49 protein-coding genes (1 of these 49 running past the window's edge) are annotated in these 57,671 nt (G+C 74.0%); 37 read left to right on the forward strand and 12 right to left on the reverse strand.

Annotation, left to right across the window (positions count from 1 at the left end; genetic code table 11):
• Positions 1–184: 184 nt before the first annotated feature.
• From ACI8AP_RS15755 to ACI8AP_RS15765, 3 genes are all read left to right on the forward strand, one after another.
• A complete protein-coding gene (locus ACI8AP_RS15755; RefSeq protein WP_456590306.1) occupies positions 185–1,285 on the forward strand; it encodes a TerC family protein in 1,101 nt (366 codons plus the stop codon).
• A 57-nt stretch (positions 1,286–1,342) separates the two neighbouring features.
• A complete protein-coding gene (locus ACI8AP_RS15760; protein ID WP_456590307.1) occupies positions 1,343–3,307 on the forward strand; it encodes a S9 family peptidase in 1,965 nt (654 codons plus the stop codon).
• A 273-nt stretch (positions 3,308–3,580) separates the two neighbouring features.
• Positions 3,581–5,251, forward strand: coding sequence for a M28 family metallopeptidase (locus ACI8AP_RS15765; protein ID WP_456590308.1), 1,671 nt, complete (start codon positions 3,581–3,583; stop codon positions 5,249–5,251).
• A 107-nt stretch (positions 5,252–5,358) separates the two neighbouring features.
• On the opposite strand, the gene ACI8AP_RS15770 is transcribed toward ACI8AP_RS15765, so the two are convergent.
• Positions 5,359–5,946 carry a sugar O-acetyltransferase gene (locus ACI8AP_RS15770; RefSeq protein WP_456590309.1) on the reverse strand — a complete coding sequence of 196 codons (588 nt, stop codon included), beginning with the start codon at positions 5,944–5,946 and terminating at the stop codon, positions 5,359–5,361.
• Between the two features lie 86 nt (positions 5,947–6,032).
• Here ACI8AP_RS15770 and ACI8AP_RS15775 point away from each other — a divergent pair, with 86 nt between their 5' ends.
• The 7 genes from ACI8AP_RS15775 to ACI8AP_RS15805 all read left to right on the forward strand — a co-directional run bounded on the left by ACI8AP_RS15775 (position 6,033) and on the right by ACI8AP_RS15805 (position 14,320).
• Positions 6,033–6,314, forward strand: a complete 282-nt coding sequence (locus ACI8AP_RS15775; RefSeq protein ID WP_456590310.1) for a hypothetical protein — start codon at positions 6,033–6,035, stop codon at positions 6,312–6,314.
• A 159-nt stretch (positions 6,315–6,473) separates the two neighbouring features.
• On the forward strand, positions 6,474–7,772 hold the full coding sequence (locus ACI8AP_RS15780; RefSeq protein WP_456590311.1) for a glycosyltransferase family protein: 1,299 nt from the start codon (positions 6,474–6,476) through the stop codon (positions 7,770–7,772).
• Positions 7,759–9,024 carry a glycosyltransferase gene (locus ACI8AP_RS15785; protein WP_456590312.1) on the forward strand — a complete coding sequence of 422 codons (1,266 nt, stop codon included), beginning with the start codon at positions 7,759–7,761 and terminating at the stop codon, positions 9,022–9,024. Before ACI8AP_RS15780 ends, ACI8AP_RS15785 begins: the two co-directional genes overlap by 14 nt.
• The gene (locus ACI8AP_RS15790) at positions 9,024–10,199 is read left to right on the forward strand and encodes a glycosyltransferase family 4 protein (RefSeq protein WP_456590313.1); all 1,176 of its coding nucleotides are present in this window, start codon (positions 9,024–9,026) and stop codon (positions 10,197–10,199) included. Before ACI8AP_RS15785 ends, ACI8AP_RS15790 begins: the two co-directional genes overlap by 1 nt.
• Entirely contained in the window at positions 10,196–12,082 is a 1,887-nt protein-coding gene (locus tag ACI8AP_RS15795; protein WP_456590314.1) for an ABC transporter ATP-binding protein, read from the forward strand. The genes ACI8AP_RS15790 and ACI8AP_RS15795 overlap by 4 nt, the downstream gene beginning before the upstream one ends.
• A complete protein-coding gene (locus ACI8AP_RS15800; protein WP_456590315.1) occupies positions 12,069–13,280 on the forward strand; it encodes a phosphotransferase in 1,212 nt (403 codons plus the stop codon). Before ACI8AP_RS15795 ends, ACI8AP_RS15800 begins: the two co-directional genes overlap by 14 nt.
• Positions 13,277–14,320 (forward strand): phosphotransferase family protein, encoded by a 1,044-nt coding sequence (locus ACI8AP_RS15805; RefSeq protein WP_456590316.1) that lies wholly within the window; start codon positions 13,277–13,279, stop codon positions 14,318–14,320. The genes ACI8AP_RS15800 and ACI8AP_RS15805 overlap by 4 nt, the downstream gene beginning before the upstream one ends.
• 62 nt (positions 14,321–14,382) lie before the next feature.
• Here the strand turns inward: ACI8AP_RS15805 and ACI8AP_RS15810 are convergent, their stop codons facing one another.
• Positions 14,383–15,048 (reverse strand): MBL fold metallo-hydrolase, encoded by a 666-nt coding sequence (locus ACI8AP_RS15810; protein WP_456590317.1) that lies wholly within the window; start codon positions 15,046–15,048, stop codon positions 14,383–14,385.
• 47 nt (positions 15,049–15,095) lie between these two features.
• On the opposite strand from ACI8AP_RS15810, the gene ACI8AP_RS15815 reads away from it, so the two are divergent.
• The gene (locus ACI8AP_RS15815) at positions 15,096–16,553 is read left to right on the forward strand and encodes an amidase (protein ID WP_456590318.1); all 1,458 of its coding nucleotides are present in this window, start codon (positions 15,096–15,098) and stop codon (positions 16,551–16,553) included.
• 162 nt (positions 16,554–16,715) lie between these two features.
• Positions 16,716–19,613, forward strand: coding sequence for an excinuclease ABC subunit UvrA (uvrA, locus tag ACI8AP_RS15820; RefSeq protein ID WP_456590319.1), 2,898 nt, complete (start codon positions 16,716–16,718; stop codon positions 19,611–19,613).
• Between the two features lie 64 nt (positions 19,614–19,677).
• On the opposite strand, the gene ACI8AP_RS15825 is transcribed toward uvrA, so the two are convergent.
• Positions 19,678–20,943 carry a cytochrome P450 gene (locus ACI8AP_RS15825; protein WP_456590320.1) on the reverse strand — a complete coding sequence of 422 codons (1,266 nt, stop codon included), beginning with the start codon at positions 20,941–20,943 and terminating at the stop codon, positions 19,678–19,680.
• 291 nt (positions 20,944–21,234) lie between these two features.
• Between ACI8AP_RS15825 and ACI8AP_RS15830 the strand changes: the two genes are divergently transcribed.
• From ACI8AP_RS15830 to ACI8AP_RS15880, 11 genes are all read left to right on the forward strand, one after another.
• A complete protein-coding gene (locus ACI8AP_RS15830; RefSeq protein WP_456590321.1) occupies positions 21,235–21,510 on the forward strand; it encodes a hypothetical protein in 276 nt (91 codons plus the stop codon).
• 134 nt (positions 21,511–21,644) lie between these two features.
• Positions 21,645–23,681 carry an excinuclease ABC subunit UvrC gene (gene uvrC, locus ACI8AP_RS15835; protein WP_456590322.1) on the forward strand — a complete coding sequence of 679 codons (2,037 nt, stop codon included), beginning with the start codon at positions 21,645–21,647 and terminating at the stop codon, positions 23,679–23,681.
• The gene (rapZ, locus tag ACI8AP_RS15840; protein ID WP_456590323.1) at positions 23,678–24,652 is read left to right on the forward strand and encodes an RNase adapter RapZ; all 975 of its coding nucleotides are present in this window, start codon (positions 23,678–23,680) and stop codon (positions 24,650–24,652) included. Before uvrC ends, rapZ begins: the two co-directional genes overlap by 4 nt.
• A gap of 35 nt (positions 24,653–24,687) precedes the next feature.
• On the forward strand, positions 24,688–25,620 hold the full coding sequence (locus tag ACI8AP_RS15845) for a gluconeogenesis factor YvcK family protein (protein ID WP_456590324.1): 933 nt from the start codon (positions 24,688–24,690) through the stop codon (positions 25,618–25,620).
• 140 nt (positions 25,621–25,760) lie between these two features.
• Positions 25,761–26,735 carry a DNA-binding protein WhiA gene (whiA, locus tag ACI8AP_RS15850; RefSeq protein WP_456590378.1) on the forward strand — a complete coding sequence of 325 codons (975 nt, stop codon included), beginning with the start codon at positions 25,761–25,763 and terminating at the stop codon, positions 26,733–26,735.
• Between the two features lie 340 nt (positions 26,736–27,075).
• On the forward strand, positions 27,076–28,080 hold the full coding sequence (gene gap / locus ACI8AP_RS15855; protein WP_456590325.1) for a type I glyceraldehyde-3-phosphate dehydrogenase: 1,005 nt from the start codon (positions 27,076–27,078) through the stop codon (positions 28,078–28,080).
• Positions 28,080–29,285, forward strand: coding sequence for a phosphoglycerate kinase (locus ACI8AP_RS15860; protein ID WP_456590326.1), 1,206 nt, complete (start codon positions 28,080–28,082; stop codon positions 29,283–29,285). Before gap ends, ACI8AP_RS15860 begins: the two co-directional genes overlap by 1 nt.
• 1 nt (position 29,286) lies before the next feature.
• Positions 29,287–30,096: a triose-phosphate isomerase gene (gene tpiA / locus ACI8AP_RS15865; RefSeq protein ID WP_456590327.1), complete on the forward strand. Its 810-nt coding sequence runs from the start codon at positions 29,287–29,289 to the stop codon at positions 30,094–30,096.
• 71 nt (positions 30,097–30,167) lie between these two features.
• Positions 30,168–31,919, forward strand: coding sequence for an ABC transporter substrate-binding protein (locus ACI8AP_RS15870; protein ID WP_456590328.1), 1,752 nt, complete (start codon positions 30,168–30,170; stop codon positions 31,917–31,919).
• Between the two features lie 110 nt (positions 31,920–32,029).
• Positions 32,030–32,266, forward strand: a complete 237-nt coding sequence (gene secG, locus ACI8AP_RS15875) for a preprotein translocase subunit SecG (RefSeq protein WP_456590329.1) — start codon at positions 32,030–32,032, stop codon at positions 32,264–32,266.
• 127 nt (positions 32,267–32,393) lie between these two features.
• Positions 32,394–32,735: an RNA polymerase-binding protein RbpA gene (locus ACI8AP_RS15880; protein ID WP_456590330.1), complete on the forward strand. Its 342-nt coding sequence runs from the start codon at positions 32,394–32,396 to the stop codon at positions 32,733–32,735.
• Between the two features lies 1 nt (position 32,736).
• On the opposite strand, the gene pgl is transcribed toward ACI8AP_RS15880, so the two are convergent.
• From pgl to tkt, 6 genes are all read right to left on the reverse strand, one after another.
• Positions 32,737–33,552: a 6-phosphogluconolactonase gene (gene pgl / locus ACI8AP_RS15885; protein WP_456590331.1), complete on the reverse strand. Its 816-nt coding sequence runs from the start codon at positions 33,550–33,552 to the stop codon at positions 32,737–32,739.
• Positions 33,549–34,589 carry a glucose-6-phosphate dehydrogenase assembly protein OpcA gene (locus tag ACI8AP_RS15890; protein WP_456590332.1) on the reverse strand — a complete coding sequence of 347 codons (1,041 nt, stop codon included), beginning with the start codon at positions 34,587–34,589 and terminating at the stop codon, positions 33,549–33,551. The genes pgl and ACI8AP_RS15890 overlap by 4 nt, the downstream gene beginning before the upstream one ends.
• Positions 34,590–34,638: 49 nt before the next feature.
• Complete coding sequence (zwf, locus tag ACI8AP_RS15895) at positions 34,639–36,156, reverse strand: glucose-6-phosphate dehydrogenase (protein WP_456590333.1); 1,518 nt, start codon at positions 36,154–36,156, stop codon at positions 34,639–34,641.
• Positions 36,157–36,261: 105 nt separating this feature from the next.
• On the reverse strand, positions 36,262–37,866 hold the full coding sequence (locus tag ACI8AP_RS15900; RefSeq protein WP_456590334.1) for a glucose-6-phosphate isomerase: 1,605 nt from the start codon (positions 37,864–37,866) through the stop codon (positions 36,262–36,264).
• Complete coding sequence (tal, locus tag ACI8AP_RS15905) at positions 37,863–38,963, reverse strand: transaldolase (protein WP_456590335.1); 1,101 nt, start codon at positions 38,961–38,963, stop codon at positions 37,863–37,865. Before tal ends, ACI8AP_RS15900 begins: the two co-directional genes overlap by 4 nt.
• Before the next feature lie 90 nt (positions 38,964–39,053).
• Entirely contained in the window at positions 39,054–41,267 is a 2,214-nt protein-coding gene (gene tkt / locus ACI8AP_RS15910) for a transketolase (RefSeq protein WP_456590336.1), read from the reverse strand.
• Positions 41,268–41,564: 297 nt separating this feature from the next.
• Between tkt and ACI8AP_RS15915 the strand changes: the two genes are divergently transcribed.
• Complete coding sequence (locus tag ACI8AP_RS15915; protein ID WP_456590337.1) at positions 41,565–42,497, forward strand: heme o synthase; 933 nt, start codon at positions 41,565–41,567, stop codon at positions 42,495–42,497.
• Positions 42,498–42,603: 106 nt separating this feature from the next.
• On the forward strand, positions 42,604–42,888 hold the full coding sequence (locus tag ACI8AP_RS15920) for a hypothetical protein (protein ID WP_456590338.1): 285 nt from the start codon (positions 42,604–42,606) through the stop codon (positions 42,886–42,888).
• A 66-nt stretch (positions 42,889–42,954) separates the two neighbouring features.
• On the opposite strand, the gene ACI8AP_RS15925 is transcribed toward ACI8AP_RS15920, so the two are convergent.
• A complete protein-coding gene (locus ACI8AP_RS15925; protein ID WP_456590339.1) occupies positions 42,955–43,881 on the reverse strand; it encodes a COX15/CtaA family protein in 927 nt (308 codons plus the stop codon).
• 218 nt (positions 43,882–44,099) lie between these two features.
• Here ACI8AP_RS15925 and ACI8AP_RS15930 point away from each other — a divergent pair, with 218 nt between their 5' ends.
• From ACI8AP_RS15930 to ACI8AP_RS15965, 8 genes are read left to right on the forward strand one after another with little or no spacing between them, the layout of a single operon-like run.
• Positions 44,100–44,924 carry a helix-turn-helix transcriptional regulator gene (locus tag ACI8AP_RS15930; protein WP_456590340.1) on the forward strand — a complete coding sequence of 275 codons (825 nt, stop codon included), beginning with the start codon at positions 44,100–44,102 and terminating at the stop codon, positions 44,922–44,924.
• Complete coding sequence (sufB, locus tag ACI8AP_RS15935; RefSeq protein WP_456590341.1) at positions 44,921–46,363, forward strand: Fe-S cluster assembly protein SufB; 1,443 nt, start codon at positions 44,921–44,923, stop codon at positions 46,361–46,363. Before ACI8AP_RS15930 ends, sufB begins: the two co-directional genes overlap by 4 nt.
• Positions 46,363–47,679: a Fe-S cluster assembly protein SufD gene (gene sufD / locus ACI8AP_RS15940; RefSeq protein ID WP_456590342.1), complete on the forward strand. Its 1,317-nt coding sequence runs from the start codon at positions 46,363–46,365 to the stop codon at positions 47,677–47,679. The genes sufB and sufD overlap by 1 nt, the downstream gene beginning before the upstream one ends.
• A 2-nt stretch (positions 47,680–47,681) precedes the next feature.
• A complete protein-coding gene (locus ACI8AP_RS15945) occupies positions 47,682–48,035 on the forward strand; it encodes a Rieske (2Fe-2S) protein (protein ID WP_456590343.1) in 354 nt (117 codons plus the stop codon).
• 16 nt (positions 48,036–48,051) lie between these two features.
• Positions 48,052–48,825, forward strand: coding sequence for a Fe-S cluster assembly ATPase SufC (gene sufC, locus ACI8AP_RS15950; protein WP_456590344.1), 774 nt, complete (start codon positions 48,052–48,054; stop codon positions 48,823–48,825).
• Positions 48,822–50,162, forward strand: coding sequence for a cysteine desulfurase (locus tag ACI8AP_RS15955; RefSeq protein WP_456590345.1), 1,341 nt, complete (start codon positions 48,822–48,824; stop codon positions 50,160–50,162). Before sufC ends, ACI8AP_RS15955 begins: the two co-directional genes overlap by 4 nt.
• Entirely contained in the window at positions 50,162–50,635 is a 474-nt protein-coding gene (gene sufU, locus ACI8AP_RS15960; protein WP_456590346.1) for a Fe-S cluster assembly sulfur transfer protein SufU, read from the forward strand. The genes ACI8AP_RS15955 and sufU overlap by 1 nt, the downstream gene beginning before the upstream one ends.
• Positions 50,632–51,036 carry a metal-sulfur cluster assembly factor gene (locus ACI8AP_RS15965; protein WP_269193641.1) on the forward strand — a complete coding sequence of 135 codons (405 nt, stop codon included), beginning with the start codon at positions 50,632–50,634 and terminating at the stop codon, positions 51,034–51,036. The genes sufU and ACI8AP_RS15965 overlap by 4 nt, the downstream gene beginning before the upstream one ends.
• Positions 51,037–51,103: 67 nt before the next feature.
• Here ACI8AP_RS15965 and ACI8AP_RS15970 read toward each other — a convergent pair whose 3' ends face one another.
• Both ACI8AP_RS15970 and ACI8AP_RS15975 read right to left on the reverse strand, forming a co-directional pair.
• Complete coding sequence (locus tag ACI8AP_RS15970) at positions 51,104–52,957, reverse strand: SCO7613 C-terminal domain-containing membrane protein (RefSeq protein WP_456590347.1); 1,854 nt, start codon at positions 52,955–52,957, stop codon at positions 51,104–51,106.
• 65 nt (positions 52,958–53,022) lie between these two features.
• On the reverse strand, positions 53,023–54,078 hold the full coding sequence (locus ACI8AP_RS15975) for a S1C family serine protease (protein ID WP_456590348.1): 1,056 nt from the start codon (positions 54,076–54,078) through the stop codon (positions 53,023–53,025).
• A 178-nt stretch (positions 54,079–54,256) separates the two neighbouring features.
• Here ACI8AP_RS15975 and ACI8AP_RS15980 point away from each other — a divergent pair, with 178 nt between their 5' ends.
• The 4 genes from ACI8AP_RS15980 to ACI8AP_RS15995 form a co-directional block, all read left to right on the forward strand.
• Positions 54,257–55,858, forward strand: a complete 1,602-nt coding sequence (locus ACI8AP_RS15980) for an ABC-F family ATP-binding cassette domain-containing protein (RefSeq protein WP_456590349.1) — start codon at positions 54,257–54,259, stop codon at positions 55,856–55,858.
• A gap of 373 nt (positions 55,859–56,231) precedes the next feature.
• Positions 56,232–56,462, forward strand: coding sequence for a helix-turn-helix domain-containing protein (locus tag ACI8AP_RS15985; protein WP_269193646.1), 231 nt, complete (start codon positions 56,232–56,234; stop codon positions 56,460–56,462).
• 64 nt (positions 56,463–56,526) lie between these two features.
• Positions 56,527–57,276 carry an enoyl-CoA hydratase/isomerase family protein gene (locus ACI8AP_RS15990; RefSeq protein WP_456590350.1) on the forward strand — a complete coding sequence of 250 codons (750 nt, stop codon included), beginning with the start codon at positions 56,527–56,529 and terminating at the stop codon, positions 57,274–57,276.
• Positions 57,277–57,361: 85 nt separating this feature from the next.
• A protein-coding gene (locus ACI8AP_RS15995; protein WP_456590351.1) for an ABC transporter ATP-binding protein crosses the window boundary here: on the forward strand, positions 57,362–57,671 show its beginning. Its footprint extends 1,583 nt past the window's final position; the window shows 310 of its 1,893 coding nt (coding positions 1–310); the start codon lies at positions 57,362–57,364; its stop codon lies beyond the right edge, outside the window.

The following is a 57,671-nucleotide window of genomic DNA, read 5'->3' on the forward strand; positions in this document are numbered from 1 at the left end:
ACCGCCCGGTTGTGTGCGCGGTAGGTCGGCTCCACGCAGTGCGCCCGGGCGGCCTCCCCGGGGGGTGAACCCCCGGGGGGGCGCGGCCCGTCCGGCGGGCCGCGGCGGCACGTGAGCAGCCTCACCGCCCCCGGCCCGTCGTTCGCCGGGCGGGCCGCCGTTCCGGTACGTAGCGTTCCGGCGCGTGGCCCTCCCCGTCTGGTTCGAGGTCGCGACGCTGGTGGGGCTGACCGTCCTGCTGCTCGCCGACCTCGCCATCGTCGCCCGCCGCCCGCACGAACCCAGCACGAAGGAGGCGGGAGGCTGGGTCGCGTTCTACGTGGCGCTGGCCCTCGTGTTCGGCGGAATCCTGTTCTGGGTCGCCGACGGCACCTCCGCGACCGAGTTCTACGCGGGCTGGCTGACCGAGTACTCGCTCTCGGTCGACAACCTGTTCGTGTTCGTGATCATCATGGCCCGCTTCCGGGTGCCGCGGCACCTGCAGCAGGAGGCCCTGATGGTCGGCATCATCATCGCGCTGGTCCTGCGCGGCATCTTCATCCTGCTCGGCGCCGCGGTGATCGAGCGCTTCACCTGGGTCTTCTACGTCTTCGGTGCGTTCCTCGTCTACACGGCGATCAACCTGGTCCGCCACCGCGGCGAGGACGAGGACTACGAGGAGAACCCGTTCATCCGGCGCATGCGCAGGGTGCTGCCGATGACCCAGGACTTCCGGGGCGCCAAGGTCCGGGTCACGGAGAACGGCGCGAAGCTCTGGACGCCGATGATCATCGTCTTCCTCGCCCTGGGGACGACGGACCTGCTCTTCGCGCTCGACAGCATCCCGGCGATCTTCGGCCTCACCCAGGAGGCGTTCATCGTCTTCACGGCCAACGTCTTCGCGCTCATGGGGCTGCGTCAGCTCTACTTCCTGCTGGGTGGCCTGCTCAAGCGCCTGGTCTACCTCTCGCTTGGCCTCGCCGTGATCCTCGCCTTCATCGGGGTCAAGCTGGTGATGGAGGCGCTGCACACGAACGAGCTGCCGTTCATCAACGGCGGCGAGCACATCGAGGCCGTTCCCGAGATCCCGATCTGGCTGTCGCTGTCGGTCATCCTCGGCGTCCTCGTGGTCGCCACGATCGCCAGCCTGCTGCGCACGCGGGGCCAGCTCGTCTCGGCCGACGAGCCGGTGATCGAGCCGGAGGAGGCCGAGGCGGTGGCGCCGGGAGGGCCCGAGGCCGCAGCAGCGGCCGAGGCGCGGATCGCCGACACCAGCGGCCCGGGCGGAGGCGGCGCAGCACGCTGACGGCGACGGCCCGGCCGCCGGGCGGCCGGCCCCGATCCCTCGGCTAGCGTCGCCGGCATGCGCCCGTCGGACCTCGCCCTCCTGCGCACGCCGGGGACGCCGACGGTCTCGCCCGACGGTCGGATGGCGGTCGTGGCCGTCGGCTGGCCCGACCCCGTCGCCGACGAGTACCGCAGCCAGCTGTGGGCGGTGCCCACCGACGGCTCCGCGCCGGCGCGCCCGCTCACCACCGGCCGGTGCGACACCGACCCGCAGTTCTCCCCGGACGGTCGGTGGTTGGCCTATCTGGGCGCGGAACCAGGTGGCCGTCCGCAGCTGCAGGTGCTGCCCGCCGCCGGTGGCGCGCCGCGCCGGCTGACCGACCACCCGCTGGGTGCCGGTGCGCCGGCCTGGTCCCCGGACTCCCGCCGCATCGCCTACGTCGCACGGGTGCCCGAGCACGGCCGGTACGGCACGGTCCCCGGTGTGAGCCCGGAGGCCGAGCCGCCGCGCCTGATCACCACGCTGACCTACCGCCGGGACGGGCTGGGCTTCTTCCGCGACCGCCCCGCCCAGGTCTTCGTCGCCTCGCTGCCGGCCGACTTCGCCGACGACACCGCCGCGCCCCCGCAGCCGGTGCAGGTGACGGCGGGGGAGGCGGACTGCGCGGACGTGGCCTGGCACCCGGGCAGCGCCGAGCTGGCGTTCGTGTCGGCGCGCCACGACCGGGCGGACCGGGACCTGGTCCGGGACGTGTACGTCATCGGCCCCGACGGGTCCGCGCTCCGTCGCGTCACGCAGTCCCGCGGCGACTGCTCCTCCCCGGCGTACACGCCGGACGGCGCCACGATCGTGCTCACCGCGATCCCCGACCTGGGCCCGGACGGCGTGGACGCGGCCGCCCGGCAGGCGGTGCCCTGCCGGGTCCCCGTCGACGGCGGCCCGCTGGCGGTGCTCCTCGACCCCGAGCAGCACGGGCGGGGCGACACGACCCCCGCGACCGTGCTGGCCGACGGAGCGGTGCTGGTCGGCGTCCAACGACGGGGCGCGGTCGAGCTGCTGCGGGTTCCGCTGGACGGCGGGCCACCCGAGACGCTCGTCGACGGCCCGTTCACCGTCCGGGGCATCGCCGCCGGGGGCGGGGTCGTCGTCGCCACGGTGGGCCACGACCGGTCGGCCGGGGAGCTGCTGGCCGTCGGCGGTGGGGGGCGCCGGCTGCTCACCGGCTTCGGCCGCCACCTCGGTGCCACCGGTCGGCTGCACCGGATGCGGGAGTGCACCGCGCACGCCCCCGACGGGTACCCGGTGCACGGCTGGGTGACCGCGCCACCGGGGCCGGGCCCGCACCCGGTGCTGCTCGTGGTGCACAGCGGGCCGTTCCGCCAGTGCGGATGGGAGCTGGCGGAGGAGGTCCAGGTCCTCGTCTCCGCCGGGTACGCGGTCGTGCAGTGCAACCCGCGTGGTTCCTCCGGCTACGGCGCGGCGCACGGGCGGGCCGTCCGGGGCGCGTGGGGCGGCCCGGACGCCGAGGACGTCCTGGCCTTCCTCGACGCGGTGCTCACCGAGCCGGCGCTGGACGCCGGTCGGGTGGGGATCATGGGTAGCGCCTACGGCGGCTCGCTGGCCGCGCTGCTGATCGGCCGGACGAACCGGTTCGCGGCGGCCGTGGTGGAGGGGGCGCTCATCGACCCGGTCGCCTTCGCCGGTACCTCCGACGCGGGCTGGTACCTGGTCGACACGCATCTGGGCAGCGACCCCGAGCGGTTGGCGGCGCAGAGCCCGCTGGCCCGGGCAGGGACGATCCGCACCCCGACCCTGGTCGTCCACGCGGAGGAGGACCGGCGGACGCCGCTGGAGCAGGGGCAGCGGCTGTACGCGGAGCTGGTCCGGCGCGGGGTGCCGGCAGAGCTGCTCCTGTTCCCCGGCGAGGGGCACGAGCTGGCGCGACGCGGCCGCCCCCGGCACCGGGTGGACCGCCTGGAGCACCTGCTCCGCTGGTGGCGCCGGTGGCTTCCGGTGGACGGGGCCGGCCGGGCGGGCTGAGGTCCCGCCCGCCCGGCGACGGTCGCCGAGCGTCGCAGCCCGTCACGGAGGGTCGTTTCCGCTTTCTGCGTGTCGTGACCTGGCTCACGCCCGAATCCGCTGGTCGGCCGCGGAGAAGAGCCCTCGGCGGGTGGGTGCCGCGCGGGCTCCTGCCAGTTCCGGATCGCGAACTCCCCCTATGCAAGCGCCCTCTCCTCCGGTGGAGTTCCGGTGCCGGCAAGGGCGCCGGCGCCGGCGGGGATCCCGCCGACCACCGATCGAAAGGGATCGAGCGTGAACGAACGACGGACCGCGTCCGCACGACGGACGGCGGCTCGAGCCATCGCACTGGGCACCAGCGGACTGCTGCTGGCGCTGGCCCTCCCCGCCACGGCCACCGCCGCACCGCGGGACTCGAACACCCTGCCCCGGGATCCGTGCGACCGCCGGCACAACATCACGTACGAGAAGCTGCTGGAGTGCGTCGACCTCGAGGACATCCTCGAGCACCAGCGCGCGTTCCAGGAGATCGCGGACAACAGCGACGACCCGGTCTACCCGGGCAGCCGCGCGGCGGGCACGGACGGCTACGCCGACAGCGTGGAGTACGTCGCGGGCCTGCTGCGGCAGGCCAGGTTCGACGTCACGCTCGACCCGGTCGAGGTCACGTTCAACTTCCCCGCCGAGCTGCGCCAGCTCACCCCCGTCGAGGCCGAGTACGAGACCGGGGTCTTCACCGGCAGCGGCTCGGGCACGGTGGAGGGCGCCGTCGTACCGGTCGACCTCGCACTGACCGATCCGGCCGCCTCCAGCAGCGGCTGCGAGGCCGAGGACTTCGCCGGGCTGGACCTCACCGGCCCGGCCGACATCGCCCTCGTCCAGCGCGGCACCTGCAACTTCGGCGACAAGGCGGCCAACGCCGAGCAGGCCGGCGCCGAGGCGGTGATCATCTTCAACCAGGGGAACGGCCCCGACCGCATGGAGCTGATCGTCGCCAACGCGGCGACCCTCGGCGACGGCACCACGGTGCAGCACGGCATCCCGGTCGTCGGTGCCAGCTTCGCGCAGGGCGAGGCCCTGGCGGCCGACGGTGCCACCGCCTTCGTGAAGGTGCTCCCCGCGGAGACCCGCACCGACTACAACGTCATCGCGGAGCTGCGGGGCAGGGACCGGAACAACGTCGTCATGGCGGGTGCCCACCTGGACAGCGTCGAGGTCGGACCCGGTATCAACGACAACGGCTCGGGGTCGGCGGCGCTGCTCGAGACGGCGCTGTCGATGGCTCGGATGAAGCCGCACAACACGTTGCGGTTCGCGTGGTGGGCCGCGGAGGAGCAGGGGCTGGTCGGCTCGACGAGCTACGTCGAGAAGCTGCCGCAGTCCGAGCTCGACCGCATCGCGCTCTACATGAACTACGACATGGTCGCGTCGCCGAACTACGTGCAGATGGTCTACGACTCGGACGAGTCCACCTGGGACGCCTCGGCCCCGATCCCGGCGGGCTCCACCGCGATCGAGGACCTCTACGAGTCGTACTACACCAAGATCGGGGTGCCCTACGACGACGCGGAGTACTCCGGCCGCAGCGACTACCAGGCGTTCATCAACGCCGGCATCCCGTCCGGGGGTCTGTTCACCGGCGCCGAGGTGCGCAAGACCGAGGAGCAGGCGGCGATCTGGGGCGGTACCGCGGGCGAGCAGTTCGACCCGTGCTACCACCTGGCCTGCGACCAGATCGACAACATGGCCCTCGACGCGCTGGACGTGAACAGCGACCTCATCGCCTTCGCGATGCTCACGTTCGCCTTCTCCACGGAGTCGGTGAACGGCGTCCCGGGCCGACCGGTCCCCGGTCCGGCGTTCGAGCTGCCGGCCCCGGCCGGCGAGCAGGGCACGTTCAGGGAGGCGGCCGGCGGCGGCGGCCTCGCGCACGACCACGTGCACGGTCACGAGGTCGTGGACTGACGACTGACGGCTGACGGGGCGCGGTCGCACCGGCCGCGCCCCGTCGGCCTCCGACCGGTCGAGCCGTCGCCGGCGTTCCCACGGGGACGCCGGCGGCGGCTCGTCGGCTACCGGGCCTCGTCCAGGTGGCGCACGACGCGTGCCGGGTTGCCGACCGCGACGACGTCGGCCGGCAGGTCCCGGGTGACGACGGCGCCCGCGCCGACGACCGTGTTCGCGCCGATCGTGACGCCCGCCAGGACGATGACCCCGCCGCCGAGCCAGACGTTGTCGCCGATGGTGATCGCCTGCGCGGCCTCCCACTTCTGCCGCCGCGGCTCCGCCTCCACCGGGTGCGTGGGCGTGAGCAGCTGGACGTTGGGCCCGATCTGCACGTCGTCCCCGATGGTGATGGGGGCGACGTCGAGGGCGACCAGCCCGAAGTTGGCGAAGCAGCGGGCGCCGACGGTCAGGTGCCGGCCGTAGTCGACGCGCAACGGCGGGCGCAGCTCGGTGTCCTCGCCGACCGACCCCAGCAGCTGCTCGAGCAGCTTCCGGCGCAGCCCGGCCTGGCGGACCGACGTCGCGTTGTAGGCGTCGGCGAGGTCGAGGGCCCGCGAGCTGAGCTCGCCGAGCTCCGGGTCGTCGGCGAGGTACGGCTCGCCGGCCAGCATCCGTTCGCGCATGGAGCGACCGTCGTCCCGCGGCGTCGTCATGCGCCCAACCTACGGTCGGGGCACTCCCCGGCGCCCCGGGCGTCCGGGGGATGCCGGACGGGGCCCGGGGGCCTACCGTGCGCAGGATGGCGCTCATCTACCCGGTCCGGATCGACTCCCCGGAGCCCGACGAGGACGCGGCCCCCGACTTCGCCGAGCTCGCCGCCGACCTGTCGGACCAGTGGCTCGTCGAGGTCGACCTGGGCGAGGACGGCGACGACGCCTGCTTCGGCCCGCTCACCCCCCGCGCGGCGTGGGACCTGGCGCTCGGCGTCGACGAGCGGCGCCCGGAGTGGTCGGTCTCCGTGCTCCCGCTGCACGTGCCCGGCACGCCCGACGAGCTGGTGGCGCTCTTCACCGAGGACTGACGCCGCGAGCGGGGCCGGCCACGCGCCCCGCGTGCCGTTCGACCCGCCCGTGGATGAGGTCTCTCTCATCCACGGCTCACCGGGGTGCCACGCGAGCTGGGCACGGTGGGGTCACCCACTCGACACCGGACGGCCACGTCCTCGTCGCCGGAGGACCTCATGTCGCCGACACCCCAGCCCTCGCGCACCTCACAGGCCTCGCCGCGGCTGCGGCGGATCGCGTTCTACTCGCACGACACCCAGGGTCTCGGGCACACGCGCCGCAACATCGCCCTGGCCGCCGCGCTGGTGGCGGCACGCCCCGACACGGACGTGCTCCTGCTGACCGGCAACCCGGAGGCGGCGATGCTTCCGCTCCCACCGCGCACGGACGTCCTCACGCTGCCCACGATCCGGAAGACCGACGACGGGGACTACGCAGCCCGTGCGCTGGCCAGCCCGCTCGAGGTGGTGCTGGACGTCCGGGCGCGCATCCTGGACGCCGCTCTGGGAGCCTTCGCCCCCGACCTGCTGGTCGTCGACAAGGTCGCCGCCGGGGTCTGCGGCGAGCTGCTCCCGGCGCTGAGCACGCTCCGCGAGCTGGGAGACACCCGCGTCGTCCTGGGGCTGCGGGAGGTGCTCGACCGCCCCGAGGTGGCGATCGAGGAGTGGGAGCGGTCGGCCACCACCGAGATCCTCGTCGACTACTTCGACGCGGTGTGGGTCTACGGCGATCCCGTCGTCTACGACCCGGTCGCCGAGTACCGCTTGCCGCCCGAGGTGGTCGCCATGGTCCAGTACACCGGCTACCTCGGGCACGGCCGCCGGGACACCGTTCGCCCGCGAAGCCGCCCGACCGCCCGGCTCACCCCGCCCGCCGAGCCCTACGTCCTCTGCACCGTGGGTGGTGGGCAGGACGGCCAGGAGCTGGCCCGGGCCTTCGCCTCGGCGCCGCTGCCCGAGGGGCACCGGGGGGTGTTGCTCACCGGGCCGTTCATGGCGGCCTCCGTGCGCGACGCCGTCCGGGCCGCTGCCGCGGCCGACGAGCGCCTGACCGTCCTCGATTTCGTGCCGGACAGCGAGGAGTTCTTCGCCGCGGCTGCCGCGGTGGTCTCGATGGGCGGGTACAACAGCGTCTGCGAGCTTCTCGCCGCCGGCGTCCGGGCGCTCGTCGTCCCGCGGGTGGCCCCACGCGAGGAGCAGCTGGTACGTGCCGAACGGCTCGCCGAGCGCGGGCTGCTCGACTACTGCCGCCCGGCCGACCTGAGCGGCGCCGTGCTGGGCGACTGGTTGGCGACCGCGGTCAGCACGCCCGCCCCGGCCGGTGCGCCGGTCGACCTGGACGGGCTGCGCCGGGTCCCGCACCTGGCCGACCTGGTGCTGGGCGGCCGGTCCCGTCCGCCCCTCGGCCGCTCCGCCCGCGGGACCGGTGGCGCGGGCGGCACCGCGCTGCAGGAGGTCCGTCGTGCAGCTGCCTGAGCCCATCCGCCCCGGCCGCGTGGGCTACGTGCTGAAGATGTACCCACGGTTCTCCGAGACCTTCGTGGTCACCGAGCTGCTCGCCCACCAGGAGCGCGGTCTCGACGTCGCGGTCTTCTCCCTGCGGCCACCGGCCGACGGCCGCTTCCACGAGTCGCTCGCCCGCCTGCGGGCGCCGGTCACCTACCTGCGCTCGTCGAGCATCCGCGCCGACGACCTGTGGACGGCGTTCCGGGACGCCCGCGCCGGGCTGCCTGACCTCGCCCACCACGCCGACGAGCTGTGGGACGCCGACGCGCTCGACGCCGCGCAGGCGCTGGAGCTCGCACTCGCCGTCCGCGCCGGGGGAGTCACGCACCTGCACGCCCACTTCGCGTCCGTCGCGACCACGGTCGCCCGGCTCGCCGCGCGGCTGGCGGGGATCACGTACTCGTTCACCGCCCACGCGAAGGACATCTTCCACAGCGAGGTCCGGCACGAGGAGCTGCGCGCCAAGCTGGTCGACGCCGCCGACGTCGTCACGATCAGCGACTTCAACCTCGCGCACCTGCGCGGCCGCTTCGGTTCCGCCGCGGACCGGGTCCGGCGGGTCTACAACGGCCTGGACCTCGCCGCCTTCCCGCGCAACCCGGTCACGGACCGCCCGCCGGTGATCGCGGCGGTGGGCCGGTTGGTGGAGAAGAAGGGGTTCGCGGACCTGCTGGACGCCGTCGCCTTGCTGCGCGCCCGTGGCCGCGAGCTCTCGGTGCAGCTGGTGGGCACCGGACCGCTGGCCGGCGAGCTGGCCGCCCGGGTCGGCCGGCTGGGGCTCCACGACGTCGTGACGATGACCGGGGCGCTCACCCAGGAGGAGGTGCGGAGGGTGGTCGGCTCGGCCGCCGTCTTCGCCGCGCCCTGCGTCGTCGGCGTCGACGGGAACCGCGACGGGCTGCCCACCGTGCTGCTGGAGGCGATGGCACTCGGGACGCCGTGCGTCGCGACGCCGGTGACCGGCATCCCCGAGGTCCTGCGGGACGAGGAGACCGGCCTGCTGGTGCCCGAGCGCGACCCCGGGGCGCTCGCGACCGCTCTGGGCCGACTGCTGGACGACGCCGACCTGCGCGCCCGGCTGGCGACGTCGGCGCGGCACCGCATCGAGGCCGACTTCGACGCCCGCCGGCAGGCGGCCGGCGTCGCGGCCGGCTTCCCGCCCGCTGCAGCTCCCACGGGGAGCGCGTCGACGGCCCGCACGCAGGCCGTGGTGGCCGGCTGATGCGCGTCGCCGTCGTCTGCACCGATCCGGGCATCCCGGTCTTCGGCAGCAAGGGCGCGTCGGTGCACCTGCAGGCGGTCCTCCGCGAGCTCGCCGCCGACGGGCACGAGGTGCACGTCCTCAGTCCCCGCCTGGGCGGCGAGCCGCTGCCCGGCCTCACGCTGGACGGTCTGCCACCGGTCACGGGAAAGGACGCTGACCGGGAGCGCTCCGCGCAGGCCTGCGACGCCGCCGTCGCCGCCTGCCTCGATCGGATCCGACCCGAGCTGGTCTACGAGCGGTACTCGCTGTGGGGGCGGACCGCGACCGCCTGGGCGCAGGGAGCCCGCGTGCCCAGCGTGCTGGAGGTCAACGCGCCGCTGCCCGCGGAGCAGGCCGCGCACCGGTCGCTGGCCGACCGCGCGGGCGCCGAGGCCGTCGCCTCCGCGGCCCTCTCCGCGGCGACGGCGGTCGTGTGCGTCAGCGACCCGGTCGCCGCCTGGGCACGGTCGGTGTCCCGCCGTCCCGACCGGGTGCGGACCGAGCCCAACGGGGTCGACGTCGAGCGGGTGCAGCCGACGTCGCGGCCGGTGACCCCGGCATGGGGCACGCCGTTCACGGTCGGCTTCGTCGGCACCCTCAAGCCGTGGCACGGCGTGGAGACGCTGGTCGACGCCGTCGCCGCTCTGTCCGTGGACGACCCGACCTGGCGGCTGCTGCTGGTGGGTGACGGGCCGATGGGGCCGGCCCTGCTGACCCGGGCGGCGGAGGTCGGCGCCGTGGCCGAGGCGACCGGCGCCCTGCCGCCGGCGGACGTGCCGGCCCAGCTGCAGCGCATGGACGTCGGAGTGGCGCCCTACCCCGCCGACGAGAACAGCTACTTCTCCCCGCTGAAGGTCTACGAGTACCTCGCCGCCGGGCTCCCGGTCGTCGCGAGCCGGGTCGGGCAGGTGCCGGGCATCCTCGGCGGCGGGCCCGACGGGCGGCCGCTGGGCCGGCTCGTCCCGCCCGGCGACCCGGCCGCGCTGGCCGCCGCCCTGTCGGCCTTGCGCGCGGATGCCGCCGAGCGGAAGCGCCTCCGCTCCGCCGGGCGCGCGGCCGCGGTGTCCCGGCACACCTGGCGGGACGTCGTCCGCCGCTCGCTCGCGCACGCGCTCGGGACGGCCGCGCCGGCGGGGCCGGGGGTGCCGCGGTGAGGACGGGCACGCCGATCCGCCGTGAGCGGCCGATCGGCCTGCGCTCGGCGCTGCCGGGGCTGCGGCGCACGCTGCGCCGCTTCGGCCCGCACGTGCGCAGCCAGCGCCGGCTGCTCCTGCTGGGGCTGCTCGCCCTGTTCGCCGAGGTCGCCATGCGGCTGCTGGAGCCCTGGCCGCTGGCCTGGGTCATCGACGCCGTCGTGGTCGCTGCCGGCGCCGACCTCTCCGTCGCACCGCGTGACGACCTGGGCACCGTGCTGGTCGTCGCCTCGATCGCCGTCTTCGCGGTCGTCGCGCTGAGGGCGCTGGCCTCCTTCGGCATGACCGTCTGCTTCGCGCTGGCCGGGAACCGGGTGCTCACCCGGGTGCGCGGCGAGCTGTACGCCCACCTCAACCGGTTGTCGATGGCGTTCCACGACCGTGCGAGGACCGGGGACCTGGTCACGCGGGTCACCGGGGACGTCGGCCGGCTGCAGGAGGCGACGGTCACCGCGGCGCTGCCCCTGTTCGGTAACGCCGTGACGCTGCTCGGGATGCTCGCGGTCGTCGCCGCGCTCAACCTCCAGCTGGCGATGGTCGTGCTGCTGGTCTTCCCGCTCTTCGGGCTGATCAGCGTGCGGCTCACCCGGCGGATCAGTGGCGTCTCGCGGACCCAGCGCACGGCCGAGGGAGCGCTGGCGTCGCTGGCCACCGAGTCGCTCGGGGCGATGACGGTGGTGCAGAGCTACTCCCTCGAGGAGCGCATGCAGCAGCGCTTCGGCGGCAGCAACGAGCGAAGCCTGCGCGACGGCGTGCGGGCCAAGCGGCTCTCTGCCGGGCTGGAGCGCAGCACCGACGTCCTCGTGGGCCTGGCCACGGGCATCGTCCTCTACGTCGGGGCCCGTCAGGTCCTGGCCGGTGACCTGACTCCCGGCGAGCTGACCGTCTTCCTCACCTACCTGAAGACGGCGTTCAAGCCGATGCGCGACATCGCGAAGTACACCGGCCGGATCTCCAAGGCCGCCGCGTCCGGGGAGCGGATCGTCGACGTCCTGGAGGTGGAGCCGGGGCTGCGGGACGCCCCGTGGGCACGCCCGTGCCCCGCACTGCTCGGCTACGTCGAGTTCGACGACGTCCACCTCGCCTACGAGCCCGGTCATCCCGTGCTGCGGGGCGTGAGCGCGCGGGTGCGGCCGGGGGAGCGGATCGCCGTCGTCGGCCCCTCGGGGGCGGGGAAGTCCTCCCTCGTCTCGCTCCTGTCCCGGCTGCGCGACCCGGACACGGGCACCGTCGCCTTCGACGGGCACGACCTCCGCGACCTCACCGTCGCGTCGGTGCGCGCGAGCGTGTCCATCGTGCTCCAGGAGAGCGTGCTGTTCGCCGCATCGGTGCGGGAGAACATCGCGCTCGGTGTCGACCGGGAGGTCACCCAGGAGGAGATCGAGGCGGCCGCCCGGCTCGCCGGTGCACACGACTTCGTCAGGCGGTTGCCGCAGGGCTACGACACCGTGGTCGGCGAGCGCGGCTCGACGCTGTCCGGCGGCCAGCGGCAGCGGATCGCCATCGCACGGGCCGCTCTCCGCGACGCCCCGATCGTCGTCCTGGACGAGGCGCTCACCGGCCTCGACGAGGACACCGAGGCGGAGGTGACCGCGGCGCTGGCCCGGCTGACCCACGGGCGCACCACGTTCGTGATCACCCACGACCTCGCCGCGGCCCGGAACGCCGACCGGGTGTTCTGGATGGAGGACGGCCGGGTGCTCCGCACCGGGCGGCCCGAGGCGGTCCTGCCGACCGGGCCGGTCCCGCTGCCGGCGGAGCACCCGCGCACCGCGCCGATCTCCGTCGTGCCGGCGGACCGGCCGGCGACGCGGTCCGAGGAGTTCCCCCGTGCAGCCCGCTGACGCCGACCTCGCCGCCCGTGACCCCGGTCTGCCGGGCCTGCCGGTGCTGCTGGACGACGACGTGCTGGCCGGCTGGCTGGCCGGGCACGGCCTCGGGACCGCGCGACGCCGCTACCTCCGGTACAAGCCGGGCACCGGCTGCGTGCTCGGCCTGGAGCTGCGCACCGGGGCGGGCGCGGTCCCCGCGGTGCTCAGCGCCTGGGCCGGCCACAGCGCGCCCAAGCTCGCCAAGACCCGCCGCCGGGCCCCGGGCGGAACGGTGCTCGCCGTGGACGAGGGCAGGCGCCTGCTGCTCACCACCGGGGCGGCCGACCGCGACCTGCCGGGTGTCGCCGCGCTGGCCGGGCCGGGCGGCGGGCCCGGCGTCCTGGCTCCGCTGCTCCCGGGGTGGCCGCTCGCCGCGGCGACGATCCGGGTGCTGCGGTACAAGCCCGCCCGCCGGTGGGTCGGCGTCCTCACCGCCGCCGGCCGGGAGCCGGTGCTGCTGCGTGTCCACCGGCCGGCCGTCACCGCCGAACTGGTGACCGCCCTCTCCGCGTTCGGCACGGCCCGGGTGCGCACGCCGGGGCTCGTCGCCGCGGATGCCGGCCTCGGCCTGACGGTCATGGAGTGGCTGCCCGGTGAGGCGTTGAGCGACGTCCCCGTCGGCGACCGTGCGCCGCTGCTCCGCGCCACGGGCCGGGCGCTGGCGCAGCTCCACCAGCACTCCGCCCCGGGGCTGCGGCGCCGTCCCGAGACGGTCGCGGAGAGCACGCGGGCCGGAGCCCGCCTCGTGGCGCGGCTGCTCCCCGCGCAGGCCGGCCGCGCCCTGGGCCTGGCCGCGGTGATCGCGGCGCGGCTCCGACCACCGCCCGGGCTGCGGGTCTGCCACGGTGACTTCTCGGCCGACCAGGTGGTCGTCGGGCCGAGCGGCCCGGCGCTCGCCGACCTCGACGAGCTGGCGCTCGACGATCCTGCCGCCGACCTCGCGTCGATGATCGCCTGCGCCCGTCTCGACGGTGGCGGGCACGGGGGGGACGTGGAGCCGGTGCTCGCCGGCTACGCCACGATCCGTGCGCTGCCCCCGGCTCGTCAGCTGGCCGCCCACACCGCCGCTGCGCTGCTGCGCCGGGCGCCGGAGCCCTTCCGGCTGGCCGAACCCGCGTGGGACAGCGGTCTGGTCCGCGCCCTGGACGCCGCCGAGCGGGCCCTGTCGTGAACGGGAGACGGACGCGCACCCGGCTCGCCGCCGCCTGCGCCGCCGTCGAGAGCCTGGGCGGTCGGCTGCTGCGGGCCTGGCCGCGAGGTCCGGAGCACCTGCTCCTGGAGGCCACGCTGGGCGGGGGGCCGACCGCGGGGCAGTGGTTCGGCGATCCCGGACGCGCCCGGGCGGTCGCCGAGGCGACCGTCGGCGCGATCGTGCATGGCGGCCTCGTGCTGCAGCCCCGGGGCGCCGACCGGCGGTTGCGCGGCCTGGGCGAGCTCCTCGCCGCTCCGGGCGCCGCTCTGCTGGCCCACCGCCCGGAGCGGCGCGCGGTGCTGCGCCACGGCGGACCGGACGGAGCAGTGGCCTACACGAAGGTGGTGCGGCCGGACCGGTTGCCGGGCCTGCTGCTCGCGGCCCAGCGGGTGCCCCGGCTGCCGGTACGCACACCGCGGTTGCTCGGGTCCGACCTCGGACTCGGCCGGCTGACCACGGCCGCCCTGCCGGGCCGGCCGCTGCACGAACTGCTCGCCTCCGCAGCCGCGGTGCCGGCCTGCCGGTCGCTGGGCACGGCCCTGGCTGCGCTGCACCGGGCGCCGGTACCGCCGGGTACGCCGGTGCACGACGCAGCGGCGGAGGTGGCGGTGCTCCGTCGGTGGGCGGAGCTGGCCCGCACGTTCGGAGCGGCGGACGTCCCCGGTGTCGAGGACGTGGCCCGCGCACTGGCGGACCGGCCGGCCGGTCCACCGGCGCTCCTGCACCGGGACCTGCACGACCGGCAGGTGCTCGTGGCCGACGACGGGTCCGTCGGGCTGCTCGACTTCGACCTGCTCGCCGCCGGGGAGCCGGCGCTCGACGTGGCCAATCTGCTGGTCCACCTGGAGCTGCGGGAGCAGCAGGGTCTTCTCGGAACCGCGGCGGTGCTGCGCGACGCGGTGCTCGAGGGGTACCGCCCGTCCACCGCCACGCTCACCCGACTACCGGCCTACGCGGCGGCGACCCGGCTCCGGCTCGCCGCGGTGTACGCCTTCCGTCCCGGCGCGGCGGTCAGCTGACCTCGCCGGGGTACCTGTCGACGGCCGGATGGCGCCTGGTGCACCCGGAACCACCGGCGGGGTCACCAGCCGCGCTCGCGCCACTCGCCCAGGTGCGGGCGCTCGGCGCCGAGGGTGGTGTCCCGCCCGTGCCCGGGGTAGATCCAGGCGTCGTCCGGGAGGACGGCGAACAGTCGCTCCTCGACGTCGTCGATCAGGCTGGCGAAGTCCTCCGCCGACCAGGTCTTGCCCACGCCGCCGGGGAAGAGGCTGTCGCCGGTGAAGACGTGCACCCCCGCGTCGGCGGGGCCACGCCAGACCAGCGCGATGCTGCCGGGCGTGTGCCCGCGCAGGTGCACGACCTCGAGCGTCTGCTCACCGACCGCCACGGTGTCGCCGTGCTCGGCCGGCCGCGTCACCGGAACGGGCAGGGCGGCGGCGTCGGCCGGGTGGGCGACGGTCGCCGCCCCGGTCTCGCGCACGACGTCGGGCAGCGCCCGGTGGTGGTCCCAGTGCCCGTGGGTGGTGACGACCGTGCGCAGGTCGGCGTCGCCGACCAGCGAGCGGAGGGTGGCCGGCTCGTCGGCGGCGTCGACCAGCAGGGCCTCGCCGGTGGCGGTGCACCGGAGCAGGTAGGCGTTGTTCGCCATCTCGCTGACCGCGACCTTGCTGATGGTCAGCCCGGGCAGCTCGCGCACGTCGGCGGGGCCGCCCACCGTGACGTCTCCGGTATAGGTGGGGGTGCTCATCCGGACTCCGTTCGGAAAGTGTCGGCGGGCGCGGTTACGGTCCAGTCATGGACGCTAGCGGAGGTGTCGGCACCGCTCAGGGCGACGCTGCAGGAGGCGGGGCCGCGGGGGGCGAGCCGCAGGAGCCCGGGGCGCGGATCGTCGGGCTGACGGCGACGGAGATCGCGGCGCGGGTCCGCGCGGGCGAGCTGACGGCGGTGGAGGTGGTCCGCGCGCACCTCGACCACATCGAGGCGGTCGACGCGCGGGTCGGCGCCTTCCGCGTCGTCCGGCGCGAGGCGGCGCTGGCCGAGGCCGCCGCGGTCGACGCGAGCCTCACCCGCTTCGCCCTCCCGCTGGCCGGGGTGCCCGTCGCGGTGAAGGACAACGTGCCGGTGGCCGGCGAGGTGTGCACCGACGGCTCCCCGGCGCGGGAGAGCGGACCGGAGCGCCGCGACCACGAGATCGTCACCCGGCTGCGCAAGGCCGGCGCGGTCGTCGTCGGCATCACCCGGGTGCCCGAGCTGTGCCTGTACGCCGCCACCGACGGCCCGGGCACGGTCACGCGCAACCCCTGGGACACCGCCCTCTCGCCGGCGGGCAGCTCGGGCGGCAGTGCGGCGGCAGTGGCCTCCGGCGCCGTCCCGCTCGCCCACGGCAACGACGGGATGGGCTCCCTCCGGCTGCCCGCCGCGGCGTGCGGGCTGGTCACGCTCAAGCCCGGCGTCGGGGTGGTCCCGGGTGGCATCGGCGCCGACGACTGGTCGGGCATGGCCGTCAACGGCGCGCTGGCCACCACGGTCGCCGACCTCGCGGTCGCGCACGCCGTGCTGGCGGGGGAGCGGCCCACGGCCCCGGCCGCGCCCGGACGTCCGCTCCGGATCGCCGTCAGCACCCGGTCGCCGCTCCCCGGCGTCGGCGCGGACGAGGCCACCCGCGCGGCGGTCGACGCCGTGGTGAACCAGCTGCGGGCGGCCGGGCACACGGTGGTGCGCCGGAACCCGCCGGTCACCCCGGCCGCCGCGGCCGGCGCGCTCGCGCGGTGGATGGCCGGGGCGGAGGACGACGCGGAGTTCCTCGGCATCGACCGTGCGCGGCTGCAGCCCCGCAGCCGCACGCACGCCCGCGTCGGCAGGCTGGTGCGCCGGCTCGGGCTGGTGCGGCCCCGGACGCAGGAGCGGTTCCGGGAGCGGATGGAGCGCTTCTTCGACGACGTCGACCTGCTGCTCACGCCGGTCACCACCGGTCCGCCGCTGCCCGCCCGGCCCTGGCACGAGCGGTCCTTCCTGGCCAACCTCACGGCCAACGCGCGCTGGTCCCCGTGGACGGCGGCCTGGAACCTCGCGGGCATCCCGGCCGCGGTCCTGCCGGCCGGCGCCCGGCCGGGCGGGCCCCCCGTGCCGGTCCAGTTCGTCGGGCCGCCGGGTGCCGAGGAGCGGCTACTCTGGATCGCCGGCGAGCTGGAGTCCCGTCGGCCCTGGCGCCGGTACGCGCCCGTCTTCGACCCCACCGCGACGCCGGCCTGAGCCCGAGCGCGCAGCGGCCGCCCGGTGACCGGGCGCAACTCACAGCGCCGGGTGGACGACCGCGGGCCGCGCCGGAGTTGCACGGGCTGGGCCGCGATCGGACCACGACCGCCGCCGTCCAGGCCACCACCGCACCACCCACCAGCGACCGACAGGGATCACATGGACCGGCTCGTCGTCCGCGGCGCCCGCGAGCACAACCTCAAGGACGTCCACATCGACCTCCCCCGTGACGCGCTCATCGTCTTCACGGGGCTGTCGGGGTCGGGCAAGTCCAGCCTCGCCTTCGACACGATCTTCGCCGAGGGGCAGCGGCGGTACGTCGAGTCGCTGTCGGCCTACGCCCGCCAGTTCCTCGGCCAGATGGACAAGCCCGACGTCGACTTCATCGAGGGGCTCTCGCCGGCGGTGTCGATCGACCAGAAGTCGACCAACCGAAACCCCCGGTCGACCGTCGGCACCATCACCGAGGTCTACGACTACCTGCGGCTGCTGTACGCGCGGGCCGGGCAGCCGCACTGCCCGAACTGCGGCAAGCCGATCTCGCGGCAGACCCCGCAGCAGATCGTCGACCAGGTGCTGGCGATGGAGGAGGGCACCCGCTTCCAGGTGCTCGCCCCCGTCGTGCGGGCGCGCAAGGGCGAGTACGTGGACCTGTTCAGCTCGCTGCAGACCCAGGGGTTCTCCCGCGTCCGCGTCGACGGCACCGTGCACCCGCTCACCGAACCGCCGGCGCTGAAGAAGCAGGAGAAGCACAGCATCGAGGTGATCGTCGACCGGCTCACGGTGAAGGAGAGCGCCAAGCGCCGGCTCACCGACTCGGTGGAGACCGCGCTCGGGCTGGCCGGGGGGCTGGTCGTCCTGGACTTCGTCGACCTGCCGGAGGGTGACCCCGCGCGCGAGCGCACCTTCTCCGAGCACCTGGCCTGCGTCGACGACGGGCTGTCGTTCGAGGCGCTCGAGCCGCGCTCGTTCTCCTTCAACTCGCCCTTCGGCGCCTGCGGCGAGTGCACCGGGATCGGCACGCGCAAGGAGGTCGACCCCGAGCTCGTCGTGCCGGATCCCGGCAAGAGCCTCAACCAGGGCGCGATCGCCCCGTGGTCGAGCTCGATGAGCAACGAGTACTTCACCCGACTGCTGACCGGTCTCTCTCAGCAGATCGGCTTCTCGATGGACGATCCGTGGGAGCGGCTGCCGGCCAAGGTGCAGAAGGCGATCCTGCACGGCTCGCCCGACCAGGTGCACGTGCGCTACAAGAACCGGTACGGCCGCGAGCGCAGCTACTACGCCGCCTTCGAGGGTGTCCTGCCGTTCCTGGAGCGCCGGCACGACGACACCGACAGCGACTACATGCGGGACAAGTACGAGGGCTACATGCGCGACGTGCCCTGTCCCGTCTGCCACGGCACCCGGCTCAAGCCGGAGATCCTCGCGGTGAAGCTCAACGGCCGCTCCATCGCCGAGGTCACCAACCTCTCCATCGGCGAGGCGTCGCAGTGGCTCGGCGCGCTGGAGCTCGGGGAGCGGGAGAAGGCGATCGCCGATCGCGTGCTGCGCGAGATCCAGGCCCGGCTGTCCTTCCTCGTCGACGTCGGGCTGGACTACCTCTCCCTCGACCGCCCGGCCGCCACCCTGGCCGGCGGTGAGGCGCAGCGCATCCGGCTGGCCACCCAGATCGGATCCGGCCTCGTCGGTGTCCTCTACGTGCTGGACGAGCCGTCGATCGGGCTGCACCAGCGGGACAACACCAAGCTCATCGAGACCCTCGTGCGGCTGCGCGACATGGGCAACACGCTGATCGTCGTCGAGCACGACGAGGACACCATCAAGACCGCCGACTGGGTGGTCGACATCGGCCCGGGAGCCGGTGAGCACGGCGGCGAGGTGGTGGTCAGCGGCACGGTCGAGGACCTGCTCGCCAGCGAGCGGTCGCTGACCGGCCAGTACCTGTCCGGGCGCAAGGAGATCACCGTCCCGGCGAAACGCCGCGAGCGGACCCCGGGGCGCGAGCTGGTGGTGAAGGGCGCCCGCGAGAACAACCTGCGGGGTGTCGACGTCACCTTCCCGCTCGGCATGCTCGTCGCCGTCACCGGCGTCTCCGGGTCGGGCAAGTCCAGCCTGGTCAACGACATCCTCTACAGCGTCCTGGCCAACGAGCTGAACCGGGCGCGACTGGTGCCCGGCCGGCACCGCACGGTCACCGGGCTGGAGCACCTGGACAAGGTCGTGCACGTCGACCAGTCGCCGATCGGCCGCACCCCGCGCTCGAACCCGGCCACCTACACCGGCGTCTGGGACCACGTGCGCAAGCTGTTCGCCCAGACCTCGGAGGCGAAGGTCCGCGGCTACCTGCCGGGCCGGTTCTCCTTCAACGTGAAGGGCGGCCGCTGCGAGGCCTGCTCGGGCGACGGCACGCTGAAGATCGAGATGAACTTCCTGCCCGACGTCTACGTGCCGTGCGAGGTGTGCAAGGGCGCCCGGTTCAACCGGGAGACCCTCGAGGTGCACTACAAGGGCAAGACGGTGTCCGAGGTCCTCGACATGCCGATCGAGGAGGCGGCGGACTTCTTCGCCGCCATCCCGGCCATCGCCCGGTACCTGCGCACGCTCACCGACGTCGGCCTGGGCTACGTCCGGCTCGGCCAGCCGGCGACCACGCTCTCCGGTGGTGAGGCGCAGCGGGTGAAGCTCGCGAGCGAGCTGCAGAAGCGGTCCAACGGGCGCAGCATCTACGTCCTCGACGAGCCCACCACCGGTCTGCACTTCGAGGACATCCGCAAGCTGCTGCTGGTCCTCCAGGGGCTGGTGGACAAGGGCAACTCGGTGCTCGTGATCGAGCACAACCTCGACGTCATCAAGAGCGCCGACTGGCTGGTCGACATGGGGCCCGAGGGGGGCTTCCGCGGCGGCATGGTCGTCGCGGAGGGCACGCCGGAGTTCGTCGCCTCGGTCCCGGAGAGCCACACCGGCCGATACCTCGTGCCGTTGCTGGACGCCGACGCCGTCGCCGCGGCGGCGGCCGGCCCGGTGAAGAAGCGGGCGCGCAAGAAGGCCAGCTGACCGGTGGACGTCGACGGCCCGCGCCCGCACGCCGGGGCCCGGGCCGTCGACGTCGCGGGCGGCTTCAGCCCGCGGCCGGAACCGCCGTCGGCAGCGGCCGGACGTCGGAGATGACGAAGCCGGAGGCCGGCAGCGTCGGCAGCCGGCGCAGGCTGACGCTGAGGTCCTGGACCCCCACCCGGTAGCGCATCGACCGGGTCAGCTGGCGGATCGCCTCGGCGATGAGCAGCCGGGTCATCGGCTCGCCGGGGCAGCGGTGGTCGTCCCCGTACTCGCCCGCGCCCTGCGGCACCAGCGTGTAGGCATCGCCCTCCCAGTCGCGGAACCGCTCGGGGCGGAACGCCTCGGGGTCCGGCCACAGCCGCGGATCGTGGTTGGTGCCGTACAGGTCCAGCAGCACCCGCAGGCCCACCTGGAAGTCGTGCCCCTGCCAGGTGAACGGCCGGCGCACCCGCCCGCCGATCAACGGGAAGAACGGGTAGTACCGGCGGACCTCGTCGACGAAGGCCATGAGGTCGGTCTCGTCACCGTCGGCGAAGGTGTCGTACCAGGACGGGTGACGCAGCAGCGCCATCGCCGCGAAGACGACGTACCGGCTGACGGCGACGATGGGCCGCAGGACGTTGAGCAGCTCCACCCCGGCAGCCGGCAGGGTGAGCGGCTCCCCGGCGGTGTCGCGATGGGCGGCGATCACGGCCAGCGCGCTGCCGGCCGGCGGCTGCAGGGCGCCGCGGCGGGTGCGCTCGACGAGGTCCCGCGCCCACCGCTCCGAGCGGTTGCGCAGCACCCTGGCCAGCCAGTTCCGTGGCCCCAGGTCACCGGCGTGGTCGACCATCGCCGACATCTCCCGGGTGCGCAGGCGCACGTCGCGCTCGCTCATCGGCAGCCCGGCCCAGCCCGCCGCCACACGGGTCAGCACCTCGTTCACCGCGTCGTGCAGCGCGACGCGACCGGCCCGCTGCCAGCGGGGGACGGCGCGGCGCCACTCGTCGGCGAGCCGCTCGGTGATCGCCTCGCTGCCGGTGCCCTGGAGCACGCTGAGGAACATGTCCTTGCGGTGGCGGTGCGGTTCGCCGTCCAGCGCCTGCACGCTGCCCTCGTCCTGGAGCAGGCGCAGCACCGACGAGGGGAACGCCCCCGTCCGGGTGAAGCGCTCACCGCTGTAGAAGATCCGGGCCGCCTCGGCACCGCGCATGCAGACCGCCGGCTGCAGCAGCAACCGGGTGCGGAAGGCGTCCGTATCGAGCTGGTCACAGCGCCGGGAGATGAAGGCGTAGCCGTCGCGCAGCAGGGCCAGCGAGCTGTCGGGCGCGGGGAGGGTCGGGATCATCGGTCACCTCTTCCGGTCGTCGTTCCGGGCCACCCGGCACGCCTGCCCGGTGCCGCGATCGCCGAACCACGCGGCGCTGCTCGGCGTGCTGGTCGGGCGCCGTGGCGGATCGCGCGTGGGCGTGCTGCGTGGGGTCGGCGCACCCCCGGGCCGCCGGACCGCGGGGCCGCCGGACCGGGGGGTGGAGGCCACGGGGGTTGAGCGGGAAGCCCGACCGCCGTACTCTCGTTGTGACCGACGTCACGTAGAGCATTCGAGCAGCGTGGCGGAGTCCCTCGGAGGAGGACAGCGATGAGTGCGCTGACGCCCGACTGCGACCCCGATCTCTCGAACTGCGGCTCGCCCGTGTCCGGCGGGGGAGTGCGGTCGACGATCGTCCTGCTCGCTGTGCTGGCCTTGTCCGCGTCCGTCCTCACCGGTGGGGCGTCGGGCGTGATGACGGTCGCGGCCGGCGGTGCGGGAGCCGTGTCGGCCCTGGTGCTGGCGCGGCGGGCGGTTCACCTCGCCCAGCGCGCGACTACCGGGCTCGCCGCCCACGCGCCCTGGCGGTCCCGCCCGGTCGTCTGAGCCGGCGTCCCCGAGCCCGGTGCGGCGCGCTGGCGCTGGACCGGGCTCGACGCCTGCCCGCAACCGCTGGGGCGGTTGTGACGGACGGGTGCGCTCGCTGACGACGTGTCGGTGCGGCGACCTAGTGTGGAGGCATGGCCGACCCCTCCACGTACCGCCCGGCGGTCGGCTCCATCCCGGAGTCCCCGGGGGTCTACAAGTTCCGTGACCCGAACGGCCGGGTCATCTACGTGGGCAAGGCCAAGAGCCTCCGGCAGCGGCTGAACAGCTACTTCGCCGACGTCGCGGGCCTGCACCCGCGCACGCGCCAGATGGTGACGACGGCGTCGAGCGTGGAGTGGACCGTCGTCGGCACCGAGGTCGAGGCGCTCCAGCTCGAGTACAACTGGATCAAGGAGTTCGACCCCCGCTTCAACGTCCGCTACCGCGACGACAAGAGCTACCCGAGCCTCGCCGTGACGCTGAACGAGGAGTACCCGAGGCTGCAGGTCATGCGCGGGCCCAAGAAGAAGGGCGTCCGCTACTTCGGCCCCTACGCCCACGCCTGGGCGATCCGCGAGACCCTCGACACGCTGACCCGCGTCTTCCCGACACGGACCTGCTCCACCGGCGTCTTCAAGCGCGCCGGCCAGATCGGCCGGCCCTGCCTGCTGGGCTACATCGGCAAGTGCGCCGCCCCGTGCGTGGGCCGGGTGAGCGCCGAGGAGCACCGGCGGATCGTCGACGACTTCTGCGACTTCATGGCCGGGCGCACCGACTCGATGATCAAGCGGCTCGAGCGGGAGATGGGTGAGGCCGCCGAGGCGATGGAGTACGAGAAGGCCGCCCGGCTCCGCGACGACATCGGAGCGCTCAAGCGGGCGATGGAGAAGCAGGCCGTCGTCCTCGGCGACGGCACCGACGCCGACGTCGTCGCCTTCGCCCAGGACGAGCTCGAGGCGGCCGTCCAGGTCTTCCACGTCCGCGGCGGGCGGGTGCGCGGGCAGCGGGGCTGGATCATCGACAAGGTCGAGGACGTCACCACCGGCGAACTGGTGGAGCAGTTCCTCCTCCAGGTGTACGGCGGGGTCGACGAGGAGACCGGCGTCGGTGAGGCCGGCGAGGCCGTCCCGCGCGAGGTGCTCGTCCCCGAGCTGCCCGACGACGCCGACGTCTACGTCGAGCTGCTCGAGGAGCTCCGCGGCGGCCGGGTCTCACTGCGCGTGCCGCAACGGGGCGACAAGCGCAGCCTCATGGAGACCGTCGAGCGCAACGCCAAGGAGGCGTTCGCCCGGCACCGGGTGAAGCGGTCCAGTGACCTGACCGCTCGCTCGCTCGCGCTGTCGGAGCTCCAGGAGGCGCTCGAGCTGCCCGACGCACCGCTGCGGATCGAGTGCATCGACATCAGCCACGTCCAGGGCACCAACGTGGTGGCCTCGATGGTCGTCTTCGAGGACGGGCTGGCGAAGAAGTCCGACTACCGCCGGTTCTCCGTCACCGAGGGCACCGACGACACCGCGGCCATGGCCGAGGTGGTCCGCCGCCGCTTCGCCCGGCACCTCAAGGACGAGGCCGACCGCCGGGACGAGCAGGGGATCGCCGCCGAGGAGGGGCGCCCCCGCCGGTTCGCCTACCCGCCGAACCTGCTGGTGGTCGACGGCGGTGCTCCCCAGGTGGCCGCGGCCGCGCGCTCGCTGGACGAGCTCGGCATCGTCGACGTCGCCGTCTGCGGGCTGGCCAAGCGCATGGAGGAGGTGTGGCTGCCGGGGGAGAGCGACCCGGTGATCCTGCCGCGCACCTCGGAGGCGCTCTACCTGCTGCAGCGGGTGCGCGACGAGGCCCACCGCTTCGCCATCACCTACCACCGGCAGAAGCGGTCCACCGGCATGCTGGTCTCCCTCCTGGACGACGTCCCCGGGCTCGGGGAGACGCGTCGCAAGGCGTTGATGAAGCAGTTCGGCTCGCTCAAACGGTTGCGGGCCGCGACAGTGGAGGAGCTCATGGCGGTACCCGGCATCGGCCGGCGGACGGCGGAGGCGGTGCAGATGGCGGTGGCCGAACCGGTGCCGGCGCCCGAGGAGGGGAAGCCGCCGGCGGCGGAGACCACCCTCGCGCCCCAGGGCCCGGCCGAGCAGGGCGTCCCGCGCGCCGGCTCCGGGAACACCGCCGAGGTCGGCCGGGTGGCCTCGTGACCGCGGACGCCGGCAGGGAGGCCGAGGCGCCGGCCCAGGGGCCCGGCACCACGCCCCCGGTGGGGCCCCAGAACGACGTCTCGCCGGCGATGGACCCGGCGAGCACGGAGACCCAGCCACTCGAGGTCGTCGTCGTCACCGGGCTCTCGGGCGCCGGGAAGAACAGCGCCGGCCGGGTGCTCGAGGATCTCGGCTGGTTCGTCGTGGACAACCTGCCGCCGGCGCTGCTGCTGCCGATGGTGGAGCTGGGCGCCCGCGGGGACCTGCGCCGGTTCGCCGCCGTCGTCGACGTCCGCAGCCGGGCCTTCTCCAGCGACCTGCAGGAGGCCATCCGGGTCCTCTCCGAGGCCGGGCACCGGCCCCGGGTGGTGTACGTGCACGCCCGCGACGAGGTGCTGGTCCGGCGCTACGAGTCCGTCCGTCGGGAGCACCCGCTGCAGGGGAACGGCACGCTCATCGACGGGATCACCGCCGAACGCGCGCTGCTCACCGGCATCGCCGGCGAGGCCGATCTGTGGGTGGACACCAGCGATCTCAACGTCCACCAGCTACGTGCCACCCTGGAGAACGCGTTCGCCCGCGACGGCCAGACCCCGCCCCTCACCGCGACGGTGATGAGCTTCGGCTTCAAGTACGGGCTGCCGCTGGACGCCGACCTCGTGGTGGACGCCCGCTTCCTGCCGAACCCGCACTGGGTGCCGGAGCTGCGGGGGCACACCGGGCGCGACGCCGACGTCCGCGACTACGTGCTCGGGCAGCAGGACGCCGCCAACTTCCTGGACCGGTACGGCGAGGTGCTGCGGCTGCTGCTGCCCGGCTACCGCCGCGAGGGCAAGCGCTACCTGACGCTCGCGGTCGGCTGCACCGGCGGGAAGCACCGCAGCGTGGCGATCGCCGAGGAGTTCGCCCGGCGGCTGGGCGCCGAGGGCATCGCCGCCGTGGCCCGGCACCGCGACCTGGGGCGCGAGTAGTGGCAGGGCCGACGGTCCCGGGACGAGCGCCCCGGGTGGTCGCCTTCGGCGGCGGGCACGGCCTGGCGGCTGCGCTGGCTGCCTGGCGCCGGATCACCCCGGCGCTGACCGCCGTGGTGACGGTGGCCGACGACGGCGGCTCCTCCGGGCGGATCCGGCGGGAGATGCCGGTGCTGCCGCCCGGCGACCTGCGCATGGCGCTGGCCGCGCTCGCGGGTGAGGCCGAGCGCGAGCAGACCCTCGCCACGCTGTTCCAGCACCGTTTCGGTGGCAGCGGTGTCCTGGCCGGCCACCCGGTCGGCAACCTGCTCCTGACCGGGCTGACGGAGATGTTCGGCGGTGACACCGTCCGGGCCCTCGACGAGCTCTGCTCGCTCGTCGGTGCCGCCGGCCGGGTGCTGCCCATGGCCGACGAGCCACTGGACCTGGTCGCCCGGGTGGAGACCGCCGACCCGGACGACCCGGCCCGCGTGCGCACCATCCGCGGGCAGGTGGCGATCGCGGCGACCCCGGGCCGGGTCCGCGAGATCCGGCTCGCCCCGGCCGATCCGGTGGTGCACCCCGCGGTGCTCGAGGCGATCGCCGCGGCGGACGTGGTCTCGCTCGGGCCCGGCTCCTGGTACACCTCGGTGCTGCCGCACCTGCTCGTGCCCCGGCTCCGTGCCGCCCTGGCGGCGACCCGGGCACGGGTGGTGGTGGTGCTGAACCTGGAACCGCAGCCCGGCGAGACGGACGGCTTCTCCCCGGAGGAGCACCTGTCCGTGTTGCAGGTCCATCTGGACGGAGTGGCGTTGCACACCGTGATCGCGGACGTGGAATCGGTGGTTGACCGCCGTGGTCTGCTTGAGGCGGTCCGCGGGTGCGGCGCGGAGCTGCTGCTGGCGCCGGTCGCCGAGCCGGACGGCGCGCCGCGGCACGACCCGGTGCGGCTGTCCGCGGCGCTGGCCTCCGTGGTCGGGCTGCGGTGAACGAATAGCGGTGTGCGAGCGGGTACCAGGTGGACGGTCGACCGGCCGGCACGAGGGGGAGAGGGGACGGCGTAGATGACGCTGACCCGGACTGCGGGGGCGGCAAACCCCGGGGGAACGTGGGGGTGGACGGCGTGGCGATGACCGCGATGGTGAAGGACGAGCTCTCCAGGGTGGAGTGCACGAAGACCTCCGAGCGCAAGGCCGAGGTGACCGCGCTGCTGCGGTTCTCCGGTGGCCTGCACATCGTCGGTGGTCGCGTGGTCATCGAGGCCGAGCTGGACACCGGCTCGGTCGCCCGGCGGCTGCGGCGGGACATCAGCGAGGTCTACGGCTACACCAGCGGGGTGAGCGTGCTCGCCGGCGGCAACATCCGCCGCGGCGTGCGCTACCTGGTCCGCATCGCCAAGCACGGCGAAGGTCTGGCCCGCCAGACCGGCCTGGTCGACCAGCGCGGACGCCCGGTCCGGGGCCTGCCCCCGGCGGTCGTGTCCGGCAGCATCAACGACGCCGAGGCCGCCTGGCGCGGAGCCTTCCTCGCCCACGGTTCCCTGACCGAGCCCGGCCGCTCCTCCTCTCTGGAGGTCACCTGCCCCGGCCCGGAGGCGGCGATGGCCCTCGTCGGAGCCGCTCGCCGCCTGGGCATCGCCGCCAAGGCCCGCGAGGTGCGCGGGGCCGACCGGGTCGTCGTCCGGGACGGCGACGCGATCAGCGCGCTGCTCACCCGCATGGGCGCCCACGACGCGGTGCTCGCCTGGGAGGAGCGGCGGATGCGCCGGGAGGTCCGGGCCACCGCCAACCGCCTGGCCAACTTCGACGACGCCAACCTGCGCCGCTCGGCGCGGGCCGCCGTCGCCGCCAGCGCCCGGGTCGAGCGGGCCCTGCAGATCCTCGGGGAGGACGCTCCGGAGCACCTCCTCGTCGCCGGCCGGCTCCGCCTGGAGTTCGGTCAGGCCTCGCTGGAGGAGCTCGGGCAGCGGGCCGACCCGCCGATGACCAAGGACGCGGTCGCCGGCCGCATCAGGCGTCTGCTGGCCATGGCCGACAAGCGGGCCAAGGATCTCGGCATCCCCGACACGGAGTCGGTCGTCACCGACGACATGCTGACCCAGTAGCGGCCCGGCCCCGCCCGGCACTGCTCGACCGTTTCGTCGACCGGCCCGTCGCCCCCCGGGGTGGCGGGCCGGTCGACGTGCGGGCGCCGGCCCGACGTCCTGACTCACCTCCCGGCGTCTTGGCTCACCTGACGGGGTCCTGGCTCACCTGACGGGGTCCTGGCTCACCGTCGACCCCGAGCCAGGACCCCTGTTGATCAGGTGACCTGATCAACAGGGGGCGGGTGCTCGAACGGGGCGAGTGGGAGCCGCGTCTCGCCGCGACCGATAGGGTCTGCACGGAGCGAGGCCGCGCGGTCCGCGCGGCAGCCAACGTGACGGTTCCCATGGGAGGTCTGCAGTGACGGTCCGGGTAGGCATCAACGGATTCGGCCGGATCGGCCGCAACTTCTGGCGTGCCGCCGCCGCCAGCGGCCAGGACATCGAGATCGTGGCGGTGAACGACCTCACCAGCAACGAGGCGCTCGCCCACCTGCTGAAGTACGACAGCATCCTGGGCGTCCTCAAGGAGGACGTCGCCGCCGACGGCGAGGGCATCAAGATCGGCGGGAAGACCATGAAGGTCCTCTCCGAGCGCGATCCGGCCAACCTGCCGTGGGGCGACCTGGGCGTCGACGTCGTCGTCGAGTCCACCGGTTTCTTCACCAAGGCCGCCGACGCGCGCAAGCACGTCGACGCCGGTGGGGCCAAGAAGGTCATCATCTCCGCGCCGGCCACCGACGACGACATCACCATCGTCATGGGCGTCAACGACAACCTGTACGACGGCTCGCAGACGATCATCAGCAACGCCTCGTGCACCACCAACTGCCTGGCCCCGCTGGCCAAGGTCCTCAACGACGCGTTCGGCATCGAGCGCGGCCTGATGACCACCATCCACGCCTACACCGCCGACCAGAACCTGCAGGACGGCCCGCACAAGGACCTGCGTCGCGCCCGCGCCGCCGCCCTCAACATGGTGCCCACCTCCACCGGTGCGGCGAAGGCGATCGGCCTGGTCCTGCCCGAGCTCAAGGGAAAGCTCGACGGCTACGCCATCCGCGTCCCGGTGCCCACCGGCTCGGCGACCGACCTCACCGTCCAGCTGACGAAGCAGGCCTCGGCCGACGAGATCGACGCCGCCTACCGCGAGGCCGCCGCCGGCCCGCTCGGCAAGTACCTCACCTACACGGACGCGCCGATCGTCTCCTCCGACATCGTCACCGACCCGTCGTCGTGCATCTACGACGCCAAGCTCACCAAGGTCTTCGGGCCGATGGCCAAGGTGCTCGGCTGGTACGACAACGAGTGGGGCTACTCCAACCGCCTCGTCGACCTGACCACCCTGGTGGGCAAGTCCCTCTGATGCGCTCCGTCGACGACCTCATCGCCGAAGGCGTGTCGGGTCGGCGCGTGCTCCTGCGCGCCGACCTGAACGTCCCGCTGGACAAGAAGACCCGCGCGATCACCGACGACGGCCGCATCCGCGCCAGCCTGCCCACGCTCCAGGCGCTGCGGGAGGCCGGGGCGCGGGTGGTCGTGGCCGCCCACCTCGGCCGCCCGAAGGGCGCGCCCGACCCGCAGTTCTCGCTCGGGCCGGTCGCCGCCCGCCTGGGCGAGCTGCTCGGGACGACGGTCCCGCTGGCGTCCGACGTGGCCGGCGAGGACGCGCAGGCCAAGGCCGCCGCCCTCGGCGACGGCGACGTCCTGCTGCTGGAGAACGTCCGCTTCGAGGCCGCCGAGACGGCCAAGGACACCGCCGAGCGGGGCGCGCTCGCCGACCGGCTCGCCACGCTGGCCGACGTCTACGTCGACGACGCCTTCGGCGCTGTGCACCGGGCGCACGCCTCGGTCTTCGACGTCGCCGAGCGGCTCCCGCGCTACGCCGGGCGGCTGGTCGCCCGCGAGCTCGAGGTGCTCACCCGGCTCACCACCGAGCCCGAGCGGCCGTACGTCGTCGTGCTCGGTGGCTCCAAGGTCAGCGACAAGCTCGCGGTGATCGAGGCGCTCCTGCCCAAGGTGGACCGGCTGCTCGTCGGCGGCGGGATGTGCTTCACCTTCCTGGCCGCGCAGGGGCACGGGGTCGGGAAGTCGCTGCTGGAGACCGACCAGGTCGAGACCTGCCGCCGGCTGCTGGCCGAGGCCGGCGACCGGATCGTGCTCCCGGTCGACGTCGTCTGCGCGCCGGAGTTCAGCTCGGACGCCCCGACCACCACCGTGGCGGTCGACGCCATCCCGGACGACCAGATGGGCCTGGACGTCGGCCCGCGCACCGTGGAGCTCTTCGGGACCACCCTGGGCGACGCCCGCACGGTGTTCTGGAACGGGCCGATGGGGGTCTTCGAGCTGGCTCCCTTCCAGGCGGGCACCCGCGGGGTGGCCCAGGCGGTCTCCGCCGTAGCCGGCTTGTCGGTCGTGGGCGGCGGGGACTCGGCGGCCGCTGTCCGGGTGCTGGGCCTCGACGAGGACGCCTACGGGCACATCAGCACCGGCGGTGGTGCGTCGCTGGAGTACCTGGAGGGCCGGGAGCTCCCGGGCCTCGCCGTGCTGGCCGACCGAGCGGGGGAGTGAGATGGCCCGCAACGACCGCCGCACCCAGCCCCGCGAGGGCCGCCGGCCGCTCATCGCCGGCAACTGGAAGATGCACATGACCCACCTGGAGGCCATCGGGCTCGTCCAGAAGGTCGTGTTCTCCCTCAAGGAGAAGGAGCTCGACGCCACCGAGGTCGTCGTCCTCCCGCCCTTCACCGCCCTGCGCAGCGTGCAGACGCTGGTGGCCGGCGACAAGCTGGCGATCGGCTACGGAGCCCAGGACCTCTCCGCCCACGACGCCGGCGCCTACACCGGTGAGGTCAGCGGGGGCATGCTCGCTGCGCTCGCCTGCACGTACGTGACCGTGGGGCACTCCGAGCGGCGGGCGCTGCACGCGGAGGACGACGCCGTGGTGGCCGCCAAGGTGCAGGCGGCGGTGCGCCACGGGCTCGTGCCGATCGTGTGCGTGGGGGAGGGGCTCGACGTCCGCCAGGCCGGCGACCACGTCGCGCACTGCACCCGGCAGCTGGACGCCGCGCTCGAGGGCCTGACCGCCGAGCAGGTGAGCGGGCTCGTGGTCGCCTACGAGCCGGTGTGGGCCATCGGCACCGGCGAGGTGGCCACCCCGGAGGACGCGCAGGAGGTGTGCGGTGCCCTGCGGGCGCGGCTCGCCGAGCGCTTCGGCACCGAGACCGGCGCCGGCGTCCGTATCCTCTACGGCGGGTCGGTGAAGGCCGCCAACACGGCCGGGATCCTGGCCGGGGCGGACATCGACGGCGCACTCGTCGGTGGGGCCAGCCTGGACGCCGACGAGTTCGCGCAGATCTGCCGGATCGCCGGCGGTAGCTGAACCCTGCTGCCCGTCCCCGGCCGCAGACGGAAGGGGACGGGCAGCAGGTGGAGCCTTCGACGCTGGAGCGGGTGACCGACCGGCTCCCGCCGTGGGCCCGGGACTGGTCCCCGCGACGCCTGCTCGCGGCCGCGGCGGTGATCCTGCTGGTCGCCGTCCTCGCGGTCAGCTGCCTGGGTGGCGCGGGCGGCCGGGCCGACGTGCCGGTGCTCGCCGACGGACCCGACGCCGGCATCGAGGGTGTCCGGTCGCCGTCGGACGAGCGCGGCGGCACGCTCCGGGTGGTCGCCCCGTCCATCGACAGCCTGGACCCGCAGCGCTCCTACCTGCCGGGGGTGTGGAACCTCATGCGGCTGTACGCCCGCACCCTCGTCACGTTCGCCAGCGCGCCGGGGGAGACCGGCGAACTCGTCCCGGACCTGGCCACCGACCTGGGCGCCGTGTCCGAGGACGGGTTGCGCTGGACCTTCACCCTCAAGGACGGCGTCCGCTTCGAGAACGGCCGGCCCATCACCAGCGCCGACGTGAAGTACGGCATCCAGCGTTCGTTCGCCTCCGACGTGATCGTCGGGGGCCCCACCTACCTCGTGGGCCTGCTGGACGACCCCGCCAACCCCTACCCGGGGCCGTACTCCACCGACGAGGACGACCCCGACCTGACCTCGATCGAGACGCCCGACGACCGCACGATCGTCTTCCAGCTGCGCGCCCCGCAACCTGACCTGCCGTACGTGCTGGCGCTGCCGTCGGCCAGCCCGGTACCGGCGGAGGCCGACACCCGCGGTGCGTACGGCGACGACCCGGTGTCCTCCGGGCCGTACGCCATCTCCTCGGTCGACCCGCAGACGGGCATCCTGCTGGAGCGGAACCCGGAGTGGGACCCGGCCACCGACCAGGTGCGGACGGCCCTGCCCGACAACGTGGTCGTGCGCACGGACCTCTCGGGGCTGGCGCGGGACCAGGCGCTGCTCGCCGGCTCCGCCGACATCGACATCTCGGGCACCGGGGTGATGCCTGCGACGACGGCCCGCCTCGCCGGGGACGACGGCGAGCAGCTGCTGGACCGGGTCGACGACGTCACCACCGGCGCCGTGCGTCTGCTCGCGCTGCCCACCGACGTCGCGCCGATGGACGACGCCGCCTGCCGGGCCGCCGTCGCCGCGGCCATCGACCGGCGTGCCGTCCAGTCCGCACTCGGCGGTGCCGTCGACGCGGTGCGCAGCAACCAGCTGTGGCCACGGGCGTTGCCCGACGGGCCGGGAGGGGGCGACGACGGCCCGGACCTGGATGCCGCCCGGGCCGCCCTGGCCGAGTGCGGGCAGCCCGACGGGTTCGCCACCGTCCTCGCCGTGCCCGACGTGCGCAGCAGCGTCGACGTCGCCGAGGAGATCGCCGGCCAGCTGGGCGAGATCGGGATCGACGTCGAGGTCCGCCCGCTGGACCCGGCGACCTTCTACGCGACCGACGTCGGCAACCCGGACAACGTGGCCCGCAGCGGGTACGGGCTCGTGCTGGCCACCCGGACCGCGGACTTCCCGACGGCCGGGTCCTTCCTCGTCCCCCTCGTCGACGGGCGCAGCATCGCCCGGGTGGGCAATCCCAATCACGCCCGGCTGGACGACCCGGAGGTCAACGCCCTGGTCGACCGGGCGAAGGCGGGGGAGGTGACGTGGGCGGAGGTGGCCGAGGCGGCGCTGGCTCGAGCCGCCTACGTCCCGCTGGTCGAGACGCGCATCCAGCTCCTGGCGGGGCAGCGGCTGCGCAACGGCCTGGTCATGCGGCCGTACGACGGCTACGACGTCGCCACTGCAGGCGTCCGATGACAGCCGCGGGTCGGCGCCGGCAGGGCTGACCGGACCACCCGGCCCCGTCGGCTACGCTCGAACCGAGAACTGGCGTCCGTCGCCGGTCGCCGATACTTCCGGAGAGGTCAATGGAGCTGTTCCTCAACGTGCTGCTGGTCCTCAGCAGCCTGCTGCTGGTGGTGCTGATCCTGCTGCACCGCGGCAAGGGGGGCGGGCTCTCCTCGATGTTCGGGGGCTCGGTGTCCTCCTCGCTGTCCGGGTCGTCGGTGGTGGAGAAGAACCTCAACCGGCTGACCGTGCTCACCGCCCTCATCTGGACCGTCTGCATCGTGGCACTGGGCATCCTGATCAAGGTCAATCCCTAACCGCACGCCCCGTGCGCTGAATCACAACCGGCACGCAATCGTGACCGGGAAGCGCCCCGTCAAGCCCTAGACTTCCCCCGCGGTGGTCGGCGTCGCCGCAACCCGGACCGACGATCAGGGGGCACACGTGGCTGGTGGGAATGCGATCCGGGGCACCCGGGTCGGGGCGGGTCCGGTCGGCGAGGTGGAACGCGGGGAGTCCGCGCCCCGGCGCCGGATCCCCTTCTGGTGCGCCAACGGGCACGAGACCCGCGTGGTGCTCGCGAGCGAGGCCGAGGTGCCCGAGCTGTGGGACTGCCCGCGCTGCGGGCTGCCGGCCGGGCAGGACCGCACCGCCCCGCCGCCGGCGCCCCGGATCGAGCCCTACAAGACGCACCTGGCGTACGTGCGGGAACGGCGCAGCGACGCCGACGGCGACGCCCTGCTCGAGGAGGCGTTGCACCGGCTCCGCGTGCGTCGCGGGGGCTGACTCAGCCGGCGGGCCGGGGCAGGCGTGAGGCGGCATCGGCGTCGAGCAGCCAGCGCGTCGCCCGGGTGCCGTGGACCCCTGCCGCGGGGAGGTCGACCGGGTCGGCGCCGTTCAGCGCCGCCGCCACGGCCTCGGCCTTGCCCTCGCCCGCGACGAGCAGCCAGACCTCCTCGGCGCTGTTGATCGCCGGAAAGCCGAGGCTGACGCGCGTGGGCGGCGGCTTGGGGCAGTCGTGCACGGCGAGCACCGGCCGGGCGTCCCGGGCCGCGGGGGAGTCCGGGAAGATCGACGCCGTGTGACCTTCGGGCCCCATGCCGAGCAGCAGCACGTCGAAGCGCGGCAGGTCCCGGCCCTCCCCGGCGTGGACCCGCAGCTCCGTCAGGTAGGCCGCGGCGGCCTCCTCGGGCGATCCACACCTGGAGTCGGACGCCGGCATCGCGTGCACCCGTTCCGCGGGGACGGGGACGCGGTCCAGCAGCGCCGCGCGGGCCTGCTTCTCGTTGCGCTCGTCGTCGTCGGCGGGGACGAAGCGCTCGTCGCCCCACCACACGTCGACGGCGGTCCAGTCCACGACCTCCCGCACCGGCTCCGCCGCGAGTCCGGCGACCCGTTCCAGCACGGCGATGCCGATGCCGCCGCCGGTCAGCACGACCGACGCCGTGCCGTGCACGGCCTGGGCGGCGGCGAGCCGGGCGACGAGCGCCTCGGCGACCGCGCGGGCCAGCCGGTCGGCGTCCGGCTCGATCACGACGGCGGGCACGGGCCGGTCGCCGTCCGCCAGCTCGGCGGACACCCGGTCCCCAGGGGACAGGCTCATCCGGTTCCTCCTTCCGTGGCGCCTTCCCGGACGGGGGACCCGTCCGGGGCAGCGGGGTCGAACCACACGTGCTTCCGGACCGGTGCACGGTCCGACAGCCCCGTGAGGCCGGTCGCCGCCTCCAGCGCATCGCTGTAGGGCTCGTCGGGATCCAGCCGGTGCAGCTCCTCGCTGAGCAGGTCTCCGAGCGGCCGATCGGGGAGGGCCACGCTCGAGTCGGGCCGGTAGGGCTGGGTGATCACCGCGCCGCCGCGGTGGTCGGCGCGGATCCGCACCTCCTCGTCCTGGTCGAGCTGCAGGGTGATGGCCTCGACGCCGCTCGGTCCGGTGCGGCGCTCGGCGGTGGTGACGTCGATCGGGCAGCCGCCACGGGAGGAGAGCCACCCCGCCAGCAACCGGGTGGTGGCGTTGTGCGGGTCGCCCTCGATCGTGCCGCCCTGCAGGTGGACCGCCCCGCCGCGCCGGCCGGACACGGAGTCCAGCGTCGAGGCGAGCGCCGCGCGCCAGGCGGTGCTCCGGGTCCACGCCAGGTCGGAGTCACCGGGGGCGTAGTCCTCCGCCCGGACCCGGAGGGCCGCCAAGGGGTCCTCGGCGAGCGAGGTGTCGGTGATCCGGCGGTCGGCGAAGACCCCGAGGGCGTCGGTGGCGATCCGCTCCGGCGGTGCTTCGTGCCACCAGGTGACCACCGGGGCGTCGGCCGCCAGCAGCGGGAGCACGACCGACTCGGCGTGCAGTGCGAGCCGCCCGTACATGCGCATCACCACCGCCTCGCCAGGGCCCAGGCGGCCGCCGATGAGGACCTCGGCGTCCAGTCGCGGGCCGGGGGCGTCGATCTGCCGGCGCACCACGATGAGCAGCCGGCAGGGGTGCAGCTCGGCGGCATGCGTCGCCGCCTCCTCCGCCTCGGTCACCCGGCTCTCGTCGGCGACGACGACCAGCGTCAGCGCGACGCCGGACAGGACCGCACCGCCGGTGCGCCGCTGGGCGGCCAGTTCCTTCACCACCGCGGATCCGGTGGTGTCCCAGAGGGTCGTCACGGGGTCTCCTCCGCTCGCGTCGGGTGCGGGCTGTCGGTGCGCGGGCCGGTCACGGTCGCCGCCAGCGGCGGCCCTCGGCCGCGAGCATCTCGTCGGCGGCCCGCGGGCCCCACTCGCCCGCCCGATAGGGATAGGGGTCGCTGCCCTGCCAGAACTCCTGCAACGGGTCGATGACCGCCCAGGACGCCTCCACCTCCGCGTTGCGGGGGAAGAGGGTGGCGTCGCCGAGCAGGACGTCGAGGAGCAGCCGCTCGTAGGCCTCGGGGCTGCTCTCGGTGAACTGCTCGCCGTACAGGAAGTCCATGGACACGTCCCGGACCTCCATCACGCTCCCGGGGACCTTAGAGCCGAACTTGAGGGTGACCCCTTCGTCGGGCTGCACCCGCACGACCAGCTGGTTGTTGCCCAGCTCCTCGGTGTCGGTCTCGGCGAACGGCAGGTGCGGTGCCCGCTTGAACACCAACGCGATCTCGGTGACCCGGCGCGGGAGCCGCTTGCCGGTGCGCAGGTAGAACGGCACCCCGGCCCAGCGCCGGGTCTCCACGCCCAGCCGCACCGCCGCGTAGGTCTCGGTGGTCGATCCGGGGTCGACGCCGTCCTCCTGCCGGTAGGCCCGGGCGCGCTGGCCGGCCAGCCACCCCTGCTGGTACTGCCCGCGGACCGCGAACGTGCGCAGGTCCTCGGGCAGCGAGATCGCCCGCAGCACCTTGAGCTTCTCGGTGCGGATCTCCTCGGCGGAGAACTCGACCGGCTCCTCCATCGCGGTCAGCGCCAGCAGCTGCAGCAGGTGGTTCTGCAGCACGTCCCGCGCCGCACCGGTCTTCTCGTAGAACCCGGCCCGTCCGCCGATCCCCACGTCCTCCGCCATGGTGATCTGCACCGAGTCGACGTGGTGGCCGTTCCACACGGGCTCGAAGAGGCTGTTGGCGAACCGCAGCGCCATCAGGTTCTGGACGGTTTCCTTGCCCAGGTAGTGGTCGATGCGGAAGACGTCGTCCGCCGTGAAGACCGAGTCCACCAGCGCGTTGAGCTGCCGGCTGGACCCCAGGTCGGTCCCGAACGGCTTCTCGACCACGACCCGGCGCCAGCGCTCGGACGTGCTCTCGGCCATGCCGGTGCGCTGCATCTGCTTCAGCACGATGGGAAACATCGCGGGCGGGATCGACAGGTAGAACGCCGCGTTGCCACCGATGCCGTGGCTGCCCTCCAGCTCGTCAAGGTGCTCGGCCAGCTCGTCGAAGGCGTTGTCGTCGTCGAAGCTGCCCTGGACGAAGCGGACCGTGCCGGCCAGGCGCTCCCAGACCTCCTCGCGCCAGGGCGTGCGGGCGTTGCGCCGGGCCGCTTCCCGGGCCAGCTCGGCGAACTCGGTGTCGCCCCAGTCGCGGCGGGCGAAGCCGAGCAGGGCGAAGTTCGTGGGCAGCAGGCCGCGGTTGGCCAGGTCGTAGACGGCGGGGAGCAGCTTCTTGCGCGCGAGGTCGCCGGTGATGCCGAAGACGACCAGGGCGCAGGGTTCGGGCACGCGGGGCAGCCGGCGGTCCCGCGGGTCGCGCAGCGGGTTGGGGATCATCGTCCGTCCTCGTGGTCGGGGGGACCCGTCGTCCGGCGTGTCGGACCGGGCGGCGGAGTGGGTCGGGCGCGGATCGAGGGGCGGCTCGCTGGTCGGTGCCCCAGATCAGCAGCCCAGCGCGGTGAGCAGCTGGTCGATGCCGGCCTCGCGGTCGGTGAGGTGCAGGTGGAGCAGCGGGCAGCCACGATCGGCGAGCGCCTTGCGGTCGCCGGCTGCCTGCGCCGCCTGCAGCATGCCGAAGGTGTACGGGCGGTCCGGCACCGGGAGGTCCTCGCCGAGTGCCCCGGTGAGCTGCAGGAAGACGCCGACCGGAGGACCGCCCTTGTGGTACTGGCCGGTCGAGTGCAGGAAGCGGGGGCCCCACCCGAAGGTCACCACCTGCTCGGTCCGGCTCGCCAGCGACCTGCGCACCTCGGCGGCGCGCGCGTCCCGGTGCCGGTCGAGGTATGCCATGACGGCGAGGTACCCGCGGGGCTGGACGGCGGCCAGCAGCGCGTCGAGGGTCAGCGAGAGACCGTCGAGCGAGGAGAGGTCGACCCCGTCGAGGACCGAGGCGGTCCCGCGGATCTCCACCGCGCCGATCGTCGCCGCCGGCTGCTCGTCGGGCAGCCCGGCGGCGAGGAGCACGGAGGTGTTCTCCTTGCTCTCGGTCACGTTCGGCTGGTCGAAGGGGTTGATCCCCAGCACCCGGCCGGCGACCGCGGTCGCGTACTCCCAGCCGAGGAATTGCGCGCCGAGCGGCCCGGTGACGCCGAGCGCCGGCCCCGGGCCGGGGGCGTCGGCTCCCACCAGGCCCAGCAGGACGTCGGGGGCCGAGCTGGCGGACGCCTCCGGCCGCTCGAGGACGACGGGGAGGATCCCGCGGCCCTCCTTGCCCGTCGACTCGGCGATGAGCTGCTCGGCCCAGTCGCCGAAGCCCTCGATCGGGGGGACGCCGGCGTCGGCGAGGGCCAGCTTGTCGCGCCCGGCGCCGAACGCCGCGGCCAGCACGATCCCCAGTTCCATGGCCGGGTTGCGCGGGGCGGCGAGCTGCTGGGCCAGCTGCGCCGCGTCGTCGATCAGCGCGGCGACGTCGGCACCGGCGAGGGCGGCGGGCACCAGTCCGAAGGCGGAGAGCGCGCTGTACCGGCCACCGACGGTGGGGTCGGCGAGGAATACCGCGCGGGCCCCCATGGCGGCGGCCGCCTCCGCCAGGGGGGACCCGGGATCGGTGACGACGACGAACCGCGCGCCGATCTGGCTCTCGTCCAGGCCGGCACGGGCGAACGCGGCTGCGAACGCCCGCCGCTGGCTGTCGGTCTCCAGCGTTCCGCCGGACTTGGAGCTGACCACCACGACGGTGCGCTCCAGTTCGGTCATGGCGGCGGCCACCTGACCGGGATCGGTGGAGTCCAGGACGACCAGCGGCACGCCCGCCGTCCGGCAGATCACCTCCGGGGCCAGCGACGAGCCACCCATGCCGCAGAGCACGATGCGGTCCAGCCCCTCGGCGACCAGCTGGGTGCGCAGCTCGGCCAGCGCGGTGAGCAGCGACCGGGAGGTGGCCGGCAGGTCGATCCAGCCGAGCCGGACCGCGGCCTCGCTCTCCGCGTCGGGGCCCCACAGCGTCGGGTCCTTGCGGACCAGCCGGGCGGCGACGTCGTCCTCGTCCAGTTGCCGGCGGAGAGCGCCGGGGATCTCCAACCCCGTGCAGCTGACCGCCAGGGTCACTTCTTGTCCTCGAGCTCGCTTCGTACCGAGTCGGTGAGCTCGTCCCAGGAGTCGACGAACTTCTGCACGCCCTCGTCCTCGAGCACGCGGAAGACGTCGTCGAGGTCCACGCCGGCGTCGCGCACCGCCTGCATGACCCCCGCCGCGTCGTCGTAGGCCTTCTGCACGGGCGTCCCGGGGGCGCCGTGGTCCGCGTAGGCCATCATCGTCTTCTCCGGCATGGTGTTGACCGTGCCCGGCGCGATGAGCTCGCTGATGTACATGGTGTCGGAGTAGTCGGGGTTCTTGACTCCGGTCGAGGCCCACAGCGGCCGCTGCCGAGCCGCGCCCTGCGCCTCGAGGGCCCGCCAGCGGTCGGAGGAGAACACCTCCTCGTAGGCCTGGTAGGCCAGCTGCGCGTTGGCGATGCCGGCCTTGCCCTTGAGCGAGGCGTCGGCGCCGGCCGCGTCGAGGCGCTTGTCGATCTCGCTGTCCACCCGGGACACGAAGAACGACGCCACCGACGCGATGCCCTCGAGCGATCCGCCCTCGGCCACCCGCTTCTCCAGGCCCGCGAGGTAGGCGTCCATCACGGCGCGGTAGCGCTCCAGGCTGAAGATGAGCGTGACGTTGACGCTGATGCCGTTGGCGATCGTCTCGGTGATCGCGGGCAGGCCGGCCTCGGTCGCCGGGATCTTGATGTAGAGGTTGGGCCGGTCGACCAGCCACCACAGGTGGGCGGCCTCGGCGGCGGTGGCGTCGGTGTCGTGCGCCAGGCCGGGGGCCACCTCGAGGGAGACCCGGCCGTCGCCCGGCTGCCGGTCGGCGATCGGGCGGAGCAGGTCGCAGGCGTCCCGGACGTCGGCGGCGGTGATCGTCCGCAGCGCCTCCTCGACGCTGACCTCGCGGACGGCGAGCGCGTGCAGCTGGTCGTCGTAGGAGTCCGACCCGCTGATCGCCGCCGCGAAGATGGTCGGGTTCGTGGTGACGCCCACGACGCTGTGCTCGTCGACCAGCGACTGCAGGTTGCCGCTGCGGATGCGGTCACGCGAGAGGTCGTCGAGCCAGACGGCGACCCCCGCGGACGACAGCTCGGCCAGGTTCTGGTTCTGTGCCATGTCAGGTGCCTTTCAGGAAGGGACTGGAGCGGCCTCGCTGCAGGGACCCGCCGCGAGCCTGTGGGTGGTGGGGGGCAGCGAGGTCCTTTCTCAGCGGTCGCCGGTGGCCTGGGGGAGCCCGCCCGTGGCGGCGACCGGACCGGCCGGGACGGTGGCGCCGGAGCGGGCGGCCTCGAGGCTCTCGCGGGCGGCGGCGACCACGGCCTCGTCGGTCAGGCCGAACTGCTCGTACAGGACGGTGTACGCGGCGCTGGCGCCGTAGTGGGTGAGCCCGACGATCCGGCCGGCGTCGCCGACGAACTCGCGCCAGCCCATCGGCACGCCCGCCTCGACGCTCACCCGGGCGCGGACCGTCGGGGGGAGCACCTCGTCCTTGTAGGCCTGGTCCTGGTCGGCGAACCACTCGACGCACGGCACGGAGACGACCCGGGTCGGGACGCCGTCGGCCTCCAGGCGGTCGCGGGCGGCCATGGCGATCTGCACCTCGGACCCGGTGCCGAGCAGGATCACGTCGGGGCTGCCGGTCGAGGCCTCGGCCAGCACGTAGGCGCCGCGGGCGACGCCGTCGGCCGAGCCGAACCGCTCGCGGTCGAACACCGGCAGGTTCTGCCGGGACAGCAGCAGCCCGGCCGGCCGGTCGTTGTTCTCCAGGATCGTCCGCCAGGCGGCGGTGACCTCGTTGGCGTCCGCGGGGCGGACGACGTCGAGGCCGGGGATGGCGCGCAGCGCGGCGAAGTGCTCGATCGGCTGGTGGGTGGGGCCGTCCTCGCCGAGGCCGATCGAGTCGTGGGTCCAGACGTAGGTGACCGGCAGTTGCATGAGCGCGGCCAGCCGGACCGCGCCGCGCATGTAGTCGGAGAAGGTGAGGAACGTGCCGCCGTACACGCGGGTGCCGCCGTGCAGGGCGATGCCGTTCATGATCGCTCCCATGGCGTGCTCGCGGACGCCGAAGTGGATCGTGCGGCCGAAGGGACCGCCGGACCACATCTTGGTCTGCCGGTCGGCGGGCAGGAACGACGGCTCGCCCTCCACCGCGGTGTTGTTGCTCTCGGCGAGGTCGGCGGAGCCGCCCCAGAGCTCGGGCAGCCGTGGGTAGAGCGCGGCCAGCACCTTCCCCGACGCCTTGCGGGTGGCCACGCCCTTCTCGTCGGCGGGGAAGGCGGGCAGGTCCTCGGCCCAGCCCTCGGGCAGCCGGCGCTCGCGCATCCGGGCCAGCAGGGCGGCGCCCTCGGGGTTGGCCTTCTCCCACGCGGTGAACCGCTCGTCCCACTCGGCGCGGGCCGCGCGGCCCTTCTCCACGACGGACCGGGCGTGGGCGAGGACGTCGTCGTCGACCTGGAAGGTCCGCTCGGGGTCGAAGCCGAGGATCTCCTTGGTCGCGCGCACCTCGTCGTCGCCGAGCGCCGAGCCGTGCGAGGCGCCGGTGTTCTGCTTGGTGGGGGCCGGCCAGGCGATGACCGTCCGCAGCACGATGAGGGAGGGGCGACCGGTCTCGGCCTTGGCCGCGGCGAAGGCGGCGTCGACGGCGGCGAGGTCCTCACCGTCGTCGACGTGCTGCACGTGCCAGCCGTAGGCCTCGTAGCGCTTGCCGACGTCCTCGGTGAAGGCGACGGTCGTGTCGTCCTCGATGGAGATCTTGTTGTCGTCGTAGACGAGGGTCAGGTTGCCCAGCCGCTGCGTGCCGGCCAGCGACGACGCCTCGCCACTGACGCCCTCCTCCATGTCGCCGTCGGAGGCGAAGCACCAGATGGAGTGGTCGAAGAGGCTCTCGCCCTCGGGGGCGTCCGGGTCGAGCATCCCGCGCTCCCGGCGGGCGGCCATCGCCATGCCGACCGCGTTGCCGACACCCTGGCCCAGCGGGCCGGTCGTGGTCTCGACGCCCGGGGTGTGGTTGACCTCGGGGTGGCCGGGGGTCTTCGAGCCCCAGGTGCGCAGCGCCTTGAGGTCGTCGATTTCCAGGCCGTAGCCGGAGAGGAACAGCTGCACGTACAGCGTCAGGCTGGAGTGCCCCATGGAGAGGACGAACCGGTCGCGGGCGACCCAGTTCGGGTCGGTGGGGTCGTGCCGCAGCCACTTGTGGAAGAGCAGGTAGGCCGTCGGGGCCATGCTCATGGCGGTGCCCGGGTGGCCGTTACCGACCTTCTGGACGGCGTCCATCGCCAGCACGCGCGCGGTGTCGATGACGCGGCGGTCGAGATCCCCGAAGTCCTGGGGGAGGGTCGGCTGCGGCTGCGACGGGCTGCCGGTGGGCGCGTCGGTCGCGGCCTCGGCGGGGGCTTCCGGTCCGGTGCTGCGCGTGTCCATCTGGTCGGTTCTCCCTCGAGGTAGGCCTGACGTCGTGCCCGGGCGAGCGGCCGGCCGCCGGTGGGTCGCCCAGGGGCGTCCCCCCGGGCCGGTGGGTCAGGGGGCGTGACGACGTCGTCGCGTCGCCCCTACCCGCTGCACCGGCGGCAGCAACGTGATCAACCCTAGTCATCCGAGGTCGTGCCGCGCGGCGGCCCGTGAACCGGCCGGGGCTACAGTGGGGGAGTTACGCCTCCAGGTTCGAAGGGATCCCGTGGTGCCCTGCTGCCCGCGCGCGACCGCGCACGAGGGCACCCGGTGACGGCGCTGTCCGAGCGCCCTCCCGCCTCCGCTGCCCGCCGCTCCACCCGCCTGCGCGCCCGGCTGGGCGCGTACGTGGGGCTGACCAAGCCCCGCATCATCGAGCTGCTGCTGATCACGACGCTGCCGGCGATGATCCTGGCGGCGGGTGGGTGGCCGTCGTGGGGCCTGCTGGCCGCGACGATGGTCGGCGGCACGCTCGCCGCCGGTGCGGCCAACGTCTTCAACTGCTGGTACGACCGCGACATCGACCGGCTGATGCGCCGGACCGAGCGCCGGGCCCTGGTGACCGGCGAGGTGAGCCCGCGCAACGCCTTCGTCTTCGGCGTCGTCCTGTCGGTGCTGGCGATCGTCCTGCTGGCCCTGACCACCACCCCGCTGGCCGCGGCCCTCGCCGCGGGGGCGATCTTCTACTACGCGGTCATCTACACCGCGGTGCTCAAGCGGCGCACGCGGCACAGCACGCTGTTCGGCGGGGTGCCCGGGGCCGCGCCGGTGCTCATCGGCTGGGCCGCCGTCACCGGTTCCCTGGACTGGCCGGCCTGGATCTTCTTCGGCGTCGTCTTCTGCTGGCAGCTGCCGCACTTCTGGGCGCTGGCCATGCGGTTCCGCGAGGACTACGCGCGCGCCGACGTCCCGATGCTCCCCGTCGTCGCCTCGGAGCTCTCCGTCGGCCGGCAGACCGTCGTCTGGACCTGGCTGACCGTGGCGGTCTCGCTGCTGCTCGCCCCGCTCGGTGCCGAGTACGGCATCGGCTGGATCTACACGCTGACCGCCGCCGCCCTCGGCGCCTGGTTCGTGGTCGAGGCGCACCGGCTGCTCTCCCGCATCCAGCGAGGGGTGGAGACCCGACCGATGCAGCTGTTCCACATCTCGATCTCCTACATGGCGCTGCTGTCGGTCGCGATCATCGTCGACGTCTTCGTCTGAGGAAGGGCCCCGTCCTCCTCGCCCCTCGCAGGCTCGGGACGAGCCTCCGGACGGGGCCCCTGGAGGGCGGCGCAGCCGGCTGCCGCCGAGCACTACCGTGCGGATCGTGCGCCGGGACCTCGCGAACGTGCGGATGGGCCAGTTCGTGGGGGCGGACGGCCGCACGTACTCGGCCCGTGGCGGCCGCATCGAGGCGGTCGAGATCGAGGGCCTGATCCAGGCGGGGTGGCCCGTGGTCACCTACCTCGCGGGGGGCAGGCTCGTGTGGCACGACGAGGAGGACGCGTGGCCGGCGTGGGCCGATGCGCGGAGCGCCGCCGAGACCGTCACCGGACGCCGCTGGGAGTCCGCCGACGGCTCGCTCGCCGTGCTTCTGGTGTGGCACGACTGACTGCGGCGGTGTGCGCGGACGAGCAGCCTCGGGCGCGAGAACTGCTCATCGGCGCACTCAGCCGGTTCAGCGGGTGGCGACCGCCGGCTCGAGGGGGGCCGTCAGCGGGGCCTCCGAGGCCGGGCCGCGCACGGACCACACCAGCCGGGCCGTGTAGGCGGTGATCAGCACCGCGCCCAGCATGTGCAGCAGCACCAGCACGATCGGCAGGTCGGTGAAGTACTGGACGTAGCCGATCACGCCCTGCGCGAGCTGGACCACCAGCAGGTCACGGGCGGCGCGCCGGACCCGGCCGGGGGAGTCGGTCGTGTGCAGCGCGACGAGCAACGCGACGGTGAGCCCGATGAGCAGGAAGACGGCGTCGGCGTGCAGGTGGCTGACCAGCTCTGCGTCGAGCCCGGTGCGACCGGCCTCGGCGTCGCCGCTGTGCGGACCGCTGCCGGTGACCACCGTGCCCATGACCAGGACCAGCGCGGTGGCCGCGGCGACGGCGCCGACGAGCAACCGGAACGGGCGCCCGACCAGCGGCTGCCCGACCCCCGGCTCGCGGGACCGCAGCCAGAGCACCGTGGTGAGCGCGACCAGCCCCATGGAGACGAGGAAGTGCCCGGCGACCGTCCACGGGTTCAGCCCGGTCAGCACGGTGATGCCGCCGACGACGCCCTGCGCCGGGATGCCCAGGAACGCGGCCACGGCCAGGGCGCGCAGGTCGCGGCGGGCCGACCGGAACACCACGACGACGAGGGCCACGGCCAGCACCGACAGGACGAAGGTGAGCAGGCGGTTGCCGAACTCGACCACCCCGTGGATGCCCATCTCGGGCGTGGTGACGAAGCTGTCGTCGGTGCAGCGCGGCCAGGTCGGGCAGCCGAGCCCCGATCCGGTGAGGCGGACGACGCCGCCCGTGAGGACGATCCCGCCGTTGGCCACGACGTTCGCGAAGGCGACCCGCGAGATGGTCGTGGGCGAGAAGGAGGCGGGCAGGACCGGCACGCCCCGATGCTAGTTGAAGGACCCCGCTGCCCCCCGCGCCTCGCGAGCTCGCCGCGGCGCCCTGCAGCGCGGCCACCGCCCCCCGCCGCTCGCCCGCCCCGAGTCGCGCCTCTGCGGGCGGGCCGGGGGGCGTGAGGCTGCTCACGAACCGTCCCGGAGGGGCCGCTTCTTAGGTGGACCTTGCTTGCAGGCCTCCTGAAATAGGACACACTCGTGTTGTGGAATCCATCGCGGCGCACCCCCGGCCGTCGGCGACCGCCGACGACGGGCGCACCCGTGACCGCGTGAGCGGGCTGCTGCTCGAGCACGGGCCGCAGACGGCGACCGAGCTCGCCGGCCGGCTCGGCGTCTCACCGGCGGCCGTGCGCCGGCACCTCGACGCCCTGGTCGCCACCGGCCGGATCGAGGAGCGCCAGGTGCGCGACGCCCACCGCGGCCGGGGGCGGCCGGCCCGCCGCTTCCACCTCACCGACGCCGGCCGCTCGGCCTTCCCGCACGCCTACGACGACCTGGCGCTGACCGCGCTGCGGTACGTGGCGGATGTGGGTGGTCCCGACGCCGTCCGTGCGGTCGCCGAGCAGCAGCTCGCCGGGCTGGAGGCACGCGCCTGGAGCGCGGTCGAGCAGGCGGTCAGCGCCCGCCCCGGTGAGCCGGTGGACCGGGCCCAGGCGCTCGCCGCCGCCCTGACGGCCGAGGGCTACGCTGCCACCGCCTCGGCGCTGTCCGGAGGTGGGCAGCTCTGCCAGCACCACTGCCCGGTGGCGCACGTCGCGGCGGAGTTCCCGCAGCTCTGCGAGGCCGAGACGGCGGTGATCGGCCGGCTGGTCGGCACGCACGTCCAGCGGCTGGCCACGATCGCCCACGGCGACGGGGTCTGCACCACCCACATCCCCGGGCCGATACGGCCGGGGTCCCAGCGTCCGGGGAACAGAACGGCCCCCGAACGCCCTGTACCAGGTGAGCGTGCAGCCGCGCGTCGCGCGCGCACCGCACCGTCCACCAGCTTCACCCCCACGAACGACCGGGAGAGGACGCCCGCATGACCAGCACCCAGCAGCCGGCGACGGCCACGCAGCTGACGCAGGACGAGCAGATCGAGCAGCTCGGCCGCTACGAGTACGGCTGGGCCGACGCCGACGTCGCCGGTGCGTCCGCGCGCCGGGGCATCGACGAGGACGTCGTCCGCGACATCTCCGCCCGCAAGAGCGAGCCCGAGTGGATGCTCGAGCGCCGCCTCAAGGCCCTCAAGCTCTTCGGCCGCAAGCCGATGCCGGACTGGGGGTCGGACCTCTCCGGGATCGACTTCCAGAACATCAAGTACTTCGTGCGCTCCACCGAGGCCCAGGCGGCCTCGTGGGAGGACCTGCCCGACGACATCAAGAACACCTACGACAAGCTCGGCATCCCCGAGGCGGAGAAGCAGCGCCTCGTGTCCGGCGTCGCCGCGCAGTACGAGTCCGAGGTCGTCTACCACCAGATCCAGAAGGAGCTGGAGGACCAGGGCGTGCTCTTCCTGGACACCGACTCGGCGCTCAAGGAGCACCCGGAGATCTTCCAGGAGTACTTCGGCTCGGTGATCCCCTCCGGCGACAACAAGTTCGCCGCGCTGAACACCGCGGTCTGGTCCGGCGGCTCGTTCATCTACGTGCCGAAGGGCGTGCACGTCGAGATCCCGCTGCAGGCCTACTTCCGGATCAACACCGAGAACATGGGCCAGTTCGAGCGGACGCTGATCATCGTCGACGAGGGCGCCTACGTGCACTACGTCGAGGGCTGCACCGCACCGATCTACAAGTCGGACTCGCTGCACTCCGCGGTGGTCGAGATCATCGTCAAGAAGAACGCGCGCTGCCGGTACACGACCATCCAGAACTGGTCGAACAACGTCTACAACCTGGTCACCAAGCGGGCCGTGGCCCACGAGGGCGCGACCATGGAATGGGTCGACGGCAACCTCGGCTCCAAGGTGACCATGAAGTACCCGGCCGTCTGGATGACCGGCGAGCACGCCAAGGGCGAGGTGCTCTCGATCGCCTTCGCCGGCGAGGGCCAGCACCAGGACGCGGGCGCCAAGATGGTGCACGCCGCGCCGCACACCTCCTCGACCATCGTGTCGAAGTCGGTGGCCCGTGGCGGTGGCCGCACCTCCTACCGCGGCCTGGTCCAGGTCGACGAGGGCGCCTACGGCTCCAAGTCGACGGTCAAGTGCGACGCACTGCTGGTCGACACGATCAGCCGGTCGGACACCTACCCCTACGTCGATGTCCGTGAGGACGACGTCTCCATGGGGCACGAGGCGACCGTCTCCCGGGTCAGCGAGGACCAGCTCTTCTACCTGATGAGCCGCGGCCTCTCCGAGGACGAGGCCATGGCGATGGTGGTGCGCGGCTTCGTCGAGCCGATCGCCCGCGAACTGCCCATGGAGTACGCCCTCGAGCTCAACCGGCTCATCGAACTGCAGATGGAAGGTGCTGTCGGCTGATGACCGACTCCAACACCGGCACGACCGACCTCACCACCCAGCCGAGCACCCTCGCCTCGGAGCTGTTCGCTCCGGGCGTGGGGGCCCAGGCCGGGCCGCCCACCACCCCGGCCGCCGACACCGGCAGCGCGGGGGATGCGGGCCCGGGCGCGCACTCGCACGGTGGGCCCGCCCCGACCGGCTCACCGGCCGAGCGGTTCACCTCCACCGACCCGGACGCCTTCGGCGTGCCCACGGGCCGCGAGGAGACCTGGCGCTTCACCCCCATGAAGCGGATCCGCCCGCTGCTGGACGGCGCCCCGTCCGACGCGCACCTGACCTGGACCACCGACCTGCCCGAGGGCGTGGAGCTGACCAGCGTCGAGGCCGACGACCCGCTGCTCAAGGGCCTGCCCGAGCCGGTGGACCGGCTCGCCGCGCTCGCCCGGCAGCGCAGTGGCGGCGCCGCCGTCGTGCGGGTGGCCAAGGAGGCGCAGCTGGACCGGCCGGTCACGCTGGGGCTCGCCGGCACCGGCTCCGAGGACGTCGTGTGGGGTCACCTCGTGATCGAGGTGGGCGCCTTCGCCACGGCGACGATCGTGCTCGACCACAGCGGCCTCGCGAAGTACGCGGGCGGCGTCTCCGTCCTCGTCGGTGACAGCGCGCAGGTGCGGCTCGTCTCCGTGCAGGACTGGGCGCCCGGCGCGGTGCACGGCGCCCAGTACGACGCCGTCGTCGGTCGCGACGCCACCTTCACGCAGGTCGTGGTCACCCTGGGCGGTGACCTCGTCCGCCTGGTCAGCAACGTGCAGTACGCCGGCCCCGGCGGTAGCGCGGAGCTGTTCGGCGTCTACTTCTCCGACGAGACCCAGCACCAGGAGCACCGCCTCTGGGTCGATCACGCCGTCCCGAACTGCACCAGCAACGTGCTCTACAAGGGCGCACTGCAGGGCGAGGGCGCCCGTACGGTCTGGATCGGCGACGTCCGCATCCGCCCCGCGGCCACCGGCACGGAGACCTACGAGCTCAACCGGAACCTCGTGCTCACCGACGGCGCCCGCGCCGACTCGGTGCCGAACCTGGAGATCGAGACCGGCGAGATCGTCGGCGCCGGCCATGCCAGCGCCACCGGCCGCTTCGACGACGAGCAGCTGTTCTACCTGTGCTCGCGCGGCATCGAGGCCGAGACGGCCCGCCGCCTGGTCGTGCGCGGCTTCTTCGCTGACGTCGTCCAGCGCATCGGCGTCGACGCCCTGCAGGACCGGCTGATGGCGTCGATCGACGAGCGCCTCGGCGCCCTGCCCGGCCTCGACGAGCAGCCGGTCGAGGTGGCCTGACCATGGCGTTCGAACGGGTCTGCGCGCTGGCCGACGTCCCCGAGAACGGCTCCCTGCGGGTCGAGCTCGCGGACGTCGACGTCGCCGTCGTCCGGTTCGAGGGGCAGCTCTACGCCCTGGAGGACCGGTGCTCGCACGCCGACGTCCCCCTGACCGACGGGGACGTCGAAACCTTCGACGGCGCCCCCACCATCGAGTGCTTCCTGCACGGGTCGTGCTTCGACCTGCGCACCGGTGAACCCACCAACCTGCCGGCCACCGAGCCGGTCGACGTCTACCCCGTCCGCGTGGAGGGGGAGGACGTGCTCGTCGACACCGAAGCCGACGGCCGCCTCCCGCTCGCGGCCGGTGAATGAAGGAGCGAGAAGAGAAGTGTCCGTTCTGGAGATCCGCGACCTGCACGTCAGCGTGGGCGAGGGTGACGACGCCAAGGAGATCCTCCGCGGCGTCGACCTGACCGTCCGCTCGGGCGAGACCCACGCCATCATGGGCCCCAACGGGTCGGGCAAGTCGACCCTGGCCTACTCGATCGCCGGCCACCCCAAGTACACGATCACGGGGGGCACCGTCACCCTCGACGGCGAGGACGTCCTCGAGATGAGCGTGGACGAGCGCGCCCGCGCCGGCCTGTTCCTCGCCATGCAGTACCCGGTCGAGGTCCCCGGCGTCTCGGTGTCGAACTTCCTGCGCACCGCCGCCACCGCCATCAAGGGCGAGGCGCCGAAGCTGCGCACCTGGGTCAAGGACGTCAAGACCGAGATGTCCGGCCTGGAGATGGACCCGGCGTTCGCCGAGCGCAACGTCAACGAGGGCTTCTCCGGCGGTGAGAAGAAGCGCCACGAGATCCTGCAGATGCGGCTGCTCAAGCCCGCCATCGCGATCCTCGACGAGACCGACTCCGGGCTCGACGTCGACGCGCTGCGCGTCGTCTCCGAGGGCGTCAACCGCAGCCGCGAGGACAGCGACGTCGGCGTCCTGCTCATCACGCACTACACGCGCATCCTGAAGTACATCAAGCCCGACTTCGTGCACGTCTTCGTCGCCGGCAAGGTCGTCGACGAGGGTGGCCCGGAGCTCGCCGCCAAGCTCGAGGACGAGGGCTACGCGTCCTACGTCAAGGGCACCCCGGAGGTCGCATCCGCATGACCCAGCTCGTCTCGCGTCCCGGAGGGGCGCAGCAGGCGCCTCTTCCGCTGGACGTCGAGGCGATCCGGGCGGACTTCCCGATCCTGACGCGCACCGTCCGGGACGGGAAGCGGCTGGTCTACCTCGACTCCGGGGCGACCTCGCAGAAGCCGCGCCAGGTGCTCGACGCCGAGCGCTGGTTCTACGAGAACGTCAACGCCGCGCCGCACCGGGGGGCCCACCAGCTCGCCGAGGAGGCGACCGCGGCGTACGAGGAGGCCCGGGCGAAGATCGGCGCCTTCATCGGGGCCCCCGAGAACGAGATCGTCTTCACGCGGAACACCACCGAGGCGATCAACCTGGTGGCCTACGCGCTCTCCAACGCCGCGACGGCGAAGGAGCCGGAGTTCCGCACCTACGCGGTGGGCCAGGGCGACGAGATCGTGGTCACCGAGATGGAGCACCACGCCGACCTGATCCCGTGGCAGCAGCTGTGCGAGCGCACCGGGGCGACCCTGCGCTGGCTGGGCCTCACCGACGACGGCCGGCTGGACCTCTCGGACCTCGGCACGGTGGTCAACGAGCGCACCAAGCTGGTCGCCGTCACCCAGCAGTCGAACATCCTCGGCACGATCAACCCGCTCGAGGGGATCGTCGCCCGGGCCCACGAGGTCGGCGCCCTGGTGCTGGTCGACGGGGCACAGTCGGTGCCGCACCAGCCGGTCGACGTGCAGATGCTGGGCGCGGACTTCCTGGTGTTCTCCGGTCACAAGATGCTCGGGCCCACCGGCGTCGGCGTCCTCTGGGGCCGCTACGAGGTGCTCGACAAGCTCCCCCCCTTCCTCACCGGTGGCTCGATGATCGAGGTCGTGCGGATGGAGGGCAGCACCTTCATGCCGCCGCCGCAGCGCTTCGAGGCCGGCGTGCCGATGACCGCGCAGGTGGTCGGGCTCGGCGCCGCCGTCGACTACCTGCAGGCGCTCGGGATGGACAAGGTCGAGGAGCACGAGAAGGCGCTCACCGGCTACGCGCTGGCCAGGCTGGCCGAGATCCCCGGCGTCACGGTGGTCGGCCCGCCCGACACCGTCGCCCGCGGCGGGGCGATTTCCTTCACCGTCGAGGGCGTCCACCCGCACGACGTCGGCCAGGTGCTCGACGACCTCGGCATCGCCGTTCGGGTGGGGCACCACTGCGCCTGGCCGGTGGTGCGGCGCTACGGCGTGCCGGCCACCACCCGCGCGACGTTCTACGTGCACACCGGCTACGACGACATCGACGCACTCGCCGACGGCATCCGGGAAGCACAGCGCTTCTTCGGTGTTGCACCCTCTGGAGACAGTGAGGGAGCAGCGAGCTGATGCAGCTGGAGTCGATGTACCAGGAGATCATCCTGGACCACTACAAGAACCCGCACGGACGCGGTCTGCGTGATCCGTTCGACGCCGAGGTACACCACGTCAACCCGACCTGCGGTGACGAGGTGACCCTGCGCGTGCGGCTCGACGGCGACACGGTCGCCGACGTGTCCTACGAGGGCATGGGCTGCTCGATCAGCCAGGCATCGGTCTCGGCCATGTACGACCTGGTCGTCGGCAAGCGCGTGACCGAGGCGCTGGAGACCGGCGAGCACTTCATGACCCTGATGCAGGCCAAGGGCGACCCGGCCGTCGCCGAGAAGCTCGAGGACGAGCTGGAGGACGCCGTCGCGTTCGCCGGCGTCTCCAAGTACCCGGCGCGGATCAAGTGCGCGCTGATGAGCTGGATGGCCCTGAAGGACGCCTCGGCGCGGGCGATGTCCGCGACCACGACCCCGGCTGGAGGCCAGGCATGAGCGAGACCACCGAGAACGCCACACCCGCGACCGACGGAGCGCCCGGCGACCTGCCGGCCTACAAGTCGGCGCTGCTCGAGGACCTCGAGGAGGCGATGCGTGACGTCGTCGACCCCGAGCTCGGCGTCAACGTCGTCGACCTCGGCCTCGTCTACGGGCTCGACGTCGACGACAGCAACGGTGACTCCAGCGTCGCGATCATCGACATGACGCTGACCAGCGCGGCCTGCCCGCTGACCGACGTCATCGAGGACCAGGCGCGCCAGGCGCTCACCGGTGGCCCCGGCCCCGGCCTGGTCGACGACATCCGGATCAACTGGGTCTGGATGCCGCCGTGGGGCCCGGACAAGATCACCGACGACGGCCGCGAGCAGCTGCGCGCTTTGGGTTTCCGGGTCTAGAAGGACCCCTTCGCCCCCCACCTCTCGCACGCTCGGGGCGGGCCCCTGCGAAGGGGCCGCCCGTTCGTCACCGGAGGTCGGTGAGACGGGTCGCGAAGAACGGCACGGGGTGCCGTTCGCGCAGGGATCCCACCGCGAGCAGGAAGCTGCCCACGGCGAGGGCCATCCCCAGGGGCCAGGGCAGCGCCGGCACCGCGAGGCCGACCGCGACGGCGAGCGCGGCGCCGGCGCCCACGGTCAGCGGCGTGCGCACCCCGCTGCGGGCGCCGAGGACCATGAGTGCTGCCGCGGCGACGAGCACCCCGACCGCGCGCGACCCGTCCGGCGCGACCACGGCGATCGCCGTCGAGGGCACCACGGCGGCCAGGAGGCCGGGGCCCCATGCCGGCCACGAGCGGCCGTGGGTCAGCCGCGGCCCCGCCGCCAGCAGCAACCCGGCGGCCGCCGACAGCGAGTACCACTCCACGGCGGAGAGGTCCGCAGCACCTGCGGCCACCCAGACCGCGGCGACCAGCTGCCCGGCCCCGACCCGCCAGGCCACCAGCGTGCGCGCCGGCGGATCGTCCCCGGTGGGCGAGGTGCCCCCGGTCCCGGCCGGCACGGGCACCGCAGTGGGGTGCACCGGCTCCGGGCGCCGCCCGGTCCGCCAGGCCCACCACAGGGTGAACAGCCCCTGGGCCGCCAGGTGGGCGGCCAGGACCGGCCGGTCGCCGGCCGCCAGCGGCACGAGCACCGCCGCCCCCGCGCACACCGCGGCCACCCGAACCGTGGGCCGGCGGCTAGCGGCCGCCAGCCCGGCGCCGACCGTCATCGCCACCCCGTAGAGGGCGGTGAGCAGAACGGCGGCCACCGGCGCGGTCAGCGCATCGGCCGGCAGGGCCAGCAGCACCGAGCCGGCCAGGCACCCGACGGTGGTGGGCAGGGCGACCGGGCGGTCGTCCCCGCGACGGACGGCGACGAGCGCCGTCGGCAGCGCGGTCAGCAGCAGCAGGACCGACAGGGCCGCCCACGCCTCCCCGGCCACCAGGCGCAGCACGCACAGCACCGCGGTCACGACGCCACCGGCCACCGCCGCGGGCAGCAGCAGGTCTCGCCGCCAGCCGTGCAGCGTGGATGCGGCGAGGTTCGCGGTGACCACCCCGCCGTAGGCGGTGAGCGTGGTGGCTACGACGCCCCACGAGGAGAACGCACTCGCGACCGCCGCTCCGGCCACCGCACCGGCGACGACGGGAACCGCCCGGGGCGGTCCGAGGAGGCGCTCCAGCGGAGCGCGGAGCCGGGCGAGGAGCAGGCCGCCCGCGGCCCCGACGACGAGCGCGGCGGTGAGCCACTGCCGCGTCCCGGCGGCGTGCCAGACCTCGGTGGTTCCGGCGACCACGCCGAACAGCCACCACGGGGCGGTGGTGACCAGCGCGATCCGCGCCACGGCGGGACGGGCGGCGGCGGCGGTCCCCAGGCCCACCAGCGCCACGGTGAGACAGGCGTCGGTGCGCGGGCCGTCGGCGAGGCCGCCGAGGGCCCCGAGCACGGCCAGCTGCAGCGTGGCCCAGGCCGCCACCGGCCAGGCCGCCGTGGACGGGGCGAGGAACCGCAGCGCCAGGAACGCCGCGGTCAGCCCCCCGCCGACCGCGGTGGACGGCGCGAGGACGCCGCCGGCCGGTGCGAGGGCGGCCAGCGACAATCCCGCGGCAGTGGCCGCCAGGCTCTCCTCGGAGCTGCGCAGGCGCTCGCGGGCGGCGCGGACCGAGCCGGCGGCGGCGGCCGCGGCGAGCGCCAGGAGCAGCCCGCGCACCGCCCAGCCGCCGGAGGCCGAGGCCACCGCGGCGCCGGCGGTCACCAGGAGGACCGCCCCGACGCCCAGCAGCACCTGCGGGGGGCGGGCGCGGTAGGCGAGCGGGGACGTGCCGACCGGCCGCGTCATGGCCGCCTCCTCCCTCCGCCCGGGTGCCGTCCCACCGTGGAGCTGTGCCCGTGCCGGGCAGCCCGTCAACCCGCGGGCTGCCGCTCCGCCAGGGTCAGGGACACCGTCTCGGTCGAGCCGTCGCCGCGCACCACGGACAGCTCCAGGGTGTCACCGGGGTCGTGGGCCCGGACGACGGAGACGAACTCCTCGGCGCCGCGCAGGGGTTCGCCGTCCGCCTCGGTGAGGACGTCCCCGGGGCTCAGCCGGGCCGCGGCCGCCGGCCCGTCGGGGGCGACCTCGGCGACGACCACGCCGCTGGTCCGCGGGGTCCCGAGCTGCTCGGCGATCCGCTCGGTGAGCGTGACCGGGACCAGGCCGGCGAAGGCGTGGCTCACGGTCCCGTCCTCGAGCAGCTGCTCCACCACGTCCACGACGGTCGCGGCAGGGATGGCGAACCCGAGCGCCACCGCACCGGTCGAGGGCGGCAGGTAGGCCTCGTTGATCCCGACGACCTCGCCGTCGGCGTTGGCCAGGGCCCCGCCGCTGCTCCCCGGGCTGATCGCCGCGTCGGTCTGGATCAGGTCGACCAGCGGCAGCTGCGCGCCGCTGGTCCCGGCGGGGATGTCGCGGTGGAGCCCGGAGATCACCCCGGTGGTGATCGTGTTCTCGAAGCCCAGCGGGCTGCCGATCGCCACGGCCGGTTCCCCGGGCGCGGGCAGCTCCTCCTGGAACGTGGCGGCGGGCAGGTCGTCGCGGTCGGCGCGGAGCAGCGCGAGATCGGAGACCGGGTCGGCGGCCAGGACGGCGGCCCGGCCGCGCCGGCCGTCGGCGAAGGCGATCTCCACCTCCTGCTGGTCGGCGACGACGTGGGCGTTGGTGACGATCAGCCCCTCGTCGCTGTAGACCACGCCGCTCCCCAGGCCGGGACCGGAGAGGATCGTGACCACGCTGGCCTCGAGGACCTCGACGACCCCGGTGGCGTCGGTGAGGCTGGTCACCGCCCCGGAGCCGCCCCCCGTTCCCGGGGCGGCGCCGGTCGGCGGTTCCTCCCCGTCACCGGTGCAGGCCGCCAGCGCGAGCAGCGTCGCCAGCAGGACCGCCGGCAGGGCGCGCGGGCGGCGTGGGGGAGTAGCGGTCATGGCGGTCCCTGCGGAAGGGGCTGTCGTCTGCCCTGTCTCGGATCGGGGTGCGGGGGCGGGCGGGTGCAGCAGCCTTTTTGCCGAACCTAGGCGCAAGTCCCGGTCCCGACCACCGCAGCCGACGGGGGTGGGCCGTGACGAGGCCCGGCCGCTGCGCGGGGGTCCTACACTGGGAGCAGTGATCACGACGACCGGCCTGGAGCTGCGCGCCGGCGCCCGCATCCTCATCAGCGAGGCCAACCTGCGCGTGCAGCCCGGTGACCGCATCGGCCTGGTCGGGCGCAACGGCGCGGGCAAGACCACCACCCTGACCACCCTGGCCGGTGAGCGGCTCCCGCACGCCGGGAAGGTCGAGGTCAGCGGCGAGATCGGCTACCTGCCGCAGGACCCGCGCAGCGGTGATCTCGACATCACCGCCAGCGACCGGGTGCTCTCCGGCCGCGGGCTCGACGTCCTGCGCAACCAGATGGTGAAGGCGCAGGTCGCGATGGCCGAGCCGGCCGACGACGCCGAGCAGGACAAGGCCGTCCGCCGGTACGGGCGCCTCGAGGACCAGTTCGCCGCCCTGGGGGGCTACGCCGCGGAGAGCGACGCGGCGCGCATCTGCACCAACCTGGGCCTGCCCGACCGGGTGCTGGCCCAGCCGCTGCGCACCCTCTCCGGTGGCCAGCGCCGGCGCGTGGAGCTGGCCCGGATCCTCTTCTCCGACGCCGAGACGCTGCTGCTCGACGAGCCCACCAACCACCTCGACGGCGACTCGATCACCTGGCTCAAGGGGTTCCTCTCCAGCCACCGGGGTGGACTGATCGTCATCAGCCACGACGTCGAGCTGCTCGACGCCGTCGTCAACAAGGTGTGGCACCTGGACGCCAACCGGGCGACGGTCGACGTCTACAACCTCGGCTGGAAGCCCTACCTTGCCCAGCGGGAGACCGACGAGCGCCGGCGCAAGCAGGAGCGGGCCAACACCGAGCGGAAGATCGACACCCTCAACGCGCAGGCCGACAAGATGCGCGCCAAGGCGACGAAGGCCAAGGCCGCCAAGAGCATGGACAAGCGCGCCGAGCGGCTGGCCGCCGGCCTGGCCGACGTGCGGGTGCAGGACAAGGTCGCGAAGCTGCGCTTCCCGACGCCGGCCGCGTGCGGGAAGACGCCGCTCACCGCCGAGGGGCTGTCCAAGAGCTACGGCTCGCTGGAGATCTTCACCGACGTCGACCTGGCGGTGGACCGCGGCACCCGCGTGGTCGTGCTGGGGCTCAACGGCGCGGGCAAGACCACGCTGCTGCGGATGCTGGCCGGCACCGAGGTGCCCGACACCGGCGAGGTCAAGGCCGGGCACGGGCTGCGCGTCGGTTACTACGCGCAGGAGCACGAGACCCTTGACATGGACCGGACGCTGCTGGAGAACATGCGCTCCGCGGCGCCGGACAGCACGGACACCGAGCTGCGCCGCATCCTCGGCGCCTTCCTGTTCTCGGGGGAGACGGTCGACCAGCGCACCGGCACGCTCTCCGGCGGTGAGCGGACCCGGCTGGCGATGGCGACGCTCGTCGTCTCCGGCTCGAACGTGCTGCTGCTCGACGAGCCGACCAACAACCTCGACCCGGCCAGTCGCGAGCAGGTGCTCGACGCGCTGCGCACGTACGCCGGGGCGATCGTGCTGGTCACCCACGACGAGGGCGCGGTGCGGGCGCTGAACCCCGACAAGGTGATCCTGCTGCCCGACGGCACCGAGGACACCTGGAGCGAGGACTTCGCCGACCTGGTCGAGCTCGCGTAGCAGATCGTCGGCCTCCGGCCGACACCGCGGCCACGCGCCGTCCCCCGCTGCGACGAGCGAGTCCCCGGCGCTCGTCGGGGGACCTCCGGCCCCCGCTCCTCGCGCCGCCTCGCGGGGCGGCTCCCGCTGGCACCGCGACCAGGTGCCGTCGCTCTCCGGGTGCCCCCGTCCGCACCGTCCCTCGGGAACCCTCCGGGCCCCGCTCGGGACGACACAGGTTCACCTGGCCGACACCTGGGGTGTGGGTGATCATGGGGTGGCGGGAGCCGTGGTCGACGGGACGGCGGCACCACGGCGACAGCCAACACACGGGCCGCCGCGCGAGCCGGCACTGCCGGCGCCGGGAGACCGGTGGCCGACACGGAGGGGAGCCATGGCCGACACCAGCACGTCCGACCTCGGCAAGGGCAAGCGGATCACCGGCGGGGACCGGTCGACGCTCGCCGACGAGCTGCGCAAGCGCTACGACGAGGGCGAGAGCATCCGGTCGCTGGCCACCTCGACGAACCGGTCCTACGGGTTCGTGCACCGCCTGCTGTCGGAGTCCGGGGCCTCGCTGCGCAGCCGCGGTGGGGCCAACCGGAATAGTAAGAAGAGTGAGTGAGCCCGCGAACGAACCAGTAGGCACAGCACCAGACCCCACCAGTTCCGCCGCCACGCCCGGCTGGGTGCGGACGAGCCGTGAGGGCGCCGTCCTCACGGTCACGCTGGACCGCCCGGACCAGCTGAACGCGCAGACGCCGGAGACCTGGTCGGCGCTGGCCGACGTCGGGGCCGCGCTCGACGAGGACGTCCGCGTCGTCGTCGTGCGCGGCTCGGGACGGGCCTTCTCGGCGGGCCTGGACCGCAGCATGTTCGACACCGGCTCCACCACCGGCGGGGGGCTCGGCGAGCTCGTCCGGTTGCCGGTGGAGGAGGCGCAGGAGCGGATCCGGTCCTACCAGGCCGGCTTCCGCTGGCTCCGCTCGCCGGGGATCGTCTCGGTCGCCGCGGTGCAGGGCCACGCCATCGGCGCCGGCGCCCAGCTCGCGCTCGCCTGCGACCTGCGGGTGTTCACCGACGACGCGCAGCTCCGGTTGCCCGAGGTGACCCTCGGCCTCGTCCCGGACCTGACCGGTACCAGCACGCTGGTGGAGCTCGTCGGCTACTCGCGCGCGCTGGAGCTGTGCATGACCGGCCGGGCCGTGGGCGCCGCCGAGGCGCAGGCGATCGGCCTGGCGACCGTGGTGGTGCCGCGGGTGGAGCTGGACGCAGCGGTCGCCGACCTGACCGCGGCCCTGGTGGCCCCGCCCGTCGGGGCCAGCCGGGCGACGGCCGCGCTGGTGCGGTCCGCCGTCCGCAACGACTTCGCCAGCCAGGACGCCGCCGAGCGCGCCGCCCAGGTACAGCGGCTGCACGATCTGGCCGGCGGTCGCTGACGGACTCCCAGGAACAAGCGCGGTCGCGTCCCGGTTGCAGGAGCCGCCGGGGCGCGACCGGCGGGCGTCGGGAGGTGCGGTGGACATGAGCAGCCCCATGACGTCGATGGCCGCCATGCGGTCGTTCAAGCGCGACCCCTCGGTCACCGCCCGGCAGCTGCCGAAGGGGACCGTCCGGCGCATCATCGGCATCGCCCGGCCCTACCGGCGCGAGCTGACCCTCTTCCTGCTGCTGGTGGTCGGGTCGTCGGTCATCGGCGTCGTCACGCCGCTGCTGGCCGGCGACATCGTCAACCGGATCGCCGACCTCGAGGGCACCGCGGGCGGCATCGTCCGGATCGCGCTGGTCATCGCCGGCCTGGCGGTCGTCGACGCCGCCATCTCCCTGGGCACGC

This window comes from Blastococcus sp. SYSU DS1021, assembly GCF_054050995.1.

What these genes read in the sequence shown, in the direction of transcription:
- pgl (WP_456590331.1), bottom strand. Translation starts at nt 33,552, where the DNA reads ATGAGCCTGTCCCCTGGGGACCGGGTGTCCGCCGAGCTGGCGGACGGC.
- ACI8AP_RS15815 (WP_456590318.1), top strand. Translation starts at nt 15,096, where the DNA reads ATGGACGCTAGCGGAGGTGTCGGCACCGCTCAGGGCGACGCTGCAGGA.
- sufB (WP_456590341.1), top strand. Translation starts at nt 44,921, where the DNA reads ATGACCAGCACCCAGCAGCCGGCGACGGCCACGCAGCTGACGCAGGAC.
- sufU (WP_456590346.1), top strand. Translation starts at nt 50,162, where the DNA reads ATGCAGCTGGAGTCGATGTACCAGGAGATCATCCTGGACCACTACAAG.
- ACI8AP_RS15810 (WP_456590317.1), bottom strand. Translation starts at nt 15,048, where the DNA reads ATGAGCACCCCCACCTATACCGGAGACGTCACGGTGGGCGGCCCCGCC.
- sufD (WP_456590342.1), top strand. Translation starts at nt 46,363, where the DNA reads ATGACCGACTCCAACACCGGCACGACCGACCTCACCACCCAGCCGAGC.
- ACI8AP_RS15830 (WP_456590321.1), top strand. Translation starts at nt 21,235, where the DNA reads ATGAGTGCGCTGACGCCCGACTGCGACCCCGATCTCTCGAACTGCGGC.
- ACI8AP_RS15965 (WP_269193641.1), top strand. Translation starts at nt 50,632, where the DNA reads ATGAGCGAGACCACCGAGAACGCCACACCCGCGACCGACGGAGCGCCC.
- ACI8AP_RS15790 (WP_456590313.1), top strand. Translation starts at nt 9,024, where the DNA reads ATGCGCGTCGCCGTCGTCTGCACCGATCCGGGCATCCCGGTCTTCGGC.
- whiA (WP_456590378.1), top strand. Translation starts at nt 25,761, where the DNA reads ATGACCGCGATGGTGAAGGACGAGCTCTCCAGGGTGGAGTGCACGAAG.
- ACI8AP_RS15775 (WP_456590310.1), top strand. Translation starts at nt 6,033, where the DNA reads ATGGCGCTCATCTACCCGGTCCGGATCGACTCCCCGGAGCCCGACGAG.
- ACI8AP_RS15975 (WP_456590348.1), bottom strand. Translation starts at nt 54,078, where the DNA reads ATGACCGCTACTCCCCCACGCCGCCCGCGCGCCCTGCCGGCGGTCCTG.
- tkt (WP_456590336.1), bottom strand. Translation starts at nt 41,267, where the DNA reads ATGGACACGCGCAGCACCGGACCGGAAGCCCCCGCCGAGGCCGCGACC.
- tpiA (WP_456590327.1), top strand. Translation starts at nt 29,287, where the DNA reads ATGGCCCGCAACGACCGCCGCACCCAGCCCCGCGAGGGCCGCCGGCCG.
- secG (WP_456590329.1), top strand. Translation starts at nt 32,030, where the DNA reads ATGGAGCTGTTCCTCAACGTGCTGCTGGTCCTCAGCAGCCTGCTGCTG.
- ACI8AP_RS15770 (WP_456590309.1), bottom strand. Translation starts at nt 5,946, where the DNA reads ATGACGACGCCGCGGGACGACGGTCGCTCCATGCGCGAACGGATGCTG.
- ACI8AP_RS15970 (WP_456590347.1), bottom strand. Translation starts at nt 52,957, where the DNA reads ATGACGCGGCCGGTCGGCACGTCCCCGCTCGCCTACCGCGCCCGCCCC.
- uvrA (WP_456590319.1), top strand. Translation starts at nt 16,716, where the DNA reads ATGGACCGGCTCGTCGTCCGCGGCGCCCGCGAGCACAACCTCAAGGAC.
- ACI8AP_RS15780 (WP_456590311.1), top strand. Translation starts at nt 6,474, where the DNA reads ATGTCGCCGACACCCCAGCCCTCGCGCACCTCACAGGCCTCGCCGCGG.
- ACI8AP_RS15760 (WP_456590307.1), top strand. Translation starts at nt 1,343, where the DNA reads ATGCGCCCGTCGGACCTCGCCCTCCTGCGCACGCCGGGGACGCCGACG.
- ACI8AP_RS15945 (WP_456590343.1), top strand. Translation starts at nt 47,682, where the DNA reads ATGGCGTTCGAACGGGTCTGCGCGCTGGCCGACGTCCCCGAGAACGGC.
- ACI8AP_RS15825 (WP_456590320.1), bottom strand. Translation starts at nt 20,943, where the DNA reads ATGATCCCGACCCTCCCCGCGCCCGACAGCTCGCTGGCCCTGCTGCGC.
- ACI8AP_RS15985 (WP_269193646.1), top strand. Translation starts at nt 56,232, where the DNA reads ATGGCCGACACCAGCACGTCCGACCTCGGCAAGGGCAAGCGGATCACC.
- tal (WP_456590335.1), bottom strand. Translation starts at nt 38,963, where the DNA reads ATGGCACAGAACCAGAACCTGGCCGAGCTGTCGTCCGCGGGGGTCGCC.
- uvrC (WP_456590322.1), top strand. Translation starts at nt 21,645, where the DNA reads ATGGCCGACCCCTCCACGTACCGCCCGGCGGTCGGCTCCATCCCGGAG.
- ACI8AP_RS15955 (WP_456590345.1), top strand. Translation starts at nt 48,822, where the DNA reads ATGACCCAGCTCGTCTCGCGTCCCGGAGGGGCGCAGCAGGCGCCTCTT.
- ACI8AP_RS15860 (WP_456590326.1), top strand. Translation starts at nt 28,080, where the DNA reads ATGCGCTCCGTCGACGACCTCATCGCCGAAGGCGTGTCGGGTCGGCGC.
- zwf (WP_456590333.1), bottom strand. Translation starts at nt 36,156, where the DNA reads ATGATCCCCAACCCGCTGCGCGACCCGCGGGACCGCCGGCTGCCCCGC.